Here is a 46,779-nt window from a genome sequence, read left to right on the forward strand (position 1 = left end):
GGCGGTATCGTTTCAGTTCCTCGGAGGGCAAATTCGCGATGCCGCGCACGCCACCTCGTCTGCAAAGTAGCGCACGGGACTGAAAAACCGGTTAATTGGATCGCTGGGGTTCCTGTTGCCTTCGTCGCCTTTCGCTCAAGAGAACGGCGCCGTGGCCGTTGCAACGAGACCTTTGCAGATCGCCTGCGACAATACGCGGGCTCCGGCCGGTCGCGCCGCGCATTAAGATCGCTGCGTTCTCGGGTGCCTGGGCTGGACGGCCGGCATGCCGACGCGGCAGCCGGTCCTGGCCGGGCCACCTTCAGGGAAAGCAGCACCCATGTCGTTTCCGGAAACCACGTCGCATTTCTTTGAAGATCTCGCGGTCGGCATGCGCGAGACCTATCTCAAGACGGTGCTCGATTCCGACGTGATCGGCTTTGCTCAGATTTCCGGCGACCACAACCCGATCCATCTCTCGGAGCATTTCGCGGCCAAGTCCCGCTTCGGCGGACGCATCGCCCATGGCCTCTACACCGCCAGCCTGATCTCGGCGATCCTCGGCATGCGGCTTCCCGGCCCCGGCGCCATCTACCTGTCGCAGACCCTGAAGTTCCGCGCCCCGGTGCGCATCGGCGACGTGATCGCCGTCAGCGTCGAAGTCGCGGACCTGATCGACAAGGGCGCGCGGGTGCTGCTCGCCTGCGAGGCGCGGGTGGACGCGACCATCGTTCTCGAAGGCGAGGCCACGGTGATGGTGCCGCGCCGCGCCGACCTGCAGCCGGCGATCCTCGCGGCGAGCTGACCGGGGAGGGGCGTCGCCATCCGGCGGATGCCGACAGTGGATATCCGCGAACCTGCCACCTGATCCGGAGTGCCTGCTCCGGATGCCGGACACGGGCCGCTTGACCGGCGCGCGCGCGCGGGCAGGTTCGCGCCGACCTGACATTCTTCCAGACAACGGGCCCCCCAGTGACCGGCTCCCCGCCCGACAGCCTCCCAGACGCGCCGTTCCCGGTCTGCGCCCTCGACGATCTGCCGGATGCCCTGCGCGGCGCGGCGGTGGCGATCGGCAATTTCGACGGCATGCACCGCGGCCATCAGGCGGTGATCGACGAGGCGCTGCGCGCGGCCGCCGACCTCGGCGTCCCGGCGCTGATGCTGACCTTCGAGCCGCACCCGCGCACCCTGTTCCGGCCCGACGCGCCGGTGTTCCGCCTGACGCCGCCGGCGGCCAAGGCCCGCATCGCCGCGGCACTCGGTCTCGGCGGCCTCGTCGTCGTTCCCTTCACGGCCGATTTTGCCGCGCGCAGCGCCGGCGACTTCATCGACCGGATCGTCGTCGACGCGCTCGGCGCCCGCCACGCGGTGATCGGCTGGAACTTCCGCTTCGGCGCGGCACGCGCCGGCGACGCCGACCTGCTGCGCGCGGCGGGGGCCGCCGGCGGCTTCGGCGTGTCGGTGGTGGGATCGTTCACCGACGAGGGCGGCGAGGTCGTCTCCTCCAGCCGGGTGCGCGCGGCCCTGTCCGCCGGCGACATCTCGGGCGCGGCCGGTCTGCTCGGCTATCGCTGGTTCTTCGAGGGCGATGTCCGCCACGGCGACAAGCGCGGCCGCACCATCGGCTACCCCACCGCCAACGTCCGCCTTCCCGTCGGCGATGGCCTCGCCCACGGCATCTACGCGGTGATGGCCGAGGTCGGCGGCGAACGCCATCCGGGGGTCGCGAGCTACGGCCGGCGACCGACCTTCGACAACGGGGAGCCGCTGTTCGAGACCTTCCTGTTCGACTTTGCCGGCGATCTCTACGGCCGGACGATGCGGGTGACCCCGGTGGCGCGGCTGCGCGGCGAGCGGAAGTTCGACAGCGTGGAGGCGCTCGTCGCGCAGATGGACCGCGACAGCGCCGAGGCGCGGGCCGTGCTGTCGACCATGACGCCGCTCTCCGGCCTCGACGCCGTGCTGCTGTCCGGCTGAGGGCCGGCGAGGTCGTCGCGCGGGTTTCGCTTTATTTCCGCGGCCGCGGACTGTAGAAAGCCGCATGCGCATGCGAGCCCCTGCTGCCATTTTCCGCGGAGCGTCGGCCGGTCGAATTACCGGCCCGGTTCCGCGCGCCTGATGACAGGCGCCGGGGCCGGGAAGGGCGCGGATGCACGTGCGGACCGGTTCCGGTCCGCGCCGCCGCCCGCGCCGCCGTCACCGCAAGAATGCCACGCCCAGATTCGACGAGCCCCCAGATGACCGACGCGACTTCGCCTGCCGAGACCACGGCCCGCGACTATTCCGAGACGCTCTACCTGCCGAAGACCGACTTTCCGATGCGCGCGGGCCTGCCGCAGAAGGAGCCGGAAATCCTCGCCAAGTGGCAGGCGATGAGCCTCTACAAGCGCCTGCGCGCGGCGGCGAAGGGGCGCACGAAATACATCCTCCACGACGGCCCGCCCTATGCCAACGGCAACATCCACATCGGTCACGCACTGAACAAGACGCTGAAGGACATGGTGACCCGTTCCATGCAGATGGCGGGCTACGATTCCAACTACGTGCCGGGCTGGGACTGCCATGGCTGCCGATCGAGTGGAAGATCGAGGAGCAGTACCGCGCCAAGGGCAAGAACAAGGACGAGGTGCCGGTCGTCGAGTTCCGCCGGGAATGCCGCGACTTTGCCACCCACTGGGTCGGCGTCCAGCGCGAGGAGTTCAAGCGCCTCGGCATCGAGGGCGACTGGGACAACCCCTATCTGACGATGAACTTCGAGGCGGAAGCCTTCATCGCCCGGGAACTGATGCAGTTCTCGATGTCCGGCCAGCTCTACCGCGGCTCCAAGCCGGTGATGTGGTCGGTGGTGGAGAAGACCGCGCTCGCCGAGGCCGAGATCGAATATCACGACTACCAGTCGGACATGATCTGGGTGAAGTTCCCGGTGGTCGAGAGCCGCTTCAAGGTGGTGCCGATGGACATCGCCCCGGCCGCGACCGACGAGGCCGCCCCGCCGGTGTCGGTGGTGATCTGGACGACGACGCCCTGGACCATCCCGGGCAACCGCGCGATCAGCTTCTCGCGGCGGATCTCCTATGGGCTCTACGAGGTGACCGAGGAGAACCTGCCGGACGAGAACTGGGTGAGGAAGGGCGACCGCTTCATCCTCGCCGACAATCTTGCCGCCGAGGTGTTCAAGCAGGCGCGGGTGACGACGTTCCAGCGGCTGCGGGATGTCGGGCCGGACGAGCTTGCCGGCATGTCCTGCGCCCACCCCTACCGGGACCTGGGTCTCGGGGGCTATCAGTTCGACGTGCCGCTGCTCGACGGTGACCATGTCACCGACGACACCGGCACCGGCTTCGTCCACACCGCGCCGGGCCACGGCACCGACGACTTCGAGGTCTGGATGGACAAGGCCCGCGACCTGGAATCGCGCGGCATCGACACCGCCATCCCCTTCACGGTCGCCGACGACGGCTTCTACACCAAGGACGCTCCGGGCTTCGACGGCCATCAGGTCATCACCTTCAAGGGCGACAAGGGCACGGCCAACAAGGCCAACATCGAGAAGCTGAAGGAGGCCGGCGCGCTGATCGGCCTCGGCCGGATGAAGCACCAGTATCCCCATAGCTGGCGCTCCAAGAAGCCGATCATCTTCCGCAACACGCCGCAGTGGTTCGTCTACATGGACCGCGACATCGACGGCGCGTCTGCCGACACCCTGCGCACCCGCGCCCTGAAGGCGATCGACGACACGCGCTTCGTGCCGGCGGCCGGCCAGCGCCGGCTGCGCTCGATGATCGAGAACCGGCCGGACTGGGTGCTCTCGCGCCAGCGCGCCTGGGGCGTGCCGATCACCGTGTTCATCCACAGGGACACGGCCGAAATCCTGCGCGACGAGGCGGTCAACGCCCGCATCTTCGAGGCCTTCAAGGTCGAGGGTGCCGACGCCTGGTACAAGGACGGGGCGAAGGCGCGCTTCCTCGAGGGGCTCTACAGCCCCGACGACTACGTCAAGGTCGACGACATCCTCGACGTCTGGTTCGACAGCGGCTCCACCCATGCCTTCGTGCTCGACCGGCGGGAGGATCTCGCGCCGAAGCGCAAGGGCCTCGGCGGCGACGACTACGTGCTCTATCTGGAGGGCTCGGACCAGCATCGCGGCTGGTTCCATTCCTCGCTGCTGGAATCCTGCGGCACCCGCGGCCACGCGCCCTATGACGCGGTGCTGACCCACGGCTTCACCATGGCCGAGGACGGCCGCAAGATGTCGAAGTCGCTCGGCAACCAGGTGTTTCCGCAGGACGTGATCAAGAAGTTCGGCGCCGACATCCTGCGCCTCTGGGTCGCCTCCACCGACTACTGGGAAGACCAGCGGCTCGGCCCGGAAATTCTCCAGACCAACGTCGACGCCTACCGCAAGCTGCGCAACACCCTGCGCTGGATGCTCGGCACCCTCGCCCACGACACCGGCGAGGAGGTGGCCCACGCCGACATGCCGGAGCTGGAGCGGCTGATGCTGCACCGGCTGGCCGAGATCGACGCCGTGGTGCGCGAGGCCTATCCGGCCTTCGACTACAAGCGCGTCTTCTATGCCGTCTTCAACTTCATGACGATCGACCTCTCGGCCTTCTACTTCGCGTCCGCAAGGATGCGCTCTACTGCGACCCGGCCTCCTCGGTCCGCGCCGGGCGTCGCTCTTTGTCGTCGGCAAGCTGTTCGACAGCATCGTCCGCTGGCTGGCGCCGATGCTGCCCTTCACCATGGAAGAGAGCTGGTGGTCGCGCCACGGCGAGGCGGCCGGCTCGGTCCACGAGCAGGTGTTCCCGGACGTGCCGGCCGAATGGCTGGATCCGGCGCTCGCCGAGAAGTGGGAGAAGATCCGCAAGGTCCGCCGCGTGGTCACCGGCGCCCTCGAGGTCGAGCGCCGCGAGAAGCGGATCGGCTCGTCGCTGGAAGCGGCCCCGGTCGTCCATGTCACCGATCCGGAGCTGTTTTCGGCGGTCTCGAGCGACGACTTCGACGACATCTGCATCGTCAGCCAGATCACCGTGACCGACATGGCCGCCCCGGACGGGGCCTTCACCCTCGACGAGGTAGCCGGCGTGGCCGTGGTGCCGGCGAAAGCCGACGGTCGCAAGTGCGCCCGCTCGTGGAAGGTTCTGCCCGAGGTCGGCAGCGATCCGGACTATCCGGACCTGACGTTGCGCGATGCGCAGGCGATGCGCGAGTTCGACGCGGCAAGGGCGGCCTGATGGCAGCCCTGCCGCCATCGTCCGGCCGGTCGCCGCTGCGCCTCGGCCTCGGACTGGCGCTGGCCGGCCTCGTCGCCGACCAGGCGTCCAAGCTGTGGATCCTCGATCACCCGCTGATCGCCACCGGTACGCGGCTGGTGATCACGTCCTTCATGGACTTCGTCCTCGTCTGGAACCAGGGCATCTCCTATGGCCTGTTCCAGCAGGAGGCGGACATCGGCCGCTGGCTGCTGATCGCCGTGTCGCTGGCGGCGATCGCCTTCCTCGGACGCTGGCTGTGGAAAACCCCGTCGATGCTGGCCGCGACCGGCCTCGGCCTGATCCTCGGCGGCGCGGTCGGCAACACCATCGACCGCGTCGTTTACGGCGCGGTGGTCGACTTCGTGCACTGGCATGCCTTCGGCTACAGCTGGTACGTGTTCAACCTCGCCGACGCGTGGATCGTTGCGGGGGTGGCGGCGCTCCTGTATGACTCGGCCTTCGGTGGACATGAGGATGCCGCAAAGGCCGGCTAGTTGGCCTCTCGGCAATTCTTGCGATGACCGGTCGTTGCGGCCGGTCCGGAACGATGACGAGACCGGCCCGTCCTTCCCCCGGGGCGCGCCGTCTGGAAGCGGAAGCTGCGATGACGCGGAAATGGCTCGGGCACTTCGCCCTCTTGGTTGTCGGCTCGATCTCGCTCGGGGCCTGTTCTTCCGTGACCACGTTTACGGACGAGGATGACGGAACGGAATCCGGCAGCGGATCGCTTGGCCGCGGTCTTCTGACGAGCGTCGGCGCGGTTCCCGAGCGACAGGCGTCGATCAACTATCAGCCACGGGCGCCGCTTGTTGTTCCGGCGAGCACGGCCGCCCTGCCTGCGCCGGAAGATCCCGACCAGGTGGCTCAGCTTGCGGACTGGCCGGTTGATCCGGATGTCGAGCGTCAGCGTCGCTTTCGTGAAGCCGCGCGCCGTGATGCAGAGCGTGGCGACAGTGCCGTTGTTCCGGCATCCGACATGGTCAATGTGACGACCGGACGGGAAGGCACCTTCAGGACGCAGCGCGAGAAGAAATTCGACAAGAATCCAGCGACGCCGCTGACGTCGACGGAGCTCAATGCCGGCGCCGCGCTCTATGGCGCCTCTGCCGGCGGCGGTCTCTATGATTCGGCCGGCAATCCGGTGCGTCCGCGCCTCGTTGCCCCGCCGACCGAGTATCTCCGGCCGTCCGACCAGTATCCGGTCGCGATCCCCGAGCCGGAAGACGATCCGAAGAAGAACGGCATCTTCGGGATGTTCTGATCCTCCTTGCCGAGGACCCGGATGCCGGCCACGCCGGTCCTAAGCCGCGGGCCCTGCCTGCGGCTTTGTCGTTTCCAAGCCACGCTTCGCAGCGGCCGCAGCCCGTCCCGCAACGATGGCGCCAGCCGAGCGAATCCGGCACCATCGCCGGCCCAAGCCACCCGACCCGGATCACCATGCCCGTTCGCCAGCTCTCCGAATCGACGATCAACCGCATCGCGGCCGGCGAGGTGGTGGAGCGGCCGGCGAGCGTCGTGAAGGAACTGGTCGAGAACGCCATCGACGCCGGGGCGCGGCGGGTCGAGATCGTCACGGCCGCCGGCGGCAAGACGCTGATCCGGGTCACCGACGACGGGGCCGGCATGACCCGGGCCGATCTCGAACTCGCGGTCGACCGGCACTGCACCTCCAAGCTCTCGGAAGACGATCTCCTCGACATCCGCACCCTCGGCTTTCGCGGCGAGGCGCTGCCGTCGATCGGCTCGGTCGCGACCCTGTCGATCGAGACCCGCCACGCCAGCGAACCGCATGGCTGGGCGCTCACCGTCTCCGGCGGCGAGAAGAGCGAGGTGCGGCCGACGGCGCTTGCGCGCGGGACGCGGATCGAGGTTCGCGACCTGTTCTTTGCAACGCCCGCGCGCCTCAAGTTCCTCAAGACCGACCGCGCCGAGGCCGCGGCGATCACCGACATGATCAAGCGGCTCGCCCTCGCCGCGCCGGAGGTGCGCTTCACCCTGGCCGGCGCCGACCGCGCGACCCTGGACCTGCCCGCCCACGCCGGCGAGGACGCCCGCAGCCGGCGCATCGCCGACGTGATGGGCGCCGACTTCGTGACGAATGCCCTTCCCCTCGACGCGCTGCGCGAGGGCGTGGCGCTTACCGGCCTTGCCGGCCTCGGCACCTATCACAAGGCCAATTCGCTGGCCCAGTTCCTGTTCGTCAACGGCCGGGCGGTGCGCGACAAGGCGCTGCTCGGCGCCGTACGGGCCGGCTATGCCGACGTGATGGCGTCCGACCGCTATCCGGCCGTCGCCCTGTTCCTGTCGCTCGACCCGCACGAGGTGGACGTCAACGTCCACCCGACCAAGGCCGACGTGCGCTTCCGCGATCCCGCCCTCGTGCGGGGGCTTCTGGTCGGCGCGCTGCGGGCCGCCCATGTGGCGGCCGGGCACCGGGCCTCCTCCACCCATGGCGCGGCGACCCTCGAGGCGCTGGCCGCCTCGATGGCGGCGCGGCGCGGGCCGGTATCCCCCGGCTCGGGGGCATGGGGCGCGGCTCGGCCGGCCGCCGCCTTCGACTGGAAGGTCGCCGCCGAGCGGCCTCTCGCAGCGACGGGCGACACGATGGAGTCGCACGGGCAGCCCCCCGTCGCGACGTCCGGCTTTGCCGAACTCGGCGCCCCTCGGCCGACGCCCGGCCGCATCTGGCCGAACCGGCTGCCGGCAGTCTCGCCCGGCCGCTCGGCGCGCCGCGGGCGCAGATCCACGAGACCTACATCGTCGCCCAGACCGCCGACGCCTTGTCATCGTCGACCAGCATGCCGCCCACGAGCGGCTGGTCTACGAGCGGCTGAAGAGCCAGCTCGCCGGCCGCCCGGCCTCGCAGATGCTGCTGATCCCGGAGATCGTCGACCTGCCGGAGGAGGATGCCGGCCGCCTGCTCGACCGGGCCGAGGAGCTTGCCCGGCTCGGCCTCGTCGTCGAGAGCTTCGGGCCGGGCGCCGTGGCGGTGCGCGAGACGCCGGCGCTGCTCGGCCAGGTCGATGCGGCGGCGCTGGTGCGCGATCTTGCCGCCGAGATCGCCGAATGGGACCGGGCGACCGGGCTGGCCGAACGGCTCGACCATGTGGCCGCCACCATGGCCTGCCACGGATCGGTGCGCGCCGGCCGCCGGCTGCGGGTGGAGGAGATGGACGCCCTCCTGCGCGAGATGGAGGCGACCCCGGCGTCGGGCCAGTGCAACCACGGCCGGCCGACCTTCGTGGAACTGAAGCTCGCCGACATCGAGCGGCTGTTCGGCCGGCGCTAGCAGGGCGTCGGGCCATGCCGGCGGAACCATCGACCGGCCCGTTCATTCCTCCTCGACGGGATGCGGGATCGTGCCCGGATCCGTCCGTCATCTCTCGAGGAGGAAGAGCCGTGTCTCTCGAACTGCACGTCGTCGTCGCCAGCACCCGCCCCGGCCGGATCGGGCCGAATGTCGCCCGCTGGTTCCACGAGCATGCGCGGCAGGAAGGCAGCTTCGACGCGCGGCTGATCGATCTTGCCGACTTCGGCCTGCCCATCTACGACGAGCCCCGCCATCCGCGGATGCAGAAATACGAACATGCGCACACGAAGGCCTGGAGCACGAGCGTGGCCGCCGCGGACGCCTTCGTCTTCGTCGCGCCGGAATACAATTTCGGCCCGACCCCGGCTCTGGTCAACGCGATCAACTACCTGTGGGCCGAGTGGCAGCACAAGCCGGCCGCCTTCGTCAGCTACGGCGGCATTTCCGGCGGCATGCGCGCGGTGCAGATGACCAAGCCGCTCCTCACGACCCTCAACGTGATGCCAATCGTCGAGGCGGTGACGATCCCGCTCGTCCACGACTATCTGACGGAGGACGGGTTTGCCGCGCAGAAAATCCATCGCGACAGTGCCGACGTGATGCTGAAGGCGCTCTACCGCTGGGCCGCGGCCCTGAAGCCCATGCGTGCATGACGGGACGCGCGGACCGCTGCCGACGAGCGCGCGACCGGCACGCAACAGGGCTCAGCCCGGAGCCGGCAGGCCATCGCCAGATCGCCACCCGATTCTAGACACGACAAACCCGATAGGATAAATCTGCCTTGTCGGCGGATTTTCAGGGGTGGCTTCCCGCGGTGATTCTGGTCGCCTATCATCCCGCCGATCCGGCACCGCCTGCCGGCCGCCATGTGCGCAATCGGACTCGGGATGGGCTGAATGGCAATCGACTTCGGCATCTATGCCCCCTACGTGTCGCTCGTCCTCATCTTCCTGATGCTCGCCGTCTTTGCCTCCGAGAAATTCCCCCCTGAAGTGGTCGCGATCACCGGTACGGCCGCCGTGCTGGTTCTCGGGCTGATCGACACGCGCGACCTCCTGTCGGTGATGTCGAACAGCGCCCCGGTCACCATCATCGCGATGTTCATGGTGAGCGCGGCCCTGGTGCGAACCGGCGTGCTCGATGCCGTGGTCGACCGGCTGACGTCCCTGACCAAATACGGCACCGGCGTCGTCATCGCCGCCTTCATCTTCTTCGTGATGTTTGCCTCGGCCTTCGTGAACAACACGCCGCTGGTGGTGATGATGATTCCGATCACCATCGCCTTGTCGCAGCGCCTCGGCATGGGGGCCTCCAAGCTGCTGATGCCGCTGTCCTTCACCTCGATCCTGGGCGGAACGGTCACCCTGATCGGCACCTCGACCAACATTCTCGTCGACGGCGTCGCGCGCCAGAACGGGATGGAGGGGTTCAGCCTGTTCGAGATCACCCCGCTCGGTATCGTCGTCGGCATCACCGGTTGTCTCTATCTGCTGCTCGCCGGGCGCTTCCTTCTGCCCGACCGCCAGACCGTGACCGGGCTCACCAGCAGCCGCCACAAGCCGCAGTTTCTGGTCGAGGTGCTGATCGCCCACGATTCGCCGATGATCGGCCAGCATCCGGGCAAGGTGACCCTCTTTGCCGGCACGGACCGCCGGGTGGTCGACGTCGTCCGTGGCGACGCCTCGCTGCGTCGCGACATGGCCGGGGTGGAGCTCATGGCCGGCGACATCGTCGTGCTGAAGTCATCCGTGTCCGACGTGCTGTCGATCCGCGAGAAGGCCGGCGTCGACATCCACCAGCCGGAAGCCGTGGAGCCGGTCGGCGCCCGCGCCACCGTGGTGGTCGAGGCGCTGCTCGGCCCCGGCGCGCGCCTGCTCGGGCGCACGCTGCGCGAGGCGCGCCTGCGCCGCCGCTACGGTGTCTATCCGATGGCCCTGCACCGCCATGGCAGCAACATCGCCGAGCGGCTGGAGGACGTGCGCCTGCAGGTCGGCGATTCGCTGCTGATCGAGGGTGCGCCCGAGGATCTGCGCCGTCTTGCCGACGATCTCGGCCTCGTCAATCTCAACGAGACCCGCGAGCGCGGCCTGCGCCGCTCCAAAGCGCCGCTCGCCGCCCTGGCGCTGTTCGCCGTCATCCTCGGCTCGTCCTTCGGCGTCATGCCGGTGGTGGGTCTTGCCTGGATCGCGGTGGCCTTCGTATTGGTCACGGGCTGCATCGACGCCGACGAGGCCTTCCAGGCGGTCGACTGGCGGATCATCGTGCTGATCCTGATGATGCTGGCCTTCGGCAAGTCGCTGGAAAACACCCATGCGGTCGATCTCGTCGTCGACACGGTCAAGCCGTGGTTCGCGACCCTGCCGCCGCTGGCCGTGCTGGCGCTGTTCTACGCGATGACGCTGTTCCTGACCGAACTCGTCACCAACAACGCCGTCGCCGTCATCATCACGCCGATCGGCATCGTGCTTGCCCAGCAGCTCGGCTACGATCCGCGGCCCTTCGTGGTGGCGGTGATGTTCGCCGCCAGCGCCTGTTTCGCGACCCCGATCGGTTACCAGACCAACACGCTGGTCTATTCGGCCGGTGGCTACAAGTTCATGGATTTCGTGAAGGTCGGCCTGCCGCTCAACCTGCTGATCGGCGTCGTCACCGTGCTGGTCATCCCGCTGATCTGGCCGCTGCAGCCGGCCCCGTAAGGTCCGGCGGCAAGAGCGGCCGCGTCACGCGAGGCGGAGGAACAGCACCTGCGTCTCGCCGTAGTCGCGCCGCTCCAGCGGCGTGAAGGCGGCCGGCAGGGCAACCTCGGCCTTGGCGCTCTCCTCGACCACCGCAAGCGCGCCGGGCGCAAGCCAGCCGCCGGCGGCAAGGCTTTCGAGCGCCGTGCCGGCTAGGCCCTTGCCATAGGGCGGGTCGAGAAAGGCGAGCGTGTAGGCTTCGGCCGGGCCGACCGAGCCCATGCGCGTGGCGTCGCGGCGGAAGATCCGCGTGGTGCCCGTCAGGCCGAGCGCTTCCTGGTTGCTGCGGATCAGCCCGCGCGCCTCGGCCGCGTCCTCGACGAACAGGCAGCTCTTCGCGCCCCGGCTCATCGCCTCGAAGCCGAGCGCGCCCGTGCCGGCGAAGAGATCCATCACCCGGGCGTCCGTGACCGGGTCGTCGTAGCCGTGTTCCAGAATGTTGAACAGGCTTTCGCGCAGGCGGTCACTGGTCGGGCGGATCGCCTGGGAGGCGGGCGCGGCAAGGCCATGGCCGCGGAAGCGGCCGGCGACGATGCGCATCAGCCGCCCCGCTTGCCGGAACCGCCCCGGCCCGAACCACCCGGGCCACCCTGACCCGGCCCCCCCTTGGGGGCGGGCTTGCGACGGGGCGTGACCGCGACGGCCTCGCCCTTGGGCGCCCGGGACCCGGCCTTGGTCCTCGTCGGACGGCCCGCGCCTTCGCTCCGACCCTCCTTCAGCGACAGGGACGGCCGCTTGATGGCGGGCTTTTCGCCGGCCGCCTTGCGGCTGCCACCGGCGGGCATCTCGGCCCGCACCTTCTCGGCCTTTGCCATCCGGGCATCCCGCGCGGCGAGCCGATCGGAGCGATCCGCCCCGGCCGCGGCCTGCGGCCGGGCGGCGTCGCCCCTGTCCGGACGGGCCTTGTCGGGCCTGGCCTTGGCGGCCTGATTCCTCGGCGCAGGGTCCTTGCCCGCGCGGGTCCTGTCGTCGAGCCGTGCGCGGCCATCGTCCCTTGCCGGACTTGCCTTGCCGTCCGGTCGTGCCTTGCTGTCCGACGCCGTCCTGGCGGCCGGGGCAGCGCCGCGGGCCTTGCCGAAGGCGCGGTCGAGGTCGGATTCGCGGCGCTGGAGGCGGCGCGGGCGTCGGGTGCCGCCGGCCGGCGGCCCTTGCCGGCGACCGAGAGCGGTCCGGCCCGGCGCTTGGGCGGCGGTTCGGGCAGGGTGAAGTCGGCGCCGGAGGTGGCGGCGAGCCGTTCGCCGAGCTGGTCCTTCAGCACCTTGCGCGGCACTTCCATCACCGCGCCATCGGCAAGGTCGTTGAGCTGGAACGGGCCGAAGGACACGCGGATCAGCCGGTTCACCGACAGGCCGAGATGGCCGAGGATGTTCTTGACCTCGCGGTTCTTGCCTTCGCGCAGGCCGATCGACAGCCAGATGTTGTCGCCCTTCTTGCTGTCGATCGTCGCCTCGATCGCTCCGTAGATCACGCCGTCGACGACGATGCCGTCGGCCAGCGCGTCGAGGGCGGCCTGCTCGACCGTGCCGAAGCAGCGCACCCGGTAGCGGCGCAGCCAGCCCGTCGACGGCAGTTCCAGCGTGCGGGCAAGGCCGCCGTCGTTGGTCAGCAGCAGCAGGCCTTCGGTGTTGATGTCGAGGCGGCCGACGGTGACGACGCGCGGCAGGTCGCCCGGCAGGCGCTCGAACACGGTGGTGCGGCCCTGCGGGTCGCGGGCCGTGGTCACGAGGCCCTTCGGCTTGTGGTAGAGCCAGAGGCGGGTGCGCTCCGGCCCGGCCAGCGGCTCGCCGTCGACGAGGATCGTGTCGGCGGCCGACACGGTCACGGCCGGGGTCTCCAGCACGCGGCCGTTGACGGTCACCCGGCCGGCGGCGATCCAGGCTTCGGCGTCGCGGCGCGAGCAGAGGCCCGCGCGGGCCATCACCTTGGCGATCCGTTCGGGCGGCTTCGGGTCGCCGCTCGCGGCGGGCTCCGGGGAAGTATCTTTTGCGTCGGTCATGGCCGGGGTGATAGCAGGTTCCACGGGTCCACGAAATCCTGCAGAACCGCGGGGACGGGCGAAATATGACGGATGCGGCCGGCCCGGCCATCACGGGCTTCATGGAGCAGGCGCTGGCCGAGGCCCGCGCCGCCGCCGCACGCGGCGAGGTGCCGGTCGGCGCGGTGGTGGTGCGGGGCGGCGCGGTGCTGGCCGCGGCGGGAAACCGCACGCTGGAGCTGAAGGATCCGACCGCCCACGCCGAGATTCTTGCGCTCCGCGCCGCCTGCCGTGCCGCCGGGTCCGAACGTCTGCCGGGCGCCGACCTCTACGTGACGCTGGAACCCTGTCCGATGTGCGCCGGGGCGATCTCCTTTGCCCGCATCCGCCGGCTCTACTACGGGGCCGCCGACGAGAAGGGTGGCGCGGTCGACCACGGGCCGCGGCTTTATGCCAGCCCCGTCTGCCACCACGCGCCGGAGGTCTATTCCGGCTTCGCCGAAACCGAATCGGCGGATCTGCTGCGGGGATTCTTTCGCGAGCGGCGATGAGGCGCAGCCTGACGCGGGCGCCGCCGCGGCAGGCGCTATTCCGCCGCCTGCTTCTCCAGCAACGCCTCCAGCTTGCGCTTCACCTCGTCCTTGACCGGCTGGGTCGCCTTCAGGATCGCCGAGGCCTTCATGAAGTCGAGCACCCGGAACGCGTCGACCGGCGGTTTGATCAGGATGTCCGGCTGGCGGGTCCTCAGCTTTTCCGTCAGCACCGACTGCATCAGGATCTGGCTGGCGCCGAACACGGATTCCATGGCCGAGGGCCGGGCACGGGTCGGCTGGCGCGTCGGCCCGCCGATCACGTCGACGGCGATGACGATGTCGATCTCGGCCGGCAGCCGGTCGTAGGGCAGGGGGTTGACGACGCCGCCGTCGATGAAGATCCGGCCGGCGATCTCCACCGGCTTGAAGATCACCGGGATCGCGATCGAGGCGGCGATCGCCTGGCGCAGCGGGCCGGCGGTGAACTCCACCTCGCGGCAGTCGTAGAAGTCGGTGGTGACGACCGAGAACGGAATCTGCAGCGCGGCGAAGTCGTCCGGAATCTCGGGGGGCAGGAACACGTCGATGGTGCGCTCGGCGTCGAACTGGGCAAAGCCGGTGCTGAAGATCTCCCCGAATTTCTTCGGCCGCAGCTGCCACATCCGGCCCCAGACCTCGCCGGCATTGCGGAAGGTGTGGTGGACGATGCCGTGCAGGGCGCGGCCGTCAAGGCCGGCGGCACGGCCGGCGCCGAAGATCGCGCCGATCGAGCAGCCGGAGATCGCCACCGGCGGCAGGCCCATCTCGTCGAGCGCCTCGATCACGTGGACATGGGCAAAGCCGCGCGCGCCGCCGCCGCCGAGGGCAAGTCCGATCCGTGGGCTCATGGCGGGTCTCCCGGATGATGCACGGCGCAAGGCTCGCCGTTCGCTCCAAGGTGCGGCTTCGCGGCGCCGAGTTCAAGCGGTGGGCCTGTCCCTTACAGAGCCCGCCAGGCGATGTCGCGCCGGCAGAAGCCCTCCGGCCAGTCGATCCGGTCGATGGCGGCATAGGCGCGCTCGCGCGCCGTCCGCACGTCCGGGGCCACGGCGGTGACGGTCAGCACCCGCCCGCCGCTGGCGACGATCTCGCCGTCCCTTTCGGCCGTGCCGGCGTGGAAGACGGTGACGCCCTCGACCGTGCCGGCCGCCTCGAGGCCGCGGATCACCGAACCCTTGCCATAGGCGCCGGGATAGCCCCTGGTCGCCATCACCACGGTCAGCGCGGCATCGGCCGAGAACACGGCCTTGTGGCCGGCCAAAGTGCCGTCGGCGCTGGCGATCATCAGGTCGAGCAGATCGCTCTCCATCAGAGGCAGGATCACCTCGGTTTCCGGATCGCCGAAGCGGACGTTGTATTCGATCAGCTTCGGGCCGGCCTCGCCGATCATCAGCCCGGCGAACAGGACGCCCCGGAACGGGGTGCCGCGCCGCTTCAGGCAGGCGATCGACGGCGCGACGATCTCGGCCATCACCCGCGCCTGCATGTCGGCGGTCATCACCGGGGCCGGGGAATAGGCCCCCATGCCGCCGGTGTTCGGGCCCTCGTCGCCGTCGAAGGCGCGCTTGTGGTCCTGGGCGGCGGCCAGCGCCAGCACGGTCTCGCCGTCGGAGAGCGCAAAGAAGCTCGCCTCCTCGCCGACCAGCATCTCCTCGATCACCACCTCGGCGCCGGCCGCCCCGAAGGCACCGGCAAAGCAGGCGTCGACCGCGTCCAGCGCCTCGTCCAGCGTCGCGGCGACCACCACGCCCTTGCCGGCGGCAAGGCCATCCGCCTTGACGACGATCGGCGCGCCCTGCGCCTCGACATAGGCGCGGGCCGACGCGGCATCGGTGAAGCGGCCATAGGCGGCGGTGGGCACATTTGCCTCGTCGCAGAGCGCCTTGGTGAAGGCCTTGGAGCCTTCGAGCCGCGCGGCCTCCATCGAGGGGCCGAAGGCCGGAATGCCGGCGGCGGCCAGATCGTCGACGAGGCCGGCCACCAGCGGCGCCTCCGGACCGACCACGACGAAGTCGACGGCCTCGCGCCGGCAGAAGTCGATCACCGCCGCGTGGTCGGCGACGTCGAGTGCGGCCAGATCGGCGATCGCTTTGATCCCGGCATTGCCGGGCGCAACGGTGAGGCGCGACAGGCGGGGAGACTGCCGCAGCTTCCAGGCGAGCGCATGCTCGCGCCCGCCGGACCCGATCAGAAGCACATGCATGACGGTCGTTCCGCTGTTTCGGCCAGATCGTGGGACCGGGAGCCGGCCCTTCGGCTGCCGAGTAGCACCGATCCGCGGCGGGGTAAACCGCCGCGGTCCGCGTGATACGGCGGACTGTCCGTCAGTAGCGGCCGAGTTCCACGCTGCCCTCGGCCAGCACGGTGCCGACGCCGTCCGTCGCCGTCACCACCGCGAAATAGGCGTTGCCGCGGCCGCCCGAACACGGCGGCAGGTAGCCGGGGGCCGCATATTTGCCGGGCGCCCGGGTCTTGGCCACCAGATAGGCCGGTGCCGGCAGGCTCGCGGTCTCGCCGGGCACGCTCGGCAGCGTTGTCGACGCCGTGCCGGCGGGAACGCGGAAGCCGACGATGCCGTGTCCGCCGTTGCTGGACAGCGGCTTGTAGGTGCGGTCGTTGAACGCGACGATGACGTCGGTGGTGCCGGCGGGAAGGTTGGCGACGCGGAGCGGCGGCGTGGACCCCGATCCGCCGAACAGCCGGCATTGCTGGCCGGCCGGCACCGTCACGCCGTCCCAGCCTCCGCCGGCCAGGGCGACGGTGAGGCTCGATTCGGCGGGTGTTGCCGCGACGGACGGCGCGGCACTGCCGCCACCGGAACTGCCCTGGCAGGCCGATATCGTGGCCGCCGCCACGACGAGGGCCAGGATCTTCAGGCGTCCGCCTGTCACGATGTCGAGGTCGTGCATTTGTTTTCCTCCCGGTCTTGCGCCGGCGACAGGGTGCCATGTCATCGGACGACTGTCGACCGGGGCGGGCCGGACGCGGGCCGGCACAGCGCGCGATTGCACGTCGCGGCGCTCGCAAAACACCGGCGGTCACGCTAAATCGGTGGCATGACATCTCCTTCTCCCGACACGGCCACCGTCGCCGACGCCCGTCCCGGCAACTGGGTCGACCGCTTCGTCCCCATGCGGCTTCGGCCCTATGCCCAGCTTGCCCGGCTCGACCGGCCGATCGGCTGGTGGCTGCTGATGTGGCCTTGCTGGTGGTCGGCGGCGCTGGTGGCGGGCGCTGTGGGCCGGCCGTGGCCGGATGTCTGGCATCTCCTCCTGTTCTTCGTCGGCTCGGTGGTCATGCGCGGCGCCGGCTGCACCTGGAACGACATCACCGACCGCGACATCGACGCAAAGGTGGAGCGGACCCGCTCGCGGCCGATCCCGGCGGGGCGGGTGAGCGCGAAGGCGGCGGCCGTGTTCATGGCACTGCTCGGTCTCGTCGGCCTTGCCGTGCTGCTGCAGTTCAACCGGTTCACGATCGGGCTTGGCCTTGCCTCGCTGCTGATCGTGCTGGTCTATCCGTTCATGAAGCGGGTGACCGGCCATCCGCAGGTGGTGCTCGGCCTCGCCTTCTCCTGGGGGGCGCTGGTCGCCTGGTCGGCGGTGGTGGGCTGGCTGGAGATGGCGCCGATCCTGCTCTATTTCGGCTGCGTCGCCTGGGTCGTCGGCTACGACACGATCTATGCCCATCAGGACCGCGAGGACGACGCGATGATCGGCCTTGGCTCCACGGCGCTGACCTACGGGTCGCAGACCCGGCCGTTCCTCGCCGGCTGCTATCTCGTCACGGTGATGCTGTTCGGCATCGCGCTCTTCTCTGCCGGGGCGGGCGTTCTCGCCTGGCTCGGGCTTGCCGCCTTCGCCGCCCAGCTCGCCTCGCAGGTGATCCGCCTCGACATCGACGACGGCGCGCTGTGCCTCGCGCTGTTCAAGTCCAACAGCGGCGCCGGCTGGCTGTTCTTTGCCGGGCTCACCGCCGACACGCTGCTGCGCGGCGGGGCGATCGTGTAACCTGGCGCAGGACGCACGAAAACGTCCGGCTGGTCAGGCCGGACGTTCGTGCATCGCCCACTGGACAGGCCTTGGATCAGGTGCGGGCGATGATCTCGGTCCCCTCGATGACGGGCATCGGGCGGGAATGGCCGCATTTGCGGCGCATCAGGAAGCGCGGGCGGCGACGGCCGGCGACCGGGCGACGGCGGCGGGGCAGGGGCTCGGCCGTCTCGATCGACGGGCGGGCCTCCATCTCGCGCAGGGAGCCGTCCGTCTCGCGCAGCAGCATCGGCAGGCCGAAGGTTTCCGACCAGCCTTCCCAGGCCAGCGTCGCCTCGTCGAGGTCGTCGGTGGCGAGCAGCGGAATGGTGAGCGCCGGATCGGCATGGGCCAGCTCGATCACCGCGCCGAGCCGGGTGTCGTCGCGGGCCTCGATCCGCACGGCGACGCCGCGGTAGGCGGTGACCGGCAGGGTCAGGGTCAGCGGCAGGCCGGACAGGCTGCGCCGCATCACCACGCGCCGGGCGTCGAGGTAGACCGCGGCCGCGCCGGCATCGAGGTGGAACCTCGCCGGCAGGGCGCGGCGATCGGGGCTGGTCTCTCCGGCGACCTGGCTATGGGCTCCCGTCATCTCTCTGGCCTTTCCTGTCATGCCTTGGAAGCGTTGCGGCGTCTTTGGCTGCGCCTTGCAGTCCGCTCCCCTGTCTGTTCCTGCAGGATGCGCCACGCCCCCTCTCGGTCGCCTTAAGGATCGTCGTTAAAAAACGTTTGCAAGATAAAGGGTTAGCCAAGTGTCACCGCCGGGCGACCATGGTTGAGGTTCCCTTTCCGGCCTGTGCCGGAGCCTGAAGTCGCCTTAAGACGAAGGGGGGCGCTGGCAAATCGGCGGGCCTTGTCCCATATCCATGCCGATCAAGGGCTTGGCCTCGAACGGCCGGTTTTCGGCCTGCCGATCCGGCTTGCCGCCGCCGGCAAGGCGCCTTAAGAACCGAGACACGCGAGCCCGCAGCCGCTGCGGCCGACCGAGGACTGACATGAGCGAACTCTCCGACATCACCGCCCTCGAAGACGCCGCCCGGCGGCTGGTGGAGGCTGCGCTGAAGGCCGGAGCCGACGCGGCCGACGCCGTCGCCGTGCGCGGCGCCTCGCTCTCGGTCGACGTGCGGCTCGGGGCGCTGGAGGATTCGACCCGGTCCGAGGCCGAGGACTTCGGCCTGCGCGTCTTCGTCGGCCAGAAGGTCGCGACCGTCTCGGCCAACACCCTTGCCGCGATCGACCGCCTTGCCGAACGCGCCGTCGCCATGGCCGGCGTGGCGCCGCCCGATCCCTGGGCCGGCCTCGCCGATCCGGACCGCCTCGCCCGCGAGCGTCCCGACCTCGATCTCTACGACCCGGCCACCCTTGACGCCGACGCCCTGACCGACGCCGCGCGGGCGGTGGAAGATGCCGCGCGCGGCGTTCCGGGCGTCACCAATTCGGGCGGCGCCTCGGCCTGGTGGAGCCAGAGCGCGGTGGCGCTCGCCACCTCGGGCGGCTTCACCGGCGGCTACCGCGTCTCGCGCCACGGCCGCTCCGTCTCGGTCATTGCCGGCGAGGGCACCGGCATGGAGCGCGACTACGAGGGCTGCGGGCGCAACCATCTCGTCGACCTCGATCCCCACGAGCTGATCGGCCGCAAGGCCGGCGAGCGGGTGGTGCGCCGGATCGGCCCGCGCCAGGTGCCGACCTGCACGGCAACCGTGGTCTACGATCCGCGGGTGGCGACCAGCCTGCTCGGGGCGCTGTCGGGCGCGATCAACGGGACGGCGATCGCCCGCGGCACCAGCTTCCTCAAATCCAAGCTCGGGGCGCAGCTGTTCGCGCCGGGCATCCGCATCACCGACGACCCGCGCCGGATGCGCGGCCCGGGCTCCCGCCCCTTCGACGGCGAGGGCGTGACGGCCGAGCCCTTCGACATCATCGCCGACGGCGTGCTGACCACCTGGCTGCTCGACAGCGCCACGGCCCGCGAGCTCGGCCTTGCCACCAACGGCCGTGCGGCGCGCGGCACCGGCTCGCCGGGACCCTCGTCCACCAATCTCCTGCTGCATCCGGGCGAAAAGTCGCCGGCCGAGCTGATCCGCGACATCGGCACCGGCCTCTATGTCACCGAGTTCATCGGCCACGGCGTCAACGGCATCACCGGCGACTACAGCCGGGGGGCTGCCGGCTGGTGGATCGAGAACGGCGAACTCGCCTTCCCGGTCAGCGAGGTCACGGTTGCCGGCAATCTCGTCGACATGTTCGCCCGGCTGATCCCCGCCAACGACATCGAATACCGCTCCGCCTATGTCGCCCCCACCGTTGCCATCGAGGGGCTGACCATTGCCGGAAGCTGACGTCGGGCTCATCGCCGACCTCGACCACCTCGCCGGCGTCGCCCGCCGCGCCGGCTCCATTGCGCTCGAGTATTTCGGCCGCGATCCCGAGGTCTGGCACAAGGCGAACAATTCGCCGGTCAGCGTCGCCGACCTGGCGGTCGACACCTTCCTGAAGGAGCGGCTGACCGGCTGGCGGCCGGACTACGGCTGGCTGTCGGAGGAGACCGAGGACGACGACCGCCGCATCGGCCGCGACCGGGTGTTCGTGGTCGATCCGATCGACGGCACGCGCGGCTTCCTCGCCGGCACCGACGAGTGGACCGTGTCGCTGGCGATCGTCGAGGCCGGCCGGCCGGTGGTCGGGGTCGTCTACCGCCCCGTCACGGGCACGCTGTTTGCCGCGGCCACGGGTCTCGGCGCCCGGCGCGACGGACGGCTGATCCAGGTCGGCGCGCGCGAGACGCTCGGAGGCGCCTCCGTCGCCGGTCCGCCGGCGATGCTGCGCACCATCGCCGCGCATGTGGAGGGCATGGGCGAGACGAAGATGTCGAGCCGCTACATTTCCTCGCTGGCGCTCCGCATCGCGCTGGTGGCGAGCGGCGAACTCGACATGGCGGTCGCCAAGAAGAATGCCCACGACTGGGATCTTGCCGCCGCCGACCTGATCCTCGGCGAAGCCGGCGGCGCGCTCGTCGACGAGGACGGCCTCGAACTCGTCTACAACCGCGCCGATCCGGTCCATCCGGCGCTCGTTGCGGCGACACGTCCCGTGGCGGCGCTCGTGTGGCCTCTTGTCCGCCGCCAGAGCACCGGCGAGAATGCCCCCGCCTACTGATCCGCCGCCCGATCCTGCCTGCGGCCGATCCTGCGTCCAGAGGACCGCCCACCGATGACCGAAACGATCCCGCCCCGGCAACTTCTCCACCTGGTGTTCGGCGGAGAGCTGACCTCCCTCGACGGCGTGGAATTCCAGGATCTCGACGCTCTCGACATCGTCGGCATCTATCCCAACTATGCCGCCGCCTACGACGCCTGGCGCGCCAAGGCGCAGGCGACCGTCGACAACGCGCAGATGCGCTACTTCATCGTCCATCTGCACCGGCTGCTCGATCCGGCCTGACTCCTCCGCGCGGGGTGCAAACGGAAATTTGAGCCCCCGCCGCGTTTTCCCAGCCCTGTTTGAGGTGACGCGCGCGCGGCGCTGCGCTAAACCGTCGCCATCGGAACCGGACGACCCGGCCGGCCGCCGCGCGCGGCCGGAGCGTCCGTGACCGTCGGCGGCCGACCGGTCGTCGCTTGCGAGGTGCTCGGCAGTGCAGGACGGATGACCGCGACGATCGAACCCATCGACAGGACGCCGCGGTCCGGCTGGCAGGATGCGGGGGACGCCTACGACGGGCGCACCATCGTCCGGCGCATCTTCCGCGACTATCTGCGGCCGCGCCTGCGCCTGATCGCGGCCTCGATCACGTCCATGGTCTTCGTTGCCGCCACCACCGGCGCGCTGCCCTTCCTGCTGCAGACCGCCGCCGACCGGATCTTCATCGGCAAGGAAACGGCGCTGCTGTGGATGCTGCCGCTCGCGATCATCGTCGTGATGGCGCTTCGCTCGCTCGCGGAATATTTCGGCCGGATCATGGAGGCGACCATCGGCAACGGCGTGGTCGCGGACCTGCGCCGCGCGCTGTTCGCCCGGCTGGTCTCGGCCGATCTCGGCTTTCTCCAGCGCACCCATTCCGCCGCCTTCGTCTCGGTCTTCGCCAACGACACGCAGATCGTCAACAACGCCGCCGCCCAGACCCTGAGCGCGCTGATCAAGAACACGCTGCAGGCGATCGCGCTGATCATCGCCATGATGGTGATGGACCCGGTGCTCGGCACGCTGGTGCTCGTCGCCCTGCCGGTGGCGGTGATGCTGCTCGGCCGGCAGCGCAAGCGGATGCGCTCGTCCGTCGACCGCACCCTGCGCGGCGCCGGCGATCTCTCGTCGCTGGTGTCGCAGACGCTGACCGGCGTGCGCGTCGTCAAGGCCTACGACCAGGAGCGCGCCGAGGGCATCCGCGCCGACCACGTGATCGACGCGACCCTCGAAGCCAACATGCAGACCGCGCGGGCGCGGGCGGCAACCGGGCCGGTCACCGAGGGCCTGTCGGGCCTCGGCTTTGCCGCGGCGATCTTCTACGGTGGCTGGCAGGGCATCTACGGCGACCTGACGCTCGGCGCCTTCATGGGCTTCATGGCGGCGGCCATGCTCGTCTACCAGCCGCTCAAGCAGATCGCGACGCTGCAGAACGCGCTGCTGGAGGGCACGATCGCCGCCAAGCGGGTGTTCGCGATCCTCGACGAGCCGCGCCGGGTCGTCGACCGGCCGGACGCGCGCGATCTCGCCGTCAGCGGCGGCGGCATCCGCTTCGAGGACGTGAGCTTTTCCTACGACGGCAACCAGCCGGTGATCGCCGGGATCACGGTGGACATTCCCGCCGGGCGCAAGGTGGCGCTGGTCGGCCCGTCCGGATCGGGCAAGTCGACCTTCCTCAACCTCGTGCTGCGCTTCTATGATCCGGACGGTGGCCGCATCCTGATCGACGGGCAGGACCTGCGCGACGTCACGCTCGCCTCGGTGCGCCGGGCGTCCGCGCTGCTCACCCAGGATCCGGTGCTGTTCGACGACACGGTGGCGGCCAACATCGCCTACGGCAGCCCGGGCGCCTCGCGCGAGGCGGTGATCGAGGCGGCGCGCGGCGCCGACGCCGACGGCTTCATTTCCGCCATGCCGCAGGGCTACGACACGCCGGTCGGCGAGGCCGGCGGGCTGCTGTCGGGCGGCCAGAAGCAGCGGATCGCCTTTGCGCGGGCGATGCTGCGCGGCGCCCCGATCCTGCTGCTCGACGAGCCGACCAGCGCGCTGGACGCCAATGCCGAGGCGCGGGTGCAGGCCACCCTCGGCACCCTGTTCGAAGGGCGTACCGTGCTGATGATCGCCCACCGGCTGTCGACGGTGAAGAAGGCGGACCTCATCCTCGTCTTCGACGACGGACGCATCGTCGAGACCGGCACCCACGAGGAACTGGTGGCGCGCGGTGGGCTCTACGAGCGCCTGCACCGCACCCAGCTTGCCGGCGGCAGCGACACCGGCGAGATCGCCGTTGATCCTGCCAGCGGCGGGGTGCCGGAACAGATCTAGCCGGAGAGGTGGAGCGGACCCGGATCCGGTACACCGGATCTGGCAGACCAATGCGAGACGGAGGCTGGGCGCGCCGGCGCCCGGACGGGAACGCGGAAGGGGAACGAGGGTCGATGGGGCGTCGTCTGAAGTCGCTGTCACGGTCGGGTCCGGTGCAGACGATCCTCGGGTCGCTGCTCGCCGCCTATCTGCGCTTCGTTCACGCCACCAGCCGGATCGTCCATTTCGATCCCGACCTTGCCCAGCTGGTGCGGCCGGACCATCCCTCGATCGTCGCCCTGTGGCATGGCCAGCATTTCATGGTGCCGCTGGTCCGCCCGAAGGACGTGCCCTTCGCCGTGCTGATGGCCGCCCATGCGGATGCCGAGATGAACGCGATCGCCATCCACCGCCTCGGCCTCTCGACCATCCGCGCCTCGGGCGCCCACAAGTCCGAGGACGTCCGCCGCAAGAAGGGCGCGCAGGGCTTCATCCAGATGCTGAAGGCGCTGCGCGACGGCACCTCGATCGCGATGACAGCCGACGTGCCGAAGGGCCCGGCGAAGATCGCCGGCCGCGGCGTGATCCTGCTCGCCCGCCATTCCGGCCGGCCGATCCTGCCGCTCGCCTATGCCTCCAGCCGGCGCATGAATTTCGACAGCTGGGACAAGGCGTCGTTCAACCTGCCGTTCAGCCGCGCCGCCATCGTCAGCGAGCCGGCGATCTTCGTTCCGCCCGAAACGTCGGATGAAGGTATCGAGCAGTTTCGCCAGCTTCTGACCGACAGCCTGAACGCGGCGACGCGGCGCGCCTACCAGATCGTGGACCACGGGGCATGAAGGACAGCGGCGAATTCCTGATCCGGAGCTATGTGGGGGCAACGCGGGTTGCCCGGCCGCTGGTGCGTGGCCTCGTCCACTGGCGGCGGATCAAGGGAAAGGAGCATGAGGAGCGCTGGCGCGAGCGCCTCGGCGAGGCGAGCCTGCCGACGCCGGCAGCCCCGGTGGTATGGGTCCATGCCGCCAGCGTCGGCGAGACGGTGGCGGTGATGCCCCTGATCTACAGGATCGCCGCGACCGGGGTCGGCGTGGTGCTGACCACGGTGACGCTCGCCTCCGCGACGCTGGTCGCCGGCCGCCTGCCGCGCGGCGTCTGCCACCAGTTCGTTCCGCTCGACATCGCGCCCTATGTCGACCGCTTCCTCGCCACCTGGGATCCACAGCTGGCGATCTTCGTCGAATCGGAGATCTGGCCGGTGACGATCGCGCGGCTCGACGCGCGCAACGTGCCGCTGGTCGTGTGCAACGCGCGCATGTCGCCGCGCTCCTTTGCCGGCTGGCGCCGCTGGCCGGCGCTCTCCCACGCCGTCTTCTCGCGCATCCGCCACTGCCTCGCCCAGAGCGACGCCGACGCCGACCGTTTCCGCCAGCTGGGCGCGCCGCGCGTCAGCACCATCGGCAACATCAAGTTCGACGCGCCGGTGCCGGAGGCCTCACGCACCGTGGCCGAGGCGCTCAGTGCCTCGATCGACGGACGGCCGGTGTTTCTCGCCGCCAGCACCCATCCCGGCGAGGAAGACATCGTCCTCGACGCCTTCACGCGCGCGCTGTCGCGCAACGCCGACCTCCTGCTGATCCTCGCCCCGCGCCATCCGGCCCGCGGTCCTGATGTGGCGGGGCTGGCCAGCGGACACGGCCTGCGCACGGCGCTGCGCTCGATCGGCGCGCTGCCCGAGCGCGGCACGCAGGTCTATGTCGCCGACACGGTGGGCGAACTCGGCACGCTCTACCGGCTGGCCAGGGTCGCCTTCATCGGCGGATCGCTCAATCCGCGGATCGGCGGCCACAACCCGATCGAACCGGGCGGCCTCGGCACGGCGGTGGTCGCCGGTCCCAACGTCGGCAACTGGTCGGAGATCTACGAGGCGCTGAAGGCGGAGAGTGCCCTGACCGAGGTGCGCGACGCGACCGAACTGTTCGACGCGGTCGACCGGCTGGTCAATCTCGACAACACCCGCCAGCGCCAGGCCGAGGCGGCGCGCCGGGTGGTGGCACGCTTCAGCGGCGCGCTCGCCCGCACCCAAGCGGCGATCGACCCGCTGATCGACCCGCTGATCGTCAGCGCGCGCCTTGCCCGGCGGATGCCGGGGCCGGCCTGATGCGCGCGCCCGCCTTCTGGTGGCAACCGCCGGGCCTTGTCGCCAGGCTGCTGGCGCCGGTCGCCGCCCTCTGGGGCGGGCTCGCCGCGCGGCGGATGGGCCAGCCCGGCCGGCGCCTGCCGGTGCCGGTGATCTGCATCGGCAATTTCGTGGCCGGCGGCGCCGGCAAGACGCCGACGGCGATTGCCGTTGCAGGGCTTGCCCGCCAGGCCGGGCACCATCCGGTCTTCCTCACCCGGGGCTACGGCGGACGGCTCGAAGGGCCGATCCGCGTCGATCCGGCGATCCACGGCGCTGCGGATGTCGGCGACGAGCCGCTGCTGCTCGCCCGCCACGGACCGGTGATTCTCGCCCGCCGCCGCGCCGAGGCCGCCGATCTCGTGGCCGCCGCGGGTGCGAGCCTCGTCGTCATGGACGATGGCTTCCAGAATCCGTCGGTGGACAAGGACCTTTCGCTCGTCGTTGTCGACGCCGGCCGGGGGCTTGGCAACGGACGGGTAATCCCGGCCGGGCCGCTGCGCGCGCCGCTCGGCCTGCAGGCCGCCAAGGCCGATGCCGTGGTGCTGGTGGGGGAGGGGGCGCCGGGGCAAGCTGCCGCCGGGCAGCTTGCCGCGATGGATTGCCGGGTCTTGCGGGCGCGGCTCGTGTTCGGCGAAGGCCTGCCGGCGGCAGGCATCCCGCTCGTGGCGTTCGCCGGCATCGGCGATCCGGAAAAATTCTTCGGCCAGTTGCGCGGCGAGGGTCACGTCCTGGCCGCCGCCGTTGCCTTTCCCGACCATCACGTCTTCACCGACGCCGAGGCGGCAGGCCTGATCGGGACCGCGTGCAAGGCGGGTGCGCAACTGGTGACGACGGAGAAGGATCACCTGCGCCTTGCCGGTGCGGCGGGGCGTTGCGCCGAACTCCATGCCGCGGCGCGCCCAATTCCGGTGAGGCTGGTGTTCGACGATCCGGCGGCCGTGTCCGGCCTTCTCGCAGGCCTGGGAGCATAAGGTCCGGCGTCAGCGCCGGCCGTGCGCCCGCTGCTCGGCTTCCAGCGAGGCGGCCGCATCGACATAGGCTTCCTGGCGGGCGACGCTCCAGTATTTGAGGTCGTGGGGCAGGAGGATGGTCTGGCCGGTGATGGCGCAGCGCACGAAGCTGCCGGACTTGACCACCTGGAAGTCCCCGTCGAGATATTCGATCACGGCCTCGCCGCCGCCCCGTCCGGGAAATTCCACCCTGTTCATCGTGAGGTCCTCGGGCGGGTCCTGCCCGCGGTCATCTGGGGGCGGTCCGTGCGGAGCGCCTGCTGTCCGGGCAAATCTGGCGTATCGGCCGGAGCGTTTCAAGTCGGGGTTCGCGCGCAGCGGCGCGGCGTCACGTCCCTGTCGTCTTGTTCGGGCGGGCGGCGAGCAGTTCGAGGCTGCCGGTCATGTCGCCCTTCACCTCGAGATCGAGCCGTTCAAGGTCGCGCTTGCGCACGTCCGCCTCGATCTCGCGCACCCGTTCGGGCGGTGTTCCAAGGTCGAGCAGCGCCTGCCGGCCGAAGACGAGGCCGGACTCCACCGTCTCGCGGATCTGGAAGTCGACGCCGGCGCGAATCAGCTCCACCGCATGCAGCCGGTCGCGGGCGCGGCAATAGACCCGGGCCTGCGGGAACTCGGCCTGGATCATCTCCACCGCCTTGTGCATCACCTTGGGGGATTCCATGCAGAGCGCGATCAGCCGGGCCTCGCCGCAGCCGGCAGCGCGCAGCACGTCGGCGCGGGTCGCGTCGCCGTAATAGACCTTGACCCCGATCTTGGCCGCCTCGCGGATACGCGCCGCCGAATTGTCGAGGGCGGTGATCTCGATTCCCTCCGCCTCCAGCATCTGCGCCGCCATCCGGCCGAACCGCCCGAAGCCGATCACGACCACGCGGGCGCGCGCGTCCTCGAAGGTCTCCACGAACTCCTCGGCATAGCCGCGCTCGCGCAGCGCGGTGACGACCCGGTCGAAGGCCATGGTGATCACCGGCGTCAGGATCATCGTCAGCACCACCACCGCGGCGAGAAGACTGGCGAGATTGGCATTGAAGATGCCGCCGGCGACGGCCGCCGAATAGAGCACGAAGGCGAACTCGCCGCCCTGGGGCAGGGTGGCCGAAATCAGCAGCGCGTCGGCATTGCTGGATCCGAACAGCCGCGACAGCACGTAGAGGATCACGCCCTTGACCACCAGCGTCGCCAGCGCGAGGCCCAGCACCAGCAGCCAGGCGTCGAGCAGCAGCGCAAGGTTCAGCGTCATGCCGACGCCGATGAAGAACAGGCCGAGCAGCAGGCCGCGGAACGGGTCGAGGTCGGCCTCCAGCGTGAGACGGAAATTCGATTCCGACAGCAGCACGCCGGCAAGGAAGGCGCCCATCGCCATCGAGATCCCGACCACCTGCATCAAGGTCGCCGCGCCGAGCACGACCAGCAGGCCGGCGGCGGTCATGATCTCGCGGGCATTGGCGCCGGCCAGCATGCGGAAGGCGGGGTTGAGCAGGAACCGGCCGGTGAAGACGACGACGCCGACCGCCCCGGCGATCGCCGCCACCTCGCCGAGCGCGCCGAGCAGCCCGCCGGACCCGCCACTGCTGCGCGTGGACAGCAGCGACACGAGCGTGAGCAGCGGCACGATCGCCATGTCCTGCAACAGCAGGATCGAGAAGGCGCGTCGGCCGAAGGGCAGCGCGGCGTGGCCGCGCTCCTGCAGGATCTGCATCGCAAAGGCGGTGGAGGAAAGCGCAAGGCCGGCGCCGGCAATGGTGGCGACCCGCATGTCGTAGCCGACGAGGGCGAAGATGCCGGCGAGCGCCGCCATGGACAGCACCACCTGCAGGCTGCCGAGGCCGAAGATGTCGCGGCGCATCGACCACAGCCGCGAAGGCTTCAGTTCGAGCCCGATCAGGAACAGGAGGAGAATGACGCCGAGTTCGGCGACATGCAGCACCCGGTCGGCATCGTCGACGACACCGAGGCCATAGGGTCCGATCGCCAGCCCGGCGCAGAGGTAGCCGAGCACCGAGCCGAGGCCGAAGCGCTTGAACAGCGGCACGGCGATCACGGCCGCGGCCAGGAGGGCGAGCGGTTCGGCGAATGTGACGACGGTTTCGGAGGCCATGGCGTCGACGTGGCGGGGGGTGCGAAGGCGGGGCGAACACGGCCGAAGCTGCCGTTGCGACAACTATAGACCGAATCGGGGCGAATCGAGGTTCCAATTCGGACAAATCGTTGGTCGCCGGGCACGACAACGAACGACGCCGGCCCCAGGGATCGGGGCCGGCGCGGGAGACATCGGCGAAACGGAGACGAAAGGCGTTCAGGTGGCTGTGCCGCCGACCGTCACCGCGTCGATGCGCATCGACGGCTGGCCGACGCCGACCGGGACGCCCTGGCCGGACTTGCCGCAGGTGCCGATGCCGGGGTCGAGCGACATGTCGTTGCCGATCATGCGCACGCGGGTGAGTGCATCCGGGCCGTTGCCGATCAGCATCGCGCCCTTGACCGGGCGGTCGATCCGGCCGTCGCGGATCAGATAGGCCTCGGTCAGGTTGAACACGAACTTGCCGGAGACGATGTCGACCTGGCCGCCGCCCATGGCCGCGGCATAGAGCCCGTTCTTCACCGAGGCGACGATCTCGCCGGGGTCGGTGTCGCCGCCGAGCATGTAGGTGTTGGTCATCCGCGGCATCGGCACGTGGGCATAGGACTGGCGGCGGCCGTTGCCGGTGGAGGTCGTCCCCATCAGTCGGGCATTCTGCCGGTCCTGCATGTAGCCGACGAGCCGGCCGTCCTCGATCAGCGTGGTGCAGTTCGACGGGGTGCCCTCGTCGTCGACCGAGATCGAGCCGCGCCGGTCGGCGATCGTGCCGTCGTCGACGATGGTGACGCCCTTCGAGGCGACCATCTCGCCCATCAGGCCGGAGAAGGCGGAGGTCTTCTTGCGGTTGAAGTCGCCCTCGAGCCCGTGGCCGACCGCCTCGTGCAGCAGCACGCCGTTCCAGCCCGGGCCGATCACCACGTCCATGGTTCCGGCCGGCGCGGGCACGGCGTCGAGGTTGACGAGGGCCTGGCGCAGCGCCTCGTCGACCGAATGCTGCCAGCGGTCGGTGAGGATGAAGCTGTCGTAGCCGAGCCGGCCGCCCTCGCCATGGGAGCCCGATTCCTGCCGGTCGCCGTCGCCGACCACGACCGAGACGTTGACCCGCACCAGTGGCCGCACGTCGCGCACCCGCAGGCCGTCGGCGCGCAGGATCTCCACCACCTTCCATGAGGCGGCGAGCGAGGCCGTGACCTGGCGCACCCGCGGATCCTTCGCCCGGGCATAGGCGTCGATCTCGGCGAGCAGGGTCACCTTGTCGCCGAAGGCCGGGCCGGCCAGCGGATCGACATCGCCGTAGAGCCGGCGGTTGGTCGGCATCGGGCCGGCGGCGAGGAGGCCGGAATGGCCGCGCGCGACGGCGGAGACCGCGCTCGCCGCCCGCTTCAGCGCCGCCTCGGAAATGTCGTCGGCATGGGCATAGCCCACCGCCTCGCCGGCCACAGCCCTCAGTCCGAACCCTTGCGAGGTGTCGTAGGTGGCGGTCTTGAGCCGGCCGTTGTCGAAGGCGAGCACCTCCGAATGGGAATATTCCAGATAGAGCTCGCCGTCGTCGGCCCCGGCCAGAGCCTGCGCAACGATGCGCCGCGCCGCGTCGGGATCGAGGCCGGTGGCGGCGAAGAGATCGGTCGGATGCTGGGTCATGGCGGGAATCCGGGTCGGCGGTGGCGGAACGTTGCCTCAACAGATAGGTCGCCGCGGCCGGCGTGTCACCCCGCCGGGAGGTGATCCGGGCGGATCCGTCCGGATCAGTAGAGAGTCGCCTGGTAGCGCTCCAGCATCTCGGCCTGGGTCTCGGCCGTTGCGGCAAGGCCGAGCTGATCCTTCAGCATCTCGCCCATGGAGGGGATCGCGCTGCGGTCGATCCGCGCTTCGGGGTCCCACAGCCGGGCGCGCATCAGCGCCTTGGCGCAGTGGAGATAGGCCTCGCGCACATGGACGACCAGCACGGTCTTCGGCGCCCGCTCGCCGACGGCGAATCGGGCGCACAGATCCGCGTCGTCGCGGATCTCGGCGGTGCCCTGCACCCGCAGCGTCTCGTCCATGCCGGGAATGAGGAAAAGAAGGCCGACGCCGGGGTTGGCGACGACATTGAGCAGCGTGTCGATGCGGTTGTTGCCGGGCTGGTCGGGCAGGATCAGGGTGCAGTCGTCGGCGACCTCGACGAAGCCCGGCGCGTCGCCGCGCGGCGTGATGTCCCCGAGGCCATCGGGGCCGGTCGAGGACAGGACGACGAAGGGCGACAGGCCGATGATGCGGCGGCAATGCACGTCGAGCGCCGGCAGCACCTTGCGCGCCGAACGCGGGTTGGGCGTGCCGTAGAGGGCGCGCAGATCCTCGGCCGACGTCAGCTTCGCCATCACATTCTCGTTCTTGCTGCGGGAAGTTCGAACCGGGCGGGCAGGCGCCCCTCACGGCAGGGCGGCGACGCCTTCCTTGAAGCCCTTCAGCGAGATCGGGATGCCGATGCCTTCCTCGGGCGTCTGGAAGATGATGAAGGTCGCGGCCGAACCGGTCGACATCTGGTTCATCAGATCCTCCTCCATCACCGCCTCGGCAAAGCAGCCGTTGGCGAGACAGCGCACGAAGGCGGTGCGGCCGATGTCCTTGTCGTCGATCCGCAGGCCGAGGCCCGAGGGCAGCAGCACGCCGAGCGGGGCGAGCACGCGCAGGATCGGCGTCTTCTTGTCGGCGGTCTTCACGATGATCACCGACAGGCCGACGTTGTCGCGGTCCTCGGCCGTCACGTTCTGGATCAGGGCGCACTGTTCGTCGCGCGCGCCGGGCGGCTGGTCGCAGCGGATCTGCCAGTCGTCGAAGACGGTCTTCACCGTGCCCTGGGCCTGCGCCGGGCCGGCCGGCGCCAGCAGGCCTCCGGCAGCGAGGACGGCGGCCGCGACGAGCGAGGCGATACGTGTTGCGGGCGAAGCCATCATCGGTACTCGTTCCGGCGGTTGATTCTGAGCGCGTTCATTCTGTCCTCCACCCGGGCTGCCGGCCAGCGAAAAGCGCCGTAGTGCACCGATGGTCCCCGGCAAGGGTGTACCAATGTCCTCCACCCTACGAAAGCATAGGTGTTTGCCCAACATGGCGAGGGGATGGCGAAATCGCGGCAGGGGCGGCGCGGAAGGCTCTGAAATCTCGACGGGTTCGGGCGGTGCCGCGGGGCTTGCCCCGGCTCTGTCTGGAACTGGTGCAAATTTGCCGCAATCTGGTCCGCCAGATGCCATTGCGGTGCGCGCGTCCTTGTGTTTTTTCTCGCAAGCGGTTTGATCTGTGTCAAAACGTGCCCTTGCGCGGGGCCGGAGGCTGACGCATGCGTTGCGGCGGGCCTTCAGTCCGCGGCGGGCCGGTCACTGCGGCGACGCCGGCTGATGCGGCATCCCGCCGATGTGACGGACCCGGCCATGAGGGCGCGTCGAGACCAAGCGGGACGGCCGAGCCGGCACAGCGCCTTGAGTTTCAGGGCTGCGAGGCGAAGCAGTGCCATCGTTAAGGGAGCGGAAGACGTGACGAATTTCGTGAAGCGCCTGAAAGGCCTCGCCGCCATGGCGTCGGCGGCGGCGACGGCCGGGGCCGTTTCCATCGGAGCGGCGATCGCCGCTCAGCCCAAGCCCTGGGAAATGGATCTCCAGCCGGCCAGCACCGAGGTGATGGCCGACATCCGCTGGTTCGAATCCTTCACCTTCTGGATCATCACCGTCATCACGCTGTTCGTGCTGGCGCTGCTGATCATCGTCTGCGTCAAGTTCGCCGCCAAGAAGAACCCGGTTCCCTCGCGCACCACGCACCACACGATGATCGAGGTGGTGTGGACGATCGCGCCGATCCTGATCCTGCTGGTGATCGCGATCCCGTCCTTCCGTCTCCTCTACAAGGAGATCGTGATCCCGGAAGCCGACATGACGGTGAAGGTGACCGCGAGCAAGTGGTACTGGAGCTACGAGTATCCGGACAACGACGACATCGCCTTCGACAGCTACATGCTGGAAGACGACGCCATCACCGATCCGATCAAGCAGCCGCGCCTGCTCGCCGTCGACAACCCGATGGTCGTTCCGGTCGGCAAGACGGTCCGCGTGCAGGTGACGGCCGCCGACGTGATCCACTCCTTCGCCATGCCGGCCTTCGGCGTGAAGATGGACGCCATGCCGGGCCGTCTCAACGAGACCTGGTTCAAGGCCGACCACGAAGGCACCTTCTACGGCCAGTGTTCGGAACTGTGCGGCCAGCGTCACGCCTTCATGCCGATCGAGATCCGGGTCGTGTCGGATGCGGTCTACGCCCAGTGGGCGGCGGCGGCCAAGGACGACATCGACGCCGCGACCCAGCTGCTCGCCACGCTGGAAGAGCAGAAGGACGCCGAGGTGGCCTCGCGCTGAGGCCCTGCGGCGGCCCGCGGGCCGCCGACACGTGATTTCCGCCGGCCCCCGTCAGTGCGAGGCCGGCGCCTGTGACAGATCAAGAGGAGCCTCGAAGATGGCCACCGCCCACGCTGCGGCGCATGCGCATCCGACCGGATGGCGGCGCTACGTCTACTCGACGAACCACAAGGACATCGGCATCATGTACCTGATCTTCGCGATCTTCGCGGGGATCGTCGGCGGGGCTCTGTCCGTCGGCATGCGCATGGAGCTGCAGGAACCGGGGATGCAGATCTTCGGTGACCCGAACGTGTTCAACATGTTCACCACCGCCCACGGCCTGATCATGATCTTCTTCATGGTCATGCCGGCGATGATCGGCGGCTATGCCAACTACTTCGTGCCGATCATGATCGGCGCGCCGGACATGGCCTTCCCGCGGATGAACAACATCTCCTTCTGGCTCGTCCCGCCGGCCTTCCTGCTGCTGCTCCTGTCGATGTTCGTCGAGGGCGCGGACGGCACCAACGGCGTGACCGGCGGCTGGACGATCTACCCGCCCTATTCGACCAGCGGCACCCCCGGCCCGGCGATGGATTTCGCGATCCTGTCGCTGCATGTCGCCGGCGCCTCGTCGATCCTCGGCGCGATCAACTTCATCACCACCATCTTCAACATGCGCGCCCCGGGCATGACGCTGCACAAGATGCCGCTCTTCGCCTGGTCGGTGCTGATCACGGCCTTCCTGCTGCTGCTCTCGCTCCCGGTTCTCGCCGGCGCGATCACCATGCTGCTGACGGACCGCAACTTCGGCACCACCTTCTTCGATCCGGCCGGCGGCGGCGATCCGATCCTGTTCCAGCACCTGTTCTGGTTCTTCGGTCACCCCGAGGTGTACATCCTGATCCTTCCGGGCTTCGGCATGATCAGCCACATCATCTCGACCTTCTCGAAGAAGCCCGTGTTCGGCTACCTCGGCATGGCCTACGCCATGGTCGCGATCGGCGGCGTCGGCTTCATCGTGTGGGCGCACCACATGTACACGGTCGGCCTCTCGGTCGACACGCAGGCCTATTTCGTCGCGGCGACCATGGTCATCGCGGTGCCGACGGGCGTGAAGATCTTCTCCTGGATCGCGACGATGTGGGGTGGCTCGCTCGAGTTCCGCACGCCGATGATCTGGGCGATCGGCTTCATCTTCCTGTTCACGGTCGGCGGCGTCACGGGCGTCCAGCTTGCCAACGCCGGCTTCGACCGCGTGGTCCACGACACCTACTACGTGGTGGCGCACTTCCACTACGTGCTGTCGCTGGGTGCCGTGTTCGCGATCTTCGCGGCCTGGTACTACTGGTTCCCGAAGATGTTCGGCTACATGTACAACGAGACCATCGGCAAGACCCACTTCTGGGTGACCTTCGTCGGCGTGAACCTCGTGTTCTTCCCGCAGCACTTCCTCGGTCTGTCGGGCATGCCGCGCCGCTACGTCGACTATCCGGACGCGTTCGCCGGCTGGAACTTCGTCTCCTCGATCGGCTCCTACATCTCCGCCGTCGGCGTGCTGATCTTCCTCTTCGGCGTGTTCGAGGCCTTCGCCAAGAAGCGCGTCGCCGGCAACAACCCCTGGGGTGAAGGCGCGACCACGCTGGAGTGGACGCTGACCTCGCCGCCGCCGTTCCACCAGTTCGAGAAGCTGCCGCGCTTCCGTGGCGACGTGCACTGACCGGCTGATGCGGACCTGACGATGTGGCCGGACGCCCGCGCCCGGCCACAGGATGACAAGACGCTGCGGACGGCAAGGTGGTTGTCCGCGCACATGTGACGGATGGCGGCATGCGGGCCCGACGAGGCCGACGCCGCCTCCGGCCGGACGAGGCGACGGTCGCAGGGCCGGCGCGTTTCGAAGGCCTCACCGAGTGGGAAAGACGAAGAGTATGGCACTGGTCGAAGAGCGGATGCACGAGATCGGCTCCGATGAATGGTCGGGCGGCGCGTCCGTCGGCGATTTCTTCGAACTTCTGAAGCCGCGCGTCATGTCGCTGGTGATCTTCACCGCGCTGGTCGGCATCGTGCTTGCGCCCGGCGGCGTCCATCCGCTGCTCGGCGCCGTGGCCCTCCTGGCGATCGCGGTCGGCGCCGGGGCCTCCGGCGCGCTCAACATGTGGTACGATGCCGACATCGACCGGGTGATGTCGCGCACCGCGGGACGCCCGATCCCGTCCGGCCGGGTCACGCCGGAAGAGGCGCTGTCCTTCGGCCTCGTGCTGGCGGTGCTCTCGGTGTTCACGCTCGGCGTGGCGCTGAACTGGGCGGCCGCGGCGCTGCTCGCCTTCACGATCTTCTTCTATGCCGTCGTCTACACGATGTGGCTGAAGCGCTCGACGCCGCAGAACATCGTGATCGGCGGGGCCGCCGGCGCCTTCCCGCCCATGATCGGCTGGGCCGCCGTCACCGGCGATGTGTCGCTGGCGAGCGTGGTGCTGTTCCTGATCATCTTCCTCTGGACGCCGCCGCACTTCTGGGCCCTGGCGCTGGTGAAGTCCGACGATTACGCCCGCGCCGGCATCCCGATGATGCCGATCGTCGCCGGCAATGCCTCGACGCGGCGCCAGATCGTCGTCTACTCGGTGATCTTCGCCTTGATCGGGCTGGCCCCCTGGGCCCTCGGCTTCGGCGGCATGGTCTACGGCGTCACGGCGGGGGTGCTGGGTGCGATCTTCGTCGGCCTCTCGGTCGACATCCTGCGCACCGGCGATGGCCCGCACGCCCGCAAGGTGTCGATGCGGCTGTTCCTGTTCTCGATCTTCCATCTGTTCGCGCTCTTCGCCGTTCTTCTCGGCGAGCGGCTGGCGACAATCCTTGCAGGCTGACATGGTTGACGAAGTCATGAGGGACGACGAGATCGAACTCACCCCGGCGCAGCAGCGCAAGCGGCGCAATCGCAACATCGCGATCGGCCTCGCGCTCGCCGGCCTGGTGGTGCTTTTCTACCTCGTCACCATCGTGAAGCTCGGGGTGAACGTGCTGAACCGGCCGCTCTGACCGCAGGGCAGGGCGGAGAGGCAATGTCGGACACAGGGCAGGCAGGATCTGGGATGACGGACGAGACGACCGACAAGGGCGAGGGCAAGGGCAGCACGGGCAACAACCGTCTCGTCGTGCTGTGCTGCGCGGCCTTCGTCTCCACGATGGTCGGCGTGTCCTTTGCGGCGGTGCCGCTCTACCAGCTGTTCTGCCAGGTGACGGGCTATGCCGGCACCACCCAGCGCGCGGACGCAGGTGGCGACGTGGTGCTCGACAAGGAGATCACCGTCCGCTTCGACGCCAACCTCGGCGGCCACCTGCCCTGGTCGTTCAAGCCGGATCAGAATTCCGTCAAGGTCAAGATCGGCGCCATGGAGACGGTCTACTACCGTGTCCGCAACCTCGCCGACCATGATGTCACCGCGACGGCAACCTTCAATGTCACCCCCGGCCGGGCCGGCCTGTTCTTCTCCAAGATCGCCTGCTTCTGCTTCACCGAGCAGACGCTGAAGGCCGGCGAGGAACTGCAGATGGGCGTGACCTTCTATGTCGATCCGGCGATCGTCGACGACAAGGAAGCCAAATACGTCGACACGATCACGCTGTCCTACACCTTCTTTCCGGTGAAGGGCTCCGAGACGCCGCTGGCGGCCGCGCCCCGGCCGCAGTCGGCCTCGGACGGATCGTGACGACGGGGAATGTCCGGGGCGGCGTCGGCCGATCCGGGAAGACGTGGCGGTTCGCAAGGGGCGGTGCCGCCGCCTGAATTCGGCCGGGATCCGGGGTGGCAGGCCACTCCGGTCCAACGGCCGGACCATTGACAGCGGGGCGCGCGCAGTCCGTCAAGGACGGCGCCGCGCGCAGACCCGGGGGAGAAGAACGGTATGGCAGACGCACACAACGTTGATCACGACTATCACCTCGTCGACCCCAGCCCCTGGCCGGCGCTCGCCTCGCTCGGCGCCTTCGTCACGGCCTTCGGCGCGATCGGCCTGATGCGGGCGACCACCGAGCGCGAATTCGTGATGTTCGGGATCGACTTCACCACGCCGTGGATCTTCTTCGTCGGCCTGGCGATCGTGCTCTACACCTGCTTCATGTGGTGGCGGGACACGATCAAGGAGGCCCATGCCGGCTTCCACACCCGCGTGGTGTCCCTGCATCTGCGCTACGGGATGATCCTGTTCATCGCCTCGGAGGTGATGTTCTTCGTGGCCTGGTTCTGGGCCTTCTTCGATGCCAGCCTTTACCCGGGCGAGCCGCATCAGGTCCTGCGCGCCGAGCATACCGGTGGCGTCTGGCCGCCGGTCGGCATCGAGACCTTCGATCCCTGGCACCTGCCGCTGTTCAACACCATCATCCTGCTGACCTCCGGCACGACGGTGACCTGGGCCCACCATGCCCTGCTGCACGATGACCGCAAGGGCCTGATCTGGGGCCTGTCGCTGACGGTCGCCCTCGGCCTGCTGTTCTCCTACGTCCAGGCCGTGGAATACAGCCACGCGGCCTTCGACTTCGGCGGCAACATCTACGGCGCCACCTTCTTCATGGCGACCGGCTTCCACGGCTTCCATGTCATCATCGGCACGATCTTCCTGCTGATCTGCCTGCTCCGCGCGATGAAGGGCCACTTCACCTCCAAGCAGCATTTCGGCTTCGAGGCGGCGGCCTGGTACTGGCACTTCGTCGACGTGGTCTGGCTGTTCCTGTTCGTCGCCGTCTACATCTGGGCGGCCGGCCCGAGCCACTGACGGCAGCCGACGCGACACGCGAGGACACGATACGGCCGGCTCTTGCCGGCCGTATCCCGTTTCAAGGACCCCGGTCGAAAGGGAAGCCGCGATGGACGACAGCTCGCTCTACGCTCCGGTGCCGCCGGTGGGCGCAGGTCTGCGCGGGCGTTGCCCGCGCTGTGGCAACGGGCCCCTGTTCAAGGGCTTCCTCGACACCGCGCCGTCCTGCCGGGCCTGCGGGCTCGACTTCAAGTTCATCGATGCCGGCGACGGACCGGCGGTGTTCGTGATCCTGATCGTCGGCTTCATCGTGGTCGGCGCCGCGCTCGTCACCGAGGTGCGCTGGCAGCCGCCGATCTGGCTGCACATCCTGCTCTGGTTCCCGCTGACGCTCGGCCTCGGCCTCGGCATGCTGCGGCCGCTGAAGGGCCTCATGATCGCCCTCCAGTACAAGAACCGCGCCGAGGAAGGACGCCTCCTCACCGGCGCCGACGGCCACGGCCCGGAGCCGCGGCCGTGACCGAGGAAAGGTCCGGCATGTCGCACCTGCGCCTCGCCGTGTCCGCGGTTCTGACGCTCGGCGCGCTGGCCGTGCTGATCGGCCTCGGCACCTGGCAGCTTCAGCGCCTGTGGTGGAAGGAAGACCTGATCGCCCGGGTCGAGGCGCGCGTCACCGCGCCGCCCGAGGCCCTGCCGCCCGCGGCCGCATGGCCAACTCTGACGTCGGACGGGATCGAGTTCCGGCGCGTCGCCTTCGAGGCGACCTACCTTCATGACCGCGAGGTCCATGTCTACATCGCCCTGACCCAGCCGCGCGGTCCGATTGGCGGGCAGGGCTATTTCGTGGTGACGCCGGCCCGGCTGGCCGATGGCCGCATCGTCTTCGTCAACCGCGGCTTCGTGCCACTCGACCGCAAGGACCCGGCCACGCGCGCCGAAGGGCAGGTCGCGGGCGAGCGGACGATCGTCGGCCTGATGCGCCCGCCGGAACCCTCGTCGTGGATCACCCCCGCGCCGGACATCGCCCGGAATGTCTGGTTCACGCGCGATCCGAAGGAGATGGCCGAGGCCAGCGCGCTCGATCCGGCGACGGTCGCGCCCTTCACCGTCGATGCCGAAGCCGGCGAGGCGCCCGGCGGCCTGCCGCAAGGCGGCGAGACCGTGCTGTCCTTCCCCAACAGCCATCTGAGCTATGTGATCACCTGGTACGGCCTTGCGCTGGCGCTGGTGGCGGTGGTCGGCTCGGTCCTGCTGCGACGGCGCAAGGCGCCGCGCTGAAGCGCGTGGCGGTCCGGATGCTCACGGGAGGACCTCATGACGCCGCCGTGTGCGGGGCCGGTTGTCGTCCTCGGCATGAGGCGCAATGTCTGTCCTTGCGGAAAATGACGAGTCCGGTCAGGGGATTGACGCGGTTCGTGCCGAAACTGAATCCGGAACGGTCTTCAAGCGATTGAAACAGAATCGTATTTGACCGGATCGCAAGCGAACTCGCCCGCAGCCGAAGCTCATAAATCGATTCAGGTTGCGTCTGCCTACGCCGCCAATCCATTGATCTATGGTCCGCCCGGCGGATGGCGCCGCAACAGGCCCATTTTGACAAACCGATTCAGGAAACAGTGTGAAGTATCTGAAAAAGAATCAATATCGGTGCAAAGGAACGTAAATAACGACAACAAGCTACTACGTGAAAATACTGGATAATGGTCTCTTGCGCAAGCGCGACAGCACAAAAGAGTGCGGCCGGCGTAGATGAGCGCCAGCGGCGGGGCTCAGGCCTTGGCCTTCACGCTCGCCGCCTTCTCGAAATGCTTGCGGATCTCGTCCGCCGTCATGGCGCCGCCGAAGTGGTCGCCCTGGCCAAGATCGCAGCCGAGGCCGGCGAGCTCGGTGGCGGCGGCTCGGTCTCGGTCCCTTCGGCCACGATCTCGAGGCCGAGGTCATGGGCAAGGCCGACGACGGCGCGGAGCATGATCAGGCGATTGCGATCCGGGCCATGCACGAAGCTGCGGTCGATCTTGACCGCGTCCACCGGCAGGCGCTGCAGGTAGGACAGCGAGGAGTAGCCGGCGCCGAAATCGTCGAGGGTCACGCGGGCGCCGAATTCGCGCAGGCGGGCGAGGATCTGGGCGGCGAATTCCGGGTTCTCCATCACCATCGACTCGGGGAACTCGATCCGCAGCGCGCCCTTCGGCAGCGAGGTCCGCGACAGGGCCGCTTTCACGTCGTTGATGAGATCGTGGCGCAGCAGCTGCCGGCTGGTGACGTTGACGCTGACGAACAGCTGCTCGCCGTCCGGCAGGCTCTGCTGCCACTGGGCCAGCTGGCGGGCGGCGCGGTCGAGCACGAACAGGCCGAGCTGGACGATCTGGTCGGAGCGCTCGGCCGCCGGCACGAAGTCGGCCGGCGAGATCCGGCCGCGCTTGGGATGATCCCAGCGCAGATGCGCCTGGAAGCCGACGATGGCGCGGGTGTCGAGGCGCACCACGGGCTGGAACAGCAGCTGCAGCTCCTCGCGCTCCAGCGCGCGGCGCAGGTCGTTCTCCAGCACGAAGGCGTCGTTGGCACCCGAACGCAGCGAGGGGCGGAAGGTCTCGATCCTGTCGCCGCCGTTGCGCTTGGCAAAGGCGGTGGCGATCTCGGCGTCCTTGATGAACTCCATCGGATCGCGGGTCTCGCGGTCGTGGATCGCGATGCCGATCGAGGAGGTGAGGAAGATCTCCTGGTCGTGGAGGGCGATCGCGGCACGGATCGCGCGGCGCACCGCGTCGGCGAAGGCGGCGACGCGGTCGGGCATCTGCTCGGACAGGAGGATGATGCCGAAGTGGTCGCCGTCGATGCGGGCGAGCGTGTCGACCGGCTTCAGCAGCCGGGCCAGACGGCGGGCGACGGTCAGCAGGATCGAATCGCCGACCGCGAGCCCGAGGCTCTCGTTGATGTGGCGGAAGCGGTCGATGTCGATCATGAACACGGCCGGCCGCTGGGTGCCTTCCGTGGCGGCGCGCACGACCGCGGCGCCGAGCCGGTCGACGAACAGCTCGCGGCTCGGCAGGCCGGTCAGGTTGTCGTGCACGGCGTCGTGCAGCAGCCGCTCCTGGGCATTCTTCGATTCGGTGATGTCGAGCAGCGTGCCGACGCAGCGGATCACCTCCCCGTCGCCGCCAAGAATCGGCCGGGCCCGCAGGCGGAACCAGAGGTAGTGCCCGTCATGGGCGCGGATGCGGAAATTCTCGGCGATGCGCCCGCGCCGCTGCTCGACGATGGCGTCGAGGTTGGCGCGGAAGCGGTCGCGGTCCTGGCTGTGCAGCACCTGCAGCCAGTCACGTGCCGGCCCCTCCAGCGTGCCGCGCTTGAGGCCGAGCCGCGCCTCCGCCTCGGCGCTGGTGTAGATCCGGTCGCGGGCGACATCCCAGTCCCAGATCACGTCGCCGGCGCCGGTGAGCGCCAGCGCGCGGCGTTCGGTGTCGTTGATCAGCCCGTCGGAGATCGGCCCGCCGGCGAAGGCGTGCTGCATGACGGTGAAGCCGAGCAGCAGCACGATCAGCACGAGGCCGCCGGCCAGCGCCGGCTGCACGATGTCGTTGGCCAGATGCCCGGACACGGTGAGCCCGGTGCCGGCGAGCCAGGCGATGAAGATCAGCCAGGTCGGGATCAGCATGATCGCGCGGTCGTAGCCGTGGACGGCGAGCGCGAGGATCAGGATCAGGCCGGCGACGCCGAGGCCGGCCAGCGCCATGCGGGCGATGCCGGAGGCGATCGAGGGATCGTAGAAGGCAAGGCCCAGCAGGGCGGCGAGCACCACCAGCGTCAGCAGCATCACCTGGCTGTAGCGGAAGTGCCAGCGGCTGAGGTTGAGATAGGCGTAGAGGAAGATCACCAGCGTGACGGCGATCATCACCTCGCTGCCGGCGCGGTAGATCTGGTCGGCGCCGAGATCGACCTTGAACACCTTGTTCCAGAATCCGAAGTCGATGCAGAGATAGGCGAGCACGGTCCAGGCAAGGGCCGCCGTCGCCGGGAACATCATCGAGCCCTTCACCACGAACAGGATGGTGAGAAACAGCGCCAGCAGGCCGGAGATGCCGAGGATGATGCCGCGGAAGAGCGTGTAGGAGTTGACGTTGTCCTTGTAGGAATCCGGCGTCCACAGGGTCAGGCGCGGCAGCTGGCTGGTGCGCATCTCGGCGACGAAGGTGACGACGGTGCCCGGGTCGAGGGTCACCAGGAACACGTCGGCGTCGGTGCTGGTCTGGCGCTGCGGCGCGAATCCTTGGCTCGGCGTGATGTTGGCGATGCGCGAGGCGCCGAGGTCCGGCCACATGATGCCGGAGCCGGACAGGCGGAAATAGGGGGCGACGACGAGGCGGTCGAGCTGTTCGTCGGTGTTGTTGGCCAGCGCGAACACCGCCCAGCTGGTGGTCTCGGCGCCGTCGCGGGCGCGCACCTCGATGCGCCGGACGATGCCGTCGGCGCCGGGCGCGGTCGACACCTGGATCCGGTCGGCGTCCTCGTGGTGGATCTCGATCGCCGGCGTCAGCTCCAGCGCCACGCCATCGGCCGGCACGGCGATCGGCTCCAGCGCCAAGGCGGGCGCGGACAGGGCGGCCACGGCGAGCAGCATCGCGGCGACGAGCGCGAGAAGGCGGGCAAGGGGGCGGGGGAAGCGTCTCGATTGCAAGTCCGGTCGTCCTGTTCCGGCGTCCTGTCGGTCCTGTGGCGCAAGGCGCCCGCGATGCGGCAGGGCCGCGTCGCCTTCAAGGCATGGGCCGCCACGCCACGCACGGTCGTAGCACAGATGTCGGTCCCTCCGCAGGCGTCTCCGCGAAGGGGGTGGCCGGGCCGGTGACGTCGAACCGGCGGCGCTCAGATCCCGGGAGAAATCCTCGCGGCGTCCCCGTCGGCAAGTCCGGCCTGCCAGTCTTCGGCGTTGACGGCATAGAGCACATGGTCGCGCCATTTCCCGTCGATCAGGAGATAGCCGCGGGCAAAGCCCTCGCGAATGAAACCGGCTTTTTCGAGGAGACGGACCGAGCGTTCGTTGTGCGGCATCGACGCCGCCTCGACCCGGTGCAGACGGAGGTCGCGGAAGGCGAAGGCGAGCAGCCGCGCGGCCGCCTCGGCCATGTAGCCCTGCCCGGCGTGGGCCTCGCCCATCCAGTAGCCGAGCGAGCAGCTCATCGACACCCCGCGCCGGACATGGGAGAGGGTCGCCCCGCCGAGCAGCAGGCCGTCCACGGACCGGAACAGGAAGAAGGGATAGCTGCTGTCCTCGCGGATCTCGCGCTGGTAGCGCTTGATCCGGCGCTTGAACGAGGCCCGCGTCAGGTCGTCATGCGGCCAGCGCGGCTCCCAGGGCTCCAGGAAGCTCCGGCTGGCCTCGCGCAGGCCGGCCCAGGCCGGATGGTCGGCCATGGTCGGCACCCGCAGATAGGTCCTCCGGGTGGTGAGGACGGGATTCACGTCGCCGGCGACGACGCGCAGCAGCGTCATCGCGCGCGCCTTGCGCGCACCGCCTTGCGTGGCGGCGGAGCGCCGAGAGCCGAGGCCGGCGGCAGGGGCGCGCCGAGCCGATGGGCGATCCGGTCGAGGCCGGGCAGCGCCCGGATCGGGCCGATGGCCGAGAGGGTCGGGGCGGCGCCGGTGACGGTGCGGACGATGAAGTCGCGCACCATCTCGGCCGAGATGGCGTTGATCTGGCGGACCATCTCGTCGAGCGGGATCGAGCGGCCGTGGAACAGGATGTGGCGGGCGATCTGGCCGGCGCGGGCAGCGGGGCTTTCCAGCGTCATCAGCAGGCCGGCGCGCAGCTGGGCGCGGGCACGGGCCACCTCGACCTCGGTGACCGTGTCGGCGGCGCGCAGCAGCTCGTCGATCGTCGCCTCCACCAGCGTGCCGGCATCGTCGCCGCCGGTCGCCGCGTGGATGCCGAACAGGCCGTCGTCGGAGAAGGACCAGTGGAAGGCGTAGACCGAGTAGCAGAGGCCCCGCTTCTCGCGGATTTCCTGGAACAGCCGGGAGGACATGCCGCCGCCGAGCACCGAGCGGCGATCTGCGCGGTCATGAAGTCCGGCGAATGGTAGGAGGCGCCGCGGAAGCCGAGCACCACCTGCGCCTCCATCAGGTCCTGCTCCTCGCGCCGCTCGCCGCCGAGATAGGTGGCGCGCACGTCGTCGGGCGCCGCGGCATGGGCGAAGCTGTCGAAGCGCTCGCGCGCCATGCGCACCAGTTCGCCATGGTCCATCTTGCCGGCGGCAGCGATCACCGTGCGCGGGCCGACATACTGGCGGGCGAGATAGTGGCGCAGGGCGGCATGGTCGAAGCCGTTGACCGTGTCGACCGAGCCGAGGATCGGCCGGCCGATCGGCTGGCCCGGAAAGGCGGCCTCCTGGAAGAAGTCGAAGACGAGGTCTTCGGGCGTGTCCAGCGTTGCGCCGATCTCCTGGGTGATCACGTGCTTCTCGCGCACGAGCTCTTCCGGATCGAACACCGAGTCCTGGAGAATGTCGGCGAGGATGTCGAGCGCGAGCGGCATGTCGCCGGCCAGCACCCGGGCATAGTAGCTGGTGCTCTCGATCGAGGTGGCGGCGTTGAGCTCGCCGCCGACATTCTCGATCTCCTCGGCGATCGCCGCCGCGCTGCGGGTGCGCGTGCCCTTGAAGGCCATGTGCTCGAGGAGATGGGAGATGCCGTTCTCGGAGGGCAGTTCGGTGCGGGAGCCGGCGGCAACCCAGACGCCCAGCGCGGTGGAGGCGAGGTGCGGCATCGACTGGGAGACGACGGTGATGCCGTTGTTGAGCTTCGTAACCTCGACCACCATTGCGTCACGCTCCCAGGGATGCGGCTCTTGTCCGGCCAAGGATGAAATCTTCGATCCTGCCGCGGTCGTTGGCAAGGACGCTCTGCCGTTCGTCCCTTGCGAAGATGTCGCCGAGCCGCTCCGGCAGCGTCGGATGCCGGCCGCTGGCCGCGCTCACCGCGTCGGGGAACTTGGCCGGATGGGCGGTGGCAAGCGTCACCATCGGCGCCGTGCCGGCCAGATGGCGCTCGGCGACGACGACGCCCGTGGCCGTGTGCGGGTCGAGCAGATAGTCGGCCTCGCGCAGCATCCGGCCGATCGCCGCCGCCGTCTCCGCCTCGTCGGCCCGGCCGGCGGCAAAGCCGGCGCGGATTTCGGCCAGCGCGCCCGCCGGCACGTCGAAGGCGCCCGACTGCGACAGGCTGCCCATCATCGCCGTCACGGCGTCGGCGTCGCGCCCGGTCGCCTCGAACAGCAGCCGCTCGAAATTCGACGACACCTGGATGTCCATCGACGGCGACATGGTGGCCGACACGCCGCGGGTCTCGTAGCGGCCGGTCTCCAGCGTGCGCACGAGGATGTCGTTGACGTTGGTGGCGATCACCAGCGTCCTGATCGGCAGGCCCATCTGGCGGGCGACATGGCCGGCGAAGATGTCGCCGAAGTTGCCGGTCGGCACGGTGAAGCTGACCTTGCGGTGCGGCGCGCCGAGCGCGGTCGCGGCCACGAAATAGTAGACCACCTGGGCGACGATGCGGCCCCAGTTGATCGAGTTGACACCGGACAGATGCACCCGGTCGCGGAAGGCGAGATGGTTGAACATCGCCTTCACCTGCGCCTGGCAGTCGTCGAAGGTGCCCTCCAGCGCGATGGCGTGGACGTTGGCGTCCGCCACCGTCGTCATCTGCCGACGCTGCACGTCGGACACCCGGCCGTGCGGGAAGAGAATGAAGATGTCGGTGTTCTCGCGGCCGCGGAAGGCCTCGATCGCCGCCGAACCGGTGTCGCCGGAGGTGGCGCCGACGATGGTCGCCCGCTCGCCCTTCTCGGCCAGCACATGGTCCATCAGCCGGGCGAGCAGCTGCATCGCCACGTCCTTGAAGGCGATGGTCGCGCCGTGGAACAGCTCCAGCAGGAAGTGGTTCGGCCCGATCTGCACGAGCGGCGTCACGGCGGGATGATGGAAGCCGGCATAGGCGCCATCGATCATCCTGCGCAGCGCGTCCTGCGGAATGTCGTCGCCGACGAAAGGCTCGATCACCCGGAAGGCGACCTCCGAATAGGGCAGGCCGGCCAGCGCGGCGATCTCGCCGGCGCTGAGGGTCGGCCACCGCTCGGGAACATAGAGCCCGCCGTCGCGGGCAAGGCCGGCAAGCACGGCGCCGGAGAAGCTCAGGGCGGGCGCGCGGCCTCGGGTACTGACGTATTGCACGGAACGGGCAGACCTTCGTGGAAAGACGCCCTGTCCGGCGCGGAGGTCCGCGGACCCTATCGGCGATGGCGGGGGACTGCAATATGTGAGCACAGTCGTCAGCCTGCCGAAAGACATGGACGGATCGGCTGGGGTCTCGGTCACTTGAAGCAGTGAGGAGAGATGTCAAAGGAGATCAGCAAATTTCTGAGCCTCGTTCTGAGGCATGCCCCCGAGAAGATCGGGATCACCCTTGATGCAAACGGCTGGGTGGACGTTGATGTCCTTCTTGCTGCGGCCACCGCTTCAGGCGTCGCGATCGATCGGGCGACGATCGACAGGGTGGTGGCGGACAACGACAAGAAGCGTTTCACCTTCTCCGCTGACGGTGAACGGATCCGAGCGGCGCAGGGTCATTCGGTCTCCGTCGATCTCGCGCTGGTCCCCTCGACCCCTCCCGATGTCCTGTTCCACGGCACGGCCGTCACGAGCCTCGCGTCAATTCTGGCGACGGGCCTTTCCAGCCGCAGTCGCCAGCACGTCCATCTCTCGCACGACGAGGCAACGGCGACCCGGGTCGGCAGCCGCCATGGCCGACCGGTGGTGTTGCACGTGGATGCCGCGGCGATGCACCGGGACGGACATCTGTTTTTCTGTGCGGACAACGGGGTGTGGCTGACGGAGGCTGTACCGACGGCCTACCTGCGCGAGATCTGACAAGGCCGAGACGAAAGCTGGCAACTGCACCATGTGCGGCGTGCGGCAAGGCGCGATTTGGGTAGGGCTGCCGGCTTGGCTGATGCGGAGCCAGCCCCCTCATCCGGCCCTTCGGGCCACCTTCTCCCCTTGG

37 protein-coding genes and 5 pseudogenes are annotated in these 46,779 nt (G+C 69.3%); 27 read left to right on the forward strand and 15 right to left on the reverse strand.

The features are described 5' to 3' along the window. The first annotated feature begins 319 nt into the window (after positions 1-319). The 9 genes and pseudogenes from A6302_RS04515 (at position 320) to A6302_RS04550 (ending at position 11,243) form a co-directional block, all read left to right on the forward strand. Positions 320-784, forward strand: coding sequence for a MaoC family dehydratase (locus tag A6302_RS04515; protein ID WP_069306049.1), 465 nt, complete (start codon positions 320-322; stop codon positions 782-784). 167 nt (positions 785-951) lie between these two features. After that, complete coding sequence (locus A6302_RS04520; protein ID WP_069306050.1) at positions 952-1,956, forward strand: bifunctional riboflavin kinase/FAD synthetase; 1,005 nt, start codon at positions 952-954, stop codon at positions 1,954-1,956. 395 nt (positions 1,957-2,351) lie between these two features. Beyond that, positions 2,352-4,279: pseudogene (locus tag A6302_RS26025) on the forward strand (isoleucine--tRNA ligase); the annotation flags it as partial. A 430-nt stretch (positions 4,280-4,709) separates the two neighbouring features. Further along, entirely contained in the window at positions 4,710-5,216 is a 507-nt protein-coding gene (locus A6302_RS26030) for a hypothetical protein (protein ID WP_245293919.1), read from the forward strand. A 59-nt stretch (positions 5,217-5,275) separates the two neighbouring features. Continuing rightward, positions 5,276-5,731, forward strand: a pseudogene (gene lspA / locus A6302_RS04530) (signal peptidase II); the annotation flags it as partial. Positions 5,732-5,841: 110 nt separating this feature from the next. Continuing rightward, positions 5,842-6,498 (forward strand): hypothetical protein, encoded by a 657-nt coding sequence (locus tag A6302_RS04535; RefSeq protein WP_069306052.1) that lies wholly within the window; start codon positions 5,842-5,844, stop codon positions 6,496-6,498. A 176-nt stretch (positions 6,499-6,674) separates the two neighbouring features. Further along, positions 6,675-8,526: pseudogene (gene mutL / locus A6302_RS22670) on the forward strand (DNA mismatch repair endonuclease MutL). A gap of 110 nt (positions 8,527-8,636) precedes the next feature. Next, positions 8,637-9,200: an NADPH-dependent FMN reductase gene (locus A6302_RS04545; RefSeq protein ID WP_069306053.1), complete on the forward strand. Its 564-nt coding sequence runs from the start codon at positions 8,637-8,639 to the stop codon at positions 9,198-9,200. Between the two features lie 243 nt (positions 9,201-9,443). Then, positions 9,444-11,243, forward strand: a complete 1,800-nt coding sequence (locus A6302_RS04550; RefSeq protein ID WP_069306054.1) for an SLC13 family permease — start codon at positions 9,444-9,446, stop codon at positions 11,241-11,243. Between the two features lie 24 nt (positions 11,244-11,267). Here A6302_RS04550 and rsmD read toward each other — a convergent pair whose 3' ends face one another. Both rsmD and A6302_RS21040 read right to left on the reverse strand, forming a co-directional pair. Continuing rightward, positions 11,268-11,822, reverse strand: a complete 555-nt coding sequence (gene rsmD / locus A6302_RS04555) for a 16S rRNA (guanine(966)-N(2))-methyltransferase RsmD (RefSeq protein WP_069306055.1) — start codon at positions 11,820-11,822, stop codon at positions 11,268-11,270. Between the two features lie 175 nt (positions 11,823-11,997). Beyond that, positions 11,998-13,278, reverse strand: coding sequence for a pseudouridine synthase (locus A6302_RS21040; protein WP_083255521.1), 1,281 nt, complete (start codon positions 13,276-13,278; stop codon positions 11,998-12,000). Positions 13,279-13,343: 65 nt separating this feature from the next. Between A6302_RS21040 and A6302_RS04565 the strand changes: the two genes are divergently transcribed. After that, on the forward strand, positions 13,344-13,808 hold the full coding sequence (locus tag A6302_RS04565; protein WP_245293918.1) for a nucleoside deaminase: 465 nt from the start codon (positions 13,344-13,346) through the stop codon (positions 13,806-13,808). Between the two features lie 35 nt (positions 13,809-13,843). Here A6302_RS04565 and A6302_RS04570 read toward each other — a convergent pair whose 3' ends face one another. From A6302_RS04570 to A6302_RS04580, 3 genes are all read right to left on the reverse strand, one after another. Further along, positions 13,844-14,677 carry a patatin-like phospholipase family protein gene (locus A6302_RS04570; protein WP_069306056.1) on the reverse strand — a complete coding sequence of 278 codons (834 nt, stop codon included), beginning with the start codon at positions 14,675-14,677 and terminating at the stop codon, positions 13,844-13,846. A gap of 92 nt (positions 14,678-14,769) precedes the next feature. Next, entirely contained in the window at positions 14,770-16,032 is a 1,263-nt protein-coding gene (gene purD, locus A6302_RS04575; RefSeq protein WP_069306057.1) for a phosphoribosylamine--glycine ligase, read from the reverse strand. A gap of 121 nt (positions 16,033-16,153) precedes the next feature. Then, a complete protein-coding gene (locus A6302_RS04580) occupies positions 16,154-16,738 on the reverse strand; it encodes a hypothetical protein (protein ID WP_210183258.1) in 585 nt (194 codons plus the stop codon). 147 nt (positions 16,739-16,885) lie between these two features. Between A6302_RS04580 and ubiA the strand changes: the two genes are divergently transcribed. Next, positions 16,886-17,839 carry a 4-hydroxybenzoate octaprenyltransferase gene (gene ubiA, locus A6302_RS04585; protein ID WP_069306058.1) on the forward strand — a complete coding sequence of 318 codons (954 nt, stop codon included), beginning with the start codon at positions 16,886-16,888 and terminating at the stop codon, positions 17,837-17,839. Positions 17,840-17,915: 76 nt separating this feature from the next. Here the strand turns inward: ubiA and A6302_RS04590 are convergent, their stop codons facing one another. Further along, positions 17,916-18,452, reverse strand: a complete 537-nt coding sequence (locus A6302_RS04590) for a DUF6101 family protein (RefSeq protein WP_069306059.1) — start codon at positions 18,450-18,452, stop codon at positions 17,916-17,918. 403 nt (positions 18,453-18,855) lie between these two features. On the opposite strand from A6302_RS04590, the gene A6302_RS04595 reads away from it, so the two are divergent. The 7 genes from A6302_RS04595 to lpxK all read left to right on the forward strand — a co-directional run bounded on the left by A6302_RS04595 (position 18,856) and on the right by lpxK (position 26,494). Beyond that, entirely contained in the window at positions 18,856-20,199 is a 1,344-nt protein-coding gene (locus A6302_RS04595) for a TldD/PmbA family protein (RefSeq protein ID WP_069306060.1), read from the forward strand. Continuing rightward, on the forward strand, positions 20,186-21,016 hold the full coding sequence (locus A6302_RS04600; protein WP_069306061.1) for a 3'(2'),5'-bisphosphate nucleotidase CysQ: 831 nt from the start codon (positions 20,186-20,188) through the stop codon (positions 21,014-21,016). The genes A6302_RS04595 and A6302_RS04600 overlap by 14 nt, the downstream gene beginning before the upstream one ends. 54 nt (positions 21,017-21,070) lie before the next feature. Next, positions 21,071-21,301, forward strand: coding sequence for a DUF4170 domain-containing protein (locus tag A6302_RS04605; RefSeq protein WP_069306062.1), 231 nt, complete (start codon positions 21,071-21,073; stop codon positions 21,299-21,301). Positions 21,302-21,505: 204 nt separating this feature from the next. Continuing rightward, positions 21,506-23,365, forward strand: coding sequence for an ABC transporter ATP-binding protein (locus A6302_RS04610; RefSeq protein ID WP_069306063.1), 1,860 nt, complete (start codon positions 21,506-21,508; stop codon positions 23,363-23,365). A 113-nt stretch (positions 23,366-23,478) separates the two neighbouring features. Continuing rightward, the gene (locus A6302_RS04615; RefSeq protein ID WP_069306064.1) at positions 23,479-24,183 is read left to right on the forward strand and encodes a lysophospholipid acyltransferase family protein; all 705 of its coding nucleotides are present in this window, start codon (positions 23,479-23,481) and stop codon (positions 24,181-24,183) included. Beyond that, on the forward strand, positions 24,180-25,502 hold the full coding sequence (locus A6302_RS04620; RefSeq protein WP_069306065.1) for a 3-deoxy-D-manno-octulosonic acid transferase: 1,323 nt from the start codon (positions 24,180-24,182) through the stop codon (positions 25,500-25,502). The genes A6302_RS04615 and A6302_RS04620 overlap by 4 nt, the downstream gene beginning before the upstream one ends. Continuing rightward, the gene (gene lpxK, locus A6302_RS04625) at positions 25,502-26,494 is read left to right on the forward strand and encodes a tetraacyldisaccharide 4'-kinase (RefSeq protein WP_069306066.1); all 993 of its coding nucleotides are present in this window, start codon (positions 25,502-25,504) and stop codon (positions 26,492-26,494) included. Before A6302_RS04620 ends, lpxK begins: the two co-directional genes overlap by 1 nt. 9 nt (positions 26,495-26,503) lie before the next feature. On the opposite strand, the gene A6302_RS04630 is transcribed toward lpxK, so the two are convergent. From A6302_RS04630 to A6302_RS04650, 5 genes are all read right to left on the reverse strand, one after another. Then, complete coding sequence (locus A6302_RS04630) at positions 26,504-26,731, reverse strand: DUF2093 domain-containing protein (RefSeq protein WP_069306067.1); 228 nt, start codon at positions 26,729-26,731, stop codon at positions 26,504-26,506. Between the two features lie 130 nt (positions 26,732-26,861). Beyond that, positions 26,862-28,628, reverse strand: coding sequence for a monovalent cation:proton antiporter-2 (CPA2) family protein (locus A6302_RS04635; RefSeq protein WP_069306068.1), 1,767 nt, complete (start codon positions 28,626-28,628; stop codon positions 26,862-26,864). A 198-nt stretch (positions 28,629-28,826) separates the two neighbouring features. Beyond that, positions 28,827-30,251, reverse strand: coding sequence for a metalloprotease TldD (gene tldD / locus A6302_RS04640; protein WP_069306069.1), 1,425 nt, complete (start codon positions 30,249-30,251; stop codon positions 28,827-28,829). A 104-nt stretch (positions 30,252-30,355) separates the two neighbouring features. Further along, positions 30,356-30,967 carry a pyridoxamine 5'-phosphate oxidase family protein gene (locus A6302_RS04645; RefSeq protein WP_069306070.1) on the reverse strand — a complete coding sequence of 204 codons (612 nt, stop codon included), beginning with the start codon at positions 30,965-30,967 and terminating at the stop codon, positions 30,356-30,358. A 51-nt stretch (positions 30,968-31,018) separates the two neighbouring features. After that, the gene (locus A6302_RS04650; RefSeq protein ID WP_069306071.1) at positions 31,019-31,543 is read right to left on the reverse strand and encodes an invasion associated locus B family protein; all 525 of its coding nucleotides are present in this window, start codon (positions 31,541-31,543) and stop codon (positions 31,019-31,021) included. Positions 31,544-32,155: 612 nt separating this feature from the next. On the opposite strand from A6302_RS04650, the gene coxB reads away from it, so the two are divergent. The 8 genes from coxB to A6302_RS04685 all read left to right on the forward strand — a co-directional run bounded on the left by coxB (position 32,156) and on the right by A6302_RS04685 (position 39,003). Further along, positions 32,156-32,989 carry a cytochrome c oxidase subunit II gene (gene coxB / locus A6302_RS04655; protein ID WP_069306083.1) on the forward strand — a complete coding sequence of 278 codons (834 nt, stop codon included), beginning with the start codon at positions 32,156-32,158 and terminating at the stop codon, positions 32,987-32,989. 97 nt (positions 32,990-33,086) lie between these two features. Beyond that, entirely contained in the window at positions 33,087-34,691 is a 1,605-nt protein-coding gene (gene ctaD, locus A6302_RS04660; RefSeq protein ID WP_069306072.1) for a cytochrome c oxidase subunit I, read from the forward strand. Between the two features lie 211 nt (positions 34,692-34,902). Further along, positions 34,903-35,838: a heme o synthase gene (locus A6302_RS04665; RefSeq protein WP_069306073.1), complete on the forward strand. Its 936-nt coding sequence runs from the start codon at positions 34,903-34,905 to the stop codon at positions 35,836-35,838. 1 nt (position 35,839) lies between these two features. Continuing rightward, positions 35,840-36,010 (forward strand): hypothetical protein, encoded by a 171-nt coding sequence (locus A6302_RS22675; protein ID WP_169833496.1) that lies wholly within the window; start codon positions 35,840-35,842, stop codon positions 36,008-36,010. 53 nt (positions 36,011-36,063) lie between these two features. Beyond that, a complete protein-coding gene (locus A6302_RS04670; protein ID WP_069306074.1) occupies positions 36,064-36,681 on the forward strand; it encodes a cytochrome c oxidase assembly protein in 618 nt (205 codons plus the stop codon). A 195-nt stretch (positions 36,682-36,876) separates the two neighbouring features. Further along, entirely contained in the window at positions 36,877-37,743 is an 867-nt protein-coding gene (locus A6302_RS04675) for a cytochrome c oxidase subunit 3 (RefSeq protein WP_069306075.1), read from the forward strand. Between the two features lie 91 nt (positions 37,744-37,834). Continuing rightward, positions 37,835-38,245: a DUF983 domain-containing protein gene (locus tag A6302_RS04680; RefSeq protein WP_069306076.1), complete on the forward strand. Its 411-nt coding sequence runs from the start codon at positions 37,835-37,837 to the stop codon at positions 38,243-38,245. Then, positions 38,242-39,003 (forward strand): SURF1 family protein, encoded by a 762-nt coding sequence (locus A6302_RS04685; protein ID WP_069306077.1) that lies wholly within the window; start codon positions 38,242-38,244, stop codon positions 39,001-39,003. Before A6302_RS04680 ends, A6302_RS04685 begins: the two co-directional genes overlap by 4 nt. Positions 39,004-39,494: 491 nt before the next feature. On the opposite strand, the pseudogene A6302_RS04690 reads toward A6302_RS04685, so the two are convergent. From A6302_RS04690 to thrC, 4 genes and pseudogenes are all read right to left on the reverse strand, one after another. Continuing rightward, positions 39,495-42,343: pseudogene (locus A6302_RS04690) on the reverse strand (EAL domain-containing protein). Positions 42,344-42,585: 242 nt separating this feature from the next. After that, positions 42,586-43,212 carry a GNAT family N-acetyltransferase gene (locus tag A6302_RS04695; protein ID WP_069306078.1) on the reverse strand — a complete coding sequence of 209 codons (627 nt, stop codon included), beginning with the start codon at positions 43,210-43,212 and terminating at the stop codon, positions 42,586-42,588. Continuing rightward, positions 43,209-44,539 (reverse strand): annotated as a pseudogene (locus A6302_RS04700) (M16 family metallopeptidase). The gene A6302_RS04695 and the pseudogene A6302_RS04700 overlap by 4 nt, the downstream one beginning before the upstream one ends. 4 nt (positions 44,540-44,543) lie before the next feature. After that, entirely contained in the window at positions 44,544-45,950 is a 1,407-nt protein-coding gene (gene thrC, locus A6302_RS04705; protein WP_069306079.1) for a threonine synthase, read from the reverse strand. A gap of 162 nt (positions 45,951-46,112) precedes the next feature. On the opposite strand from thrC, the gene A6302_RS04710 reads away from it, so the two are divergent. Then, positions 46,113-46,646, forward strand: coding sequence for an RNA 2'-phosphotransferase (locus A6302_RS04710; protein ID WP_069306080.1), 534 nt, complete (start codon positions 46,113-46,115; stop codon positions 46,644-46,646). The last annotated feature ends 133 nt before the right edge of the window (positions 46,647-46,779 follow it).

The sequence above is a fragment of the Methylobrevis pamukkalensis genome (genome assembly GCF_001720135.1).
GTDB lineage: Bacteria > Pseudomonadota > Alphaproteobacteria > Rhizobiales > Pleomorphomonadaceae > Methylobrevis > Methylobrevis pamukkalensis.

Bases quoted from the DNA above. Each gene is read 5' to 3' on its own strand.
- A6302_RS04630 (WP_069306067.1), bottom strand. From the start codon at position 26,731: ATGAACAGGGTGGAATTTCCCGGACGGGGCGGCGGCGAGGCCGTGATC.
- A6302_RS04535 (WP_069306052.1), top strand. From the start codon at position 5,842: ATGACGCGGAAATGGCTCGGGCACTTCGCCCTCTTGGTTGTCGGCTCG.
- A6302_RS04610 (WP_069306063.1), top strand. From the start codon at position 21,506: ATGACCGCGACGATCGAACCCATCGACAGGACGCCGCGGTCCGGCTGG.
- A6302_RS04710 (WP_069306080.1), top strand. From the start codon at position 46,113: ATGTCAAAGGAGATCAGCAAATTTCTGAGCCTCGTTCTGAGGCATGCC.
- A6302_RS04590 (WP_069306059.1), bottom strand. From the start codon at position 18,452: ATGACGGGAGCCCATAGCCAGGTCGCCGGAGAGACCAGCCCCGATCGC.
- ctaD (WP_069306072.1), top strand. From the start codon at position 33,087: ATGGCCACCGCCCACGCTGCGGCGCATGCGCATCCGACCGGATGGCGG.
- A6302_RS04580 (WP_210183258.1), bottom strand. From the start codon at position 16,738: ATGCACGACCTCGACATCGTGACAGGCGGACGCCTGAAGATCCTGGCC.
- tldD (WP_069306069.1), bottom strand. From the start codon at position 30,251: ATGACCCAGCATCCGACCGATCTCTTCGCCGCCACCGGCCTCGATCCC.
- A6302_RS04605 (WP_069306062.1), top strand. From the start codon at position 21,071: ATGACCGAAACGATCCCGCCCCGGCAACTTCTCCACCTGGTGTTCGGC.
- A6302_RS04665 (WP_069306073.1), top strand. From the start codon at position 34,903: ATGGCACTGGTCGAAGAGCGGATGCACGAGATCGGCTCCGATGAATGG.
- A6302_RS04680 (WP_069306076.1), top strand. From the start codon at position 37,835: ATGGACGACAGCTCGCTCTACGCTCCGGTGCCGCCGGTGGGCGCAGGT.
- A6302_RS04635 (WP_069306068.1), bottom strand. From the start codon at position 28,628: ATGGCCTCCGAAACCGTCGTCACATTCGCCGAACCGCTCGCCCTCCTG.
- A6302_RS04615 (WP_069306064.1), top strand. From the start codon at position 23,479: ATGGGGCGTCGTCTGAAGTCGCTGTCACGGTCGGGTCCGGTGCAGACG.
- A6302_RS04550 (WP_069306054.1), top strand. From the start codon at position 9,444: ATGGCAATCGACTTCGGCATCTATGCCCCCTACGTGTCGCTCGTCCTC.
- purD (WP_069306057.1), bottom strand. From the start codon at position 16,032: ATGCATGTGCTTCTGATCGGGTCCGGCGGGCGCGAGCATGCGCTCGCC.
- A6302_RS04595 (WP_069306060.1), top strand. From the start codon at position 18,856: ATGAGCGAACTCTCCGACATCACCGCCCTCGAAGACGCCGCCCGGCGG.
- A6302_RS21040 (WP_083255521.1), bottom strand. From the start codon at position 13,278: ATGACCGACGCAAAAGATACTTCCCCGGAGCCCGCCGCGAGCGGCGAC.
- A6302_RS04670 (WP_069306074.1), top strand. From the start codon at position 36,064: ATGACGGACGAGACGACCGACAAGGGCGAGGGCAAGGGCAGCACGGGC.
- A6302_RS04645 (WP_069306070.1), bottom strand. From the start codon at position 30,967: ATGGCGAAGCTGACGTCGGCCGAGGATCTGCGCGCCCTCTACGGCACG.
- A6302_RS04570 (WP_069306056.1), bottom strand. From the start codon at position 14,677: ATGAGCCCACGGATCGGACTTGCCCTCGGCGGCGGCGGCGCGCGCGGC.
- A6302_RS04695 (WP_069306078.1), bottom strand. From the start codon at position 43,212: ATGACGCTGCTGCGCGTCGTCGCCGGCGACGTGAATCCCGTCCTCACC.
- ubiA (WP_069306058.1), top strand. From the start codon at position 16,886: ATGACATCTCCTTCTCCCGACACGGCCACCGTCGCCGACGCCCGTCCC.
- A6302_RS26030 (WP_245293919.1), top strand. From the start codon at position 4,710: ATGCTGCCCTTCACCATGGAAGAGAGCTGGTGGTCGCGCCACGGCGAG.
- A6302_RS04620 (WP_069306065.1), top strand. From the start codon at position 24,180: ATGAAGGACAGCGGCGAATTCCTGATCCGGAGCTATGTGGGGGCAACG.
- coxB (WP_069306083.1), top strand. From the start codon at position 32,156: ATGGCGTCGGCGGCGGCGACGGCCGGGGCCGTTTCCATCGGAGCGGCG.
- lpxK (WP_069306066.1), top strand. From the start codon at position 25,502: ATGCGCGCGCCCGCCTTCTGGTGGCAACCGCCGGGCCTTGTCGCCAGG.
- A6302_RS04675 (WP_069306075.1), top strand. From the start codon at position 36,877: ATGGCAGACGCACACAACGTTGATCACGACTATCACCTCGTCGACCCC.
- A6302_RS04515 (WP_069306049.1), top strand. From the start codon at position 320: ATGTCGTTTCCGGAAACCACGTCGCATTTCTTTGAAGATCTCGCGGTC.
- A6302_RS22675 (WP_169833496.1), top strand. From the start codon at position 35,840: ATGGTTGACGAAGTCATGAGGGACGACGAGATCGAACTCACCCCGGCG.
- rsmD (WP_069306055.1), bottom strand. From the start codon at position 11,822: ATGCGCATCGTCGCCGGCCGCTTCCGCGGCCATGGCCTTGCCGCGCCC.
- A6302_RS04650 (WP_069306071.1), bottom strand. From the start codon at position 31,543: ATGATGGCTTCGCCCGCAACACGTATCGCCTCGCTCGTCGCGGCCGCC.
- A6302_RS04565 (WP_245293918.1), top strand. From the start codon at position 13,344: ATGACGGATGCGGCCGGCCCGGCCATCACGGGCTTCATGGAGCAGGCG.